Here is a 56,136-nt window from a genome sequence, read left to right as displayed (position 1 = left end):
TCAAGATCTTCAATAAATGTCAGAGAGTTTACAATGGTTCCGTCTCCACCAAAAGTGAAAAACAGATCCACTTCCTTATCCAGAAGATCCTGTTTGGAATTGAAAGTTTCGAATATTTTTGAAAACTGAAGTGCTTCAGCCATTTCATCATACAGAACAGATTTTACATCTCTTGCTTCAAGTTCAGAGATAAACTTACTTAAATATAGAAAAGTATCAAGATCCTTTTTCTGAGAATATATGGCTGCCTTCATGTTATATTTCTATGAATTTTTGTAAAAAACCATAACGGTCTTTAAACAGATCGGTTTTCTCATCAGAATAATATTTTTCAACGATTCTGTAGTCATACCGGTCAAAAGTAGCGTCTATCGAGGCCAGATTTTCATTGCTGATCTTTATGGTGACCTGAACTACCTCTTCAGACATAAAGCTTATAAACCCTCCGTAAAACTTCGAATTGTTGCTTTCCACAATGTTGGTAATTTCCGTCATAGAATATTTTCTGGCCGGAGTTTCTACGGTAAGAATAGCCCCTGTTTCTGAAAATAAAGGATAACGGGAAAGGTCCTGAAAAACATCTTCACAGGTAATATACCCAAGATATTTCTCATTTTTATTAATCACCGGAATCACATTGCTGCTGAAGGTATAAAACAGACGGATACTGTCCATAATATTATTGTCCTCCAGAATGGCAAAACGTTCAATCTGGTGTTCCAGATCCTTCAGTGTTCCACCATCTTCCTCATACAGGAAATCCATAGCAAGAGCTCCGTAGAAGTGATGGGATTTTTTGATGAAAACATGGGAATATCCAAAGTCTTCCAACATATTTCTGGCCGACTCTATAGAGTCAGAAAGGCTAAAACACGGAAAGTCTTTTGAGATATAGTCCTTGATAAACATTGTGCTAATTTATAAAAAATTAAATGAAACTTTTTCTGAAAACACGACTTTTTTTAAGATGAAACAAAAAAAGTGCCGTCAAAATTTGTTTGTAAAAAAAAATAAAGTACCTTTGTCGCCTTTCATTTTTACTTTTTATTAGATTTATTTCAAACTGCACTGTCTACTAAGGACATATGCAGTTTTTTTATTTTAATGCTTTTGCAAATTCCCACATCACAATTCCGGCGCACACACTTACATTAAGAGAATGCTTTGTTCCAAGCTGAGGAATTTCTAAAAATACATCAATATTCGGAAGTACTTCATCGCTGATTCCTTCCACTTCGTTTCCTAAGATCAAAGCATATTTTTTCGATCTGTCGATCGTGAAATCAGTAATAAGCCGGCTTCCTGTAGTCTGCTCAATCCCGATAATTTCGTATCCTTTGCTTTTCAGATCAGCAATCGCGTTATTGGTATCTGCGTCATGAGACCAGTCTACACTTTCCGTGGCTCCCAATGCCGCTTTATGAATCTCCCGATGGGGCGGCTGCGGTGTAATTCCGCAAAGGATTATTTTTTCAATTAAAAACGCATCTGCCGTTCTGAAAGCTGCACCTACGTTGTGCATACTTCTGATATTATCTAAAATGATGACCAACGGAATTTTTTCAACCTTCTTAAATGTTTCTACATCTATTCTGTTAAGTTCTTCCAGTTTTAGTTTCTGTACCAATTGTATTATTTTGTTGAGATTAATTTTCCGTCTTTATAGACCTCTGTTTTTTCTATGCTTCCGTCTTCACGGTAATGAACTCTGTTGCCGTTTCTTTTATCGTTGGCAAGTTCAGTTTCACGCTGTAATTTTCCAGATGGATAAAAAACTTTCCACTTTCCGGTAGCCAGCCCGTTGTCATAATGGCCAATATCTTTTATTGATTTTCCATCTTCATGAAAGGTCTTGCTTTCACCCTGTAATTTATTGAATTTATAATTGGAAATTTCAGTTATTTTACCTGCAGGAGAATAAAAAGTGGCGGTAAGACTGTTATCATAAATATTCTTCTCCCCATTTCTGAAAACTTCCTTGGAAGTAAGAACTCCATTTTTATCAAAATACGACCATTCTTTTACTTTGTATCCTTTTTTATATTCTCCTTTCGACTGCACTTTTCCGTTATCATAATAAAAAACAGCATCGCCATCCAGTTTCCCTTTTTTCCATTCCACAGTATTTTTTACCTGGCCATTGTCATAAAATTCTTTACAGGCTCCTTCCTGTAATCCGTCTTTATATCCACAAGGTTTCTGTGCCGTGATCAGGACAGAAGTGGAAAAAAACAATAGAAATAGGTGCTTCATAGCTATTTTTAATTCAAAAATAGTAAAATACTTATATTTGACTCAAAAATATACTATGAAAAAATTATTCACATTATTCATATTAATATGGGGATTTATTTACCTGAGTGCACAAAATACTTATTATCCTCAAGCTTTTTTTGATAAAAAGCTCGCAAGAGACATGCTTGGATTTGGAAACTCTACCATTGAAGGAGTGGCTTCTACCAAACAAAAAAACAACTGGGGAATCAAGCCATTACTTGGAGAAAAGCATTATGCTCCCAAAGGTACGGTTGTCATGCTTTTTCCTGTTACTCCTTATTTTGAGGAATTTTATAACATGAGAAAGAAATATGAAAATAAAAAAACCACCGTATATATGTCAGAAGAGGCTTTTAAATACAGAGTGGAAGCTTTAACCGATGACCATGGAAGATTTAAATTTGAAAAACTCAAACCCGGTAAATATTATCTTGAAACCATTGTCAACTTTACTGCAACGGCAAGTTATCAGCAGCAGACAGGAACCTCAGATGCTTATAACGGCTATGGAGCTTATCTGTATTCCACTCCTATATACAGCACCTTTTTCTACGGATATTCTGCTGCCAACAGGGAAAGCAAATTTGTAGAGATAAAACAGGATGGCGAACTTAAAGAAATCAAGCTTTAAAAGCTTGATTTTTTATTTTCTGATCATAATCTGCTGTACATTTTTCTCAATGTTCTGAGCTAAGGTTTCCATGGGAATATCATTTTCATCATTATTGAACGGGTCTTCAATTTCTTCTGCAATAAGCTCCAGGCTCATCAAAACATAATACACAAAAACAGTAAGCGGAATCATAAAAAGCCCTATTGTAATAACGTACGCAATAGGCAGCGCAAAAACATACAGAATAATAAATTTCTTGATGAAAGAAGAATAGGAGTAAGGAATCGGAGTATTTTTGATTCTTTCACAACCTCCACATACATCCAGAAATCCTGAAAGCTGGGTGTCTAAGTACAGCATTTCAACTTCAGAAACTTTTCCTTCTTTTTTTAATTGATTCAGTTTATGGCTTAATAGAATAACAATTTCACTTGGTCCATGGTTTTTCAACGAGCTTTCAATTTCAGAATAATCTTCATCCAAAGCCAGCCTTGTAGATTCCTTGGAAAGATGTTTGGCTAAAAAGTGAGGAAAGTATTTTAAATATCTGGCAATCTGCTCAGCATCCTGGCGGTTATCACCAAGAATCGTATTGATTTTTATCGCAAAGTTTCTCGTGTCATTCACCAGTTTTCCCCAAAGTTTTCGACCTTCCCACCATCTGTCATAGGCCGTATTCGTTCTGAAAACCAACAAAAGTGAAAGCACAAAACCCAGCAGAGAATGGATCATACCTACATTGCTCACTCCTGATTTTGTGGTAAGGTGCAGATATTCAACTTCCAGATACTGAATTCCCCATGAATAAAGCCCTACAAGAACCATACTCGGAAAAAGAATTTTTAAAGTATCACTTTTGTGTAAGCTGAAAAGGATTTTAATGAAATGTTTGGTATTGTAGACTCTCATAAATGCACTTATTACTACAAATATAAATTTTTCATCTGAGCTCTGCCAATAAAGTATGGAAGTGTGAAGCAGGAAGAGGGAAGTTATTGAAGCCGAAGAGAGGTCCATGTCATTTGATAAAATCTTTTTATGAAATGATGTATAGGCGTTTACAGACAAATATTAACTTCCAGCATCCATCCTCCAGCTTCCCTCGCTTTTAATCTAAATTTTCTCAGGTTTCAAAAAAACACTATTTTTATTTCGCATTAAATACAAAGTACATGATCCTCGAAAACGTAGATATTGTAGATGATATCAGTAAAGAAGATTTTCAGAAGAATTATTTTAAAAAGCAGAAACCTCTTTTAATTAAGAATTTTGCCAGCCGGTGGGAGGCTTTTGACAAATGGAATCTTGCCTATATCAAAGAAAAGGCAGGAGATCAGGAAGTTCCTTTATATGATAACAAACCGGCTGATGCCGCCAAAAGTTCTGATGCTCCGGTGACCCGGATGAAAATGAAGGACTATATTGATACCATCAAAAGCAAACCTTCAGATCTGCGAATTTTTTTCTATATCATCACAGACAGGCTTCCCGAGTTACTGAAAAATTTCACCTATCCTGATCTTGGAATAAAGTTCTTTAAAAGACTGCCGACTTTGTTTTTCGGTGGAAGTGAGGCTCATGTTTTAATGCATTACGATGTGGATTTAGGTGATTTTATGCATATCCATTTTGAAGGAAAGAAAAGGATTTTATTATTTGATCAGAAGCAGTCGCCCTTTTTATATAAAGTTCCTTTGTCTGTGCATACCATTTACGAGGTTGATTATGAAAATCCTGATTATGAGAAATTTCCGGCACTGAAATATGCCAAAGGATACGAAATCTTCATGGAGCATGGTGATGCCCTCTTTATTCCAGGAGCATTCTGGCATTTCAACAGATATCTTGAACCTGGGTTTTCCCTTTCTTTAAGAGCGCTTCCCAATAAGCCCAATGTCTTTGCCAGTATGCTGTACCATGTCTTCATTATGAGGTACACGGATAAACTGATGCGAAAACTTTTCAAAGCTAAATGGGTGAATTACAAGCAGAAATGGGCCTATAAGAAAAGTTCAGATGCTTTGGAAAAGCACCTTTCTTAATGATAAGAATTAGAGTTTAGATAATTTTTAACGCATTGAACGCTAGTTTAATGCTTATCTGTTTATAAAGGGTCGCAAAGGCGTTTCACTCAGCGAGGAAAGCACTTCAATTGCTAAATGAAATGCCTTTGCGAACGAAAATAAGAAGCATCAATATCAATTTTCTTTGCTTCTTAGCATTAAATTTAAAATCAATTTATTTATTAATAAGACCGAAGATCGTTGCATCTACAAATTTCCCTTTTTCAAAGAAATAATCTTTCAACGTTCCTTCTTTGCTGAAATTTAAAGAAGATAACAGCCTTTCAGAAGAAATATTGGAAGGATCTATGAAAGCATCTACACGGTGGAGCCTCATACTTTCAAATCCATAGGTCAGAATCGGAAGAATCGCTTCTTTCATATAGGATTGCTGCCAGAATTCGGGATTGAGTTCATAACCAATTTCAGCCCGGAAATGCTCTTTGTACCAGTTGTGATAGCCGCAGGTTCCAATAACTTTTCCATGGGATTTTAGTTCCAGAGCCCATCTGAAACCTTTTCCTTTTTCGAATTCACTGTTAAAATGCTGGATAATGCGCCGGGAATCATCTTCGGTTTTGAAGGTTTCCAGGTCATAATATTCCATAACTTCATCCAGAGAAAAGTATTCAAACAGGTCCTGGGTATCATTAAAAGTAAGCTGGCGCAAAATAAGCCTTTCAGTCTCTAAGACAGGAAATTCCATAAATAATGTGATTTGACAGGCGAAAAGTACGATTAATTACTGATAAAGAAAAGTCGGGAAGATTAACCCTTAAACAATTCTATTACCCTGAATTTATTTTTTTAAATTTGGGGCTCATTTTTTACTATGGCAAAAACGAAGAAGGAAACTCCATTAATGACTCAGTATAATACCATCAAGGGTAAATATCCGGATGCGCTTTTACTTTTCAGAGTGGGAGACTTTTATGAAACTTTTGGGCAGGATGCCGTGAAAACATCCCAGATTCTGGGTATTGTTCTTACCAAAAGAAACAATGGAGAAGGCAGTGTAGAGCTTGCAGGATTTCCGCATCACTCAATAGATTCTTATCTTCCCAAGCTGGTAAGAGCCGGGATGAGGGTTGCAATCTGTGATCAGCTGGAAGATCCTAAAATGGTGAAAGGAATTGTAAAACGTGGTGTTACTGAATTGGTTACACCGGGCGTTACTTTCAATGACCAGGTTTTGAATTCCAAAAAGAACAACTTCCTCCTTTCATTACATAAGGAAAAAGAGAAGTATGGAATTGCTTTAGTAGATATCTCCACAGGAGAGTTTCTGGTAAGTGAAGGAAACCTGGAAAAGCTTTTGCACATTGTCAATACTTTTGACCCGAGTGAAATTATTTTCCAGAGAAGCACACAGATTCCGGAGCAGATTAAAAATAAAAATGCTTTTAAGCTTGAAGACTGGGCTTTCCAATATAATTTTGCCTATGAAAAATTAACCAATCACTTTAAAACCAATTCATTAAAAGGGTTTGGAGTGGAAGGTCTTCCACTGGCGATTACAGCAGCAGGAGCTATTTTTGCATATCTCGTAGAAGATACCCATCATAATCTGCTGGCTCATATTACGAAACTGCAGATCATTCCTCAGGAAGATTATCTGATGATGGATAATTTTACCCTGAGAAACCTTGAAATTGTTTATCCAAGCAACCCACAGGGGAAATCTCTGCTGGATATCATTGATAAAACATCTACTCCGATGGGAGGAAGATTATTGAGAAGGAGAATTATCCTTCCTTTAAAATCTGTGGATGAGATTATGAGGAGACTTTCCCTGATTGATTTCTTGAACGAAAATGATCCTCTGAAATATGAAATCTGCCAGCTTCTGAAATCAATTTCAGATCTTGACAGGTTGATGGGAAAACTGGCCGCAGAGAAAATTTCACCTAAAGAACTTGGGTATTTACGCCAAAGTTTAATTAATATCCATAAAATCAAAGCGTTATTGCATCCTCATGCAGATGTGCTGGCGTGGTTAGAGCCTTTATTTGATCTGGAAGAATTGATTAAATTCCTGCAGAATCATCTTAACGAAGAACTTCCGGTAAGTATTGCCAAAGGAAATATCATTAAAGAAGGCGTTTCTGAAGAGCTGGACCGACTGAGAAATCTTCAGAGCAAAGGACGGGGTTTCTTAGATGAAATGTGCCAGAGAGAGATTGAAAGAACAGGAATTACCAGCCTTAAAATTGATTTTAATAATGTGTTCGGATACTATATTGAAGTTCGGAACACTCACAAAGATAAAGTTCCTGATGACTGGGTAAGAAAGCAGACTTTAGTAAATGCTGAAAGATATATTACCGAAGAATTAAAGGAATATGAAAATCAGATCCTTGGTGCGGAAGAAAAAATAGGTGTTCTGGAAACTTCACTCTACAGAAATGTATGTGGTGAAACAATGGTTTACATCGATCAGATCCAGGGGAATTCCAATATCATTGCCCAGCTTGATGTGGCTGCGGGATTGTCTGAACTTGCTGTATCTGAGAGTTATACAAAGCCCGTTTTGAATGACGGCTATGCGATCGATTTAAAAGAAGCAAGGCATCCGATTATTGAAAATGCACTTCCGTTAGGAGAAAAATATATCCCGAATGATATCTTCCTGGATAAGGATTCGCAGCAGATTATCATGGTGACAGGGCCCAACATGGCCGGTAAATCGGCAATTCTGCGTCAGACCGCTATTGTATGTCTTTTGGCACAGATCGGAAGTTTTGTCCCTGCAAAATATGCGGAAATCGGGATGCTGGATAAAATCTTTACAAGGGTAGGAGCTACCGATAATATTTCTGCCGGAGAATCTACTTTCATGGTAGAAATGAACGAGGCAGCCAATATTCTGAACAATATTTCAGAACGAAGCCTGATCTTATTAGATGAAATCGGCCGTGGAACTTCTACTTATGACGGAGTTTCTATTGCATGGGCGATTGCAGAATATCTTCATCAGCATCCAACGCAGGCAAAAACATTATTTGCTACGCACTATCACGAATTGAATGAGATGACCGTCAATTTCGAAAGGGTGAAAAATTTCCACGTTTCTATTCAGGAAAACAAAGGAAATATCATTTTCCTGAGAAAGCTTGTTCCGGGCGGAAGCGAACACAGTTTCGGTATCCACGTTGCAAAACTGGCCGGGATGCCTGCTAAAGTGGTAAACAGGGCCAATGAAATTCTTAAAACACTTGAAGCAAGCAGAACTCAGGGAAGTGGAAGTACTTCAGAAAGCATTAAAAGAGTGACAGAAGAAAATATGCAGCTTTCATTCTTCCAGCTCGATGATCCTGTTCTGGAGAATATTCGTGAAGAACTGACGAAAATAGATATCAATACGTTAACACCGATTGAAGCTTTAATGAAGCTGAATGCGATAAAAAAAATGATTGGAGGGTAATCCAATCATTTTTTTTAATGCTAAAAGTCTGATTAGCAGCAGTAACCGTCATTGCCCCTCGGGCCGATAATAAGGAAGTGGCTGACTCCTCTTAGTTTGCATAATCCTTCAGCGCAGGCAGCTGCCCCTCCGTTGATTTCCTTGAGCTCAGCTTTGTTGAGTTTCCTCGTTTTCAGGTTTGAATTTTTCATATTCCTTGTTTAAATAGTATAAACCTGGTTAACAACAAAATCCATCCTGCATGCCGGGAACTCCGTATCGCTCTTCTCCGGTATTCGGATCTGTGCAGCTTATCACTCTTGGGCAGATCGGTCTGTTGGCTCCCCCGCTGATCTCTTTCAGCTCATTTTTGCTAAGTTTTCTTTTCTGATTTTTTGAATTTTTCATAATAATTTTAATTTGGTAAAAGCTAATTTACAAGTTATTTTAATAGCTACAAAATATTGTGATTCAAATTGTTAACTTTTTGCAAAAGATTTCTCCTTCACAAAAAAAGATTGAGGCCGCACCTCAATCTTAGTATCTAACAAAGCTTTTGCTATTAACAGCAGTATCCGTTTCTTCCTACGGGCCCGATTACATATTCCCCGTCACCTCTGTCGCAAAGTCCTTCCGGGCATACAACAGGTCCATTACCTCCGTTAATTTCTTTCAGTTCGCTTTTTGTTAATTTTCTTTTCTGAGCGTTTGATTTTTTCATGATGATTTGATTAGGGTTATTGTTTTATTTAATTTGTATGCATTAACAGCATAAACCGTCTTTTCCTACAAGACCAGGTACCGGTTCAACAGAGTCAGGCAGCATGCAGAATCCACGCAGACACCTTGGAGAAAATGCTCCTCCGTTAATTTTTTTTAATTCACTTTTTGAAAGCTTTTTGGGCTGAATGTTTTGTTTTTTCATGGTAATTTAGTTTTTGATTCAACCCAAATATACAAAACCATTCATATAATTCTATCAATTGTGATAAAATTAACATATGTGTTAATGAAAACAAAAAGAGCGCCTTAAGCGCTCCATTGTATTATAAATGATTATATTCGTAAGTGTTCATTTCACTATTTGTTACCCCAGTTCCTGTCTTATTATAGTATGTTTTGACATTCTTTGTAGGATATCCGCTGCTATTATACTCATAAACGCATTTAAAGATTCCCCATTCCCCACTTCCTGCTCCGTTGTTATAATTAAGAACATGATTATAACTTAGTATATTGTGTACGGATCCGTTTTCATCTTCCGTATCAATAATTTTTAAAAACCCTGTTATATTTTTAAAAGGGACATTTTTGGTATCATACACAATAGGTTGTAAAGCACCTGTTGCACTGTGAAAACCGCCTGTATTACTGGGTACTGATGCCGTTTCTGTCCAGCTGCTAAGAGAACCGTCGGCATTTAATGTGGCCGTTTTGCTGCCTGTTCGTACGGCTGAAGATCCGGTAAAGCTTGCTGTATACGTGATTTTTACACTATTACCGGAAAGATAGTTATAATTGGTTTCTACCGTAGAAATAGTTCCGGACGTAAGGTAAGTCTCACTGTATGTTTTTTTGCTCAATCTGCTGCTTCCATCATAAACATAGGTTGTTTTATAGCTGGTGCTTGAACCCGTTGTTACCTGCTGGGTAATCAGATCTCCTGAATAACTGAAAGAGGTCACTTCACCATTGGTAATGTTTTTAATCTGGGAGATTTTTGAGCCATTGTAAGTATAAGTTGAGGTCTCTCCGTCAGCAACCATTTTTGTTACTAAAACCGGGCTGTTATCATTATTATTTTGATTGTTGTTGGATGAATCTGTATCATCATTGCTGCTTGAGCAGGATGCCAAAAAGAAAACTGGCAGCAGTAAATAAGCTTTTTTCATGGTTTTAATTTAAGCCGTAAAAATATCAAAAAAATGAATCAATGGACAAATAAATTATTCTTTTGTAAGAAATTGATCCAATAGGTGAATTTTATTTTTGTATATTGATGATTTGTAGTTGTTTGTATTTTAAAAATGAAAAATATAGTAAAAATATCAGCCCTGTTTGTGTGCTGCTCGGTTTTCAAAGCCCAGCAGACGGAAGTTTCTGTCGTAAAATATGAAGACCTGGAGAAGCGTATTCAGCAGGAACATGATAAATTGCTTGTTGTGAACTTCTGGTCTACAACCTGCGGTCCATGTGTAAAAGAGCTGCCTCATTTTATGGAAGTAAATACTAAATATGCAGGTAATCAGATGTATAAGATGATTCTGGTTTCATTGGACAGGTCAGCTGATAAAGAAAGAGTAATAAAATTCATTAAAAATAAAAGCCTTACTGCTGAAGTACTTCTGTTGGATGATATCAAAAGAATGAATACCTGGATTCCAAGGTTTGAAAAAGACTGGGACGGGAATATTCCGGTAACGCTGTTCTATAAAAACGGATCAAAAATCTATTTCAACGACGGTGAAATGAGCAAAGAAGATCTCGAAAAAACAATTAAAGAAAACCTGTAATAAATAATCGATTATGAAAAACCTGAAAATTGTAATGACCGCATTTGTCGTTGGGCTGGGATTACTGAACTTTACAACGAAAGATGATCATAAGACTACAGATAAGAGCGTGAATGTTTCATCTGTAAAAGGCTACGAAATAGGGGATGAAGCCACTGATTTTAAGCTTAAAAATATTGACGGGAAAATGGTTTCGTTAAGTGATTTCAAAAGCGCAAAGGGATTCATTGTAGTATTTACCTGCAATCATTGCCCGTACGCAAAGAAATATGAAGACAGGATTATTGAGCTGGACAAAAAGTATAAAGCTCAGGGATATCCGGTCATTGCCATCAATCCGAATGATCCCAACGTACAGCCGGAAGACGGTTATCAGCAGATGATTGAAAGAGCAAAGCAGAAAGGATTTACTTTTCCCTATCTTGTAGATGAAGGGCAGAAAATTTATCCACAGTACGGAGCAACAAAGACACCGCATGTTTTTGTACTGAAAAGAGAAAACGGAAAGAATATCGTAAAATACATTGGTGCTATCGATAATAATTATGATAACCCGAATGATGTATCAGAATATTATGCACAGGATGCAGTAAATGCTCTGATCAAGGGGGAAATGGTGAAAACATCTAAAACTGTAGCCATCGGATGTACAATTAAAGTGAAGAAATAATATATTTGTTCCTGTAAAAATAAATCGGTGTTCATTGAATACCGATTTTTTATGCCTAATCCCAATTTGAAATGAAATTCCGATTCAGCCTGAAATATCTCCTTCTTACAATTTTTATTTTTCTTGCAGAAGTACTGATTGCCACCAAACTTAATGATATTTTCTTTGTGAGAGCTTATCTTGGAGATGTTATTGTGGTCATGCTTCTTTACACGTTTGTAAAAAGTTTTGTAAAAGTAAATGATCAGAAGCTGATCCCGGGAATTCTTATTTTTTCCTTTGCGGTAGAATTTGCACAGTATTTCCATATTGCAGAAAAACTAGGCTTCCGTCCTGGAAGCCTGATGTATATTGTCATTGGAAACTCTTTTTCCTGGATTGACAACCTTTGCTATGCCATAGGCTGTCTGCTGCTCTATATTTTCGTAAAGATGACAAACAGTGATGGCTTAACCTCAACCCCTAATCCCTGATTCCCTACAACCTATTCTCTATCTGCCAAAACTATCATATTTATCCTCTGCATATTTGGTAAATCGGTTCAGTAAAGCCACATTTTCTTTTTCCAGAGGAGAAAGATCATTGTCCACATTATTAGAAACGGGGATATACCAATCTGTCTGCTCAAAGAAATTTCTGTAGGTTTCTTTTTTGAAAGAGTAACCATGTCTTGCAAATACAGAGTTTTTGATGATCTCGATATCCAGTTTTCTTAAATTTTTAAGGTCTTTTTCTGTGAGTTTCTGCTTGGATGCATTCAGCCTGAAAATGGCTTCAGAGGCTATACGGTTTTTAGAGGTTTTATAGCTTTCTGTTTTTCCTGTTTCCTCATCGGTGTATTTTTCGGTAAACTCTTTCGGGTTTGACCAGTCTACGAGGTCAGAATCCTTATCCAGCATGAAATTCGGATTGTAAACAAACTCTTTTTTAGTCAGTTTAAGCGTTTTTGAAGGTGCTTTAACACTTGTTTTATCAAAGGCATTCCACTTTCCGGTTAAGCTGTCACCTTTTAATTTTACCTCAAACCTTCCGTCTGTTTTGTCATTGCCGGGTTCATCCAGTACAAAAGATGCCGTGGATTCATTGAAAACACCTCTGAACGGGCGTTGGTTACCGTTAACGATACTTTGTCCATATACGCTGTCCTGGGTGATTCTGTTAATCTTTAAAGAAATTCTCTTGTAGTTGCTGACATCATATTCTGAGCCGTCTGTTGGGTCAACAACCTTTTCCATGCCGGCAAATTCACCGGTATAAATTCCGTAATATTCTTTGTGGACCTCGGGGATTATCACAGAGTCTTTCTTTGCAGTCAGAGAATCTTTTCCTGATTCAGTAGTCTTTCCCTCTTTTTTGCAGCTTAACAGAGAAACTGTAAGCAGGGAAATCAATGTGTAATTTAGAATTTTCATATAAGTTTTTTTGTGATTAAATATTCAATAATAAGGATGTTGGGAATCCAGCCCAGCCATGCAATGATCTGATAGACATCCATAGGATTGGGATGAAATAAATATACAATAATTACTTTCCACATTCTCAGGGTAATAGCAGATAAAGTAAAAGCAAAGCTCCGCCACATCCATTGTTTGTGTTCTTTGAACCTTTTCTGTCTCGCCAGCAGATACGCTTTCAACGTTGAAAACCACCATAAAAATCCTAAAATAACAAAAGAAATTTTTGACAGAAGGCCTCCGTTGGCAAAAACTCCCATATAAATTCCTGAAGGTGCTGCAAAAATCAGAATGAGAAAAATATATATTTTTCCCATATTCCTGTGGAAATTTTTTACACCAAAATTCTTTCTGAGGAGGGCAAGAAAGCCTGAAAGAAGTACAAAAATACTCGTATAAACATGAGTATAGAAAAACGAAAGATATTCCGGTCTTTCCAATACTTCTGTCTGTTTAATCATCAGAAAGCTGACTTCAGGATTATAAGGAATATATTCTAATGTAATCTCAAGCATCAGCCAAAAGAAATACCCGAACCCTAAAACTAAAAGGGTTTTAAAGAAAAAGGCAGTATTTCTTTTGGCAGAGAGCATCGGCTGTTAATCAAGTTTTATCGTAAGAGGAAAAGTATAATAGCTACGGGCAATACGACCCTTGGATTCTGCTGGTTTCCATTTAGCTTTCAGAGATTTTATAGCTCTTTCTATTTCTTTATTGAAATCGGCATTATCACCAGTTACTGTGATATCTTCTATTTTACCTTTGATATTAACTATAAACTTTGCCCTCGCTGTGATTGTTCCTTCTATTCCTCCCACATTTATTTTTTTCGTCCTTATTCTGTCAGCAATATCTTTTCGAAGTGCCATCCATCCTCCGGGATATTCTGCAGACTTTGAGTCTTTCGACAAAACATGCTCTTCAGACTGATCTTTAGCCGGTAGAATTTCAGTTTCCTTTACCTGAGAAAATGCGAACCCAAATCCAAGACATAAAATGAATGTTATTATTTTTTTCATGATTTGGTTTTTAGTTATTTATTTTCAAAGAAATCAAGCACTAATTCATTGAATAATTCCGGTTTTTCTTCAGGAACATAATGATTGGCATTGGGGATAATAGCTAATTGTCCTTTTGGGATGGATTCTGCGATTTTTACCGTATGTTCTGTTTTTATAAGATCATTATCACCAGCAATGATTAATGATGGGCACTGAATTTTATTCAGGTCTTGATACTTCCATTGAGGATACTTCAAATCCAGATTCAGAAGATCAATAAAGATGTCATTTTTATGGTCTTTGTTCTCTTTAGTAAGGCTTACAAGCATTTCTTTCATGGATTTTAAATCATGATCTTTCACTCCTTCCGGAAAAATATTGGCTCCTGAACAGGCAATTTTGTCTACCATTTCGGGGTATTTCATGGCCATAGACAGTGCGAGAATTCCTCCGTCACTCCAGCCCAGAATTTTTGCTTTTTTGATGTTGAGCTTCTCTAAAAACTGCTTAAGATCCTCTGTCTGAATATCAAAAGTAAGTTCTTTTGTTTTGTCATAAGTAGACCTTCCTCTTTCGCGGCAATCGACAATAATCACTTTATATTTTTTAGCAAAGGTGTCCTTCTGGTTCATAAAGGCACTGATGGATTGGCCATTGCCATGAAGCATAAGAACCGGCTCACCTTCTCCATAGACTTCATAATATAATTTGATACCATTAACATCCATAAATTTTCCTTCCGGCATTGTTCCGATAATACCACGACCTTTGATCAACAAAGATTTGTTGCCACTGAATGGATGATAATCCGAAGTTTCAATGGTAAAATGTTTTACGTGCTTTATGTTCTGAGAATGGATTCCTTCAAACCAGCCACCGGATGTGATATCTTTCTCAAAACCTGAGTTTTCCAAAGGGATTTCAATCCACTTTTTTGACTTTCCATCATTAACTTCCAGCTTAAAATCGTCAAAATAAAAATCGCCGTTGTTTTGTGCAAAAGCTCCGATAGTCATGGTCTTCGCAGATGGATTGATGGTTCCCTTTATTTCGTAGGTTTTCCATTCATGGGTTACCTGGATTCCATAATATTGATTTTCAAAGAAACTTGTAGAGTCATCTTTATTATTTATTCTGCTCCATAATCCACAATTGGAGCCATTATCCTCATTGTCTTTTCTGATTTTTGCCGTTATACGGAAGTTCCAATTCTGTTTATGCTCTATATTGACAGCTTGTGTGAATGATGTCCAGTCAGAGATGATTGTTTTTTCCTGGCTGTATCCTAAAAAGAACCAGAGTAAAAGAAAGAAACCGAAATTTTTTTTCATGTATTTAGTTTTTATTAAAAGTAATCATTTTTTACAAGCTGTTAAGATCCTGTGCAATCAGCCATCCCTCACTCCAGCATGCCTGGAAATTGAATCCTCCGGTCACGGCGTCAATATTCAGAACTTCTCCGGCAATATAGAAATTGGGAAGTAATTTGGAAGACATGTTTTTGAAGTTAATTTCCTTTAAATCAATACCTCCGGCCGTTACGAACTCGTCTTTAAATGTCGATTTTCCGGTTACTTGAAACTTCTTTTTGCAAAGATTTTCCAGAACTTTCTGCATTTCTTTTCCGGAAATATTAGCCACCTGTTTGTTGAGATCAACCTTTGAGATCTCTAAAATTTTCTGCCAGAACCGGTTGGTAATATCAAAGATCTTAGATTGTCCGATGGTTTTTTTAGGATTGCTTTGCTTGAAATTCTGGAACATTTCTTCCGCTTCATCTATTTCAACAGAAACGAAATTCACTTCAATTTCAAAGTTATATTTCAACTTTGCCAGGCTTATCGCTTCCCATGCAGAAATTTTCAGAACAGCAGGCCCGGAAAGCCCCCAATGCGTAATAAGCAAAGGTCCGCTTTCTTCAGTTTTCAGCTTAGGAATAGAAATTCCTGCATTTTCAAAGCTTGTTCCCGGAAGATCTTTCAGCAATTCATCTTTAATATTGAATGTGAAAAGCGAAGGGACAAGGTCAACAATCTTATGACCAAGATTTTCGACAATTTTCAACGATTTTGGCGAACTTCCGGTCGTATAAACGATATAATCTGCTTCAAAATCTCCGGAATTGGTCTTTACAATATATTTTTCGTCCTGCTTTTCAATCTCTTTTACCGTACATTTTGTTTTTATGGAAATATTTTTCTTTTGCGTTTCATTCAGAAAAGTATTGATGATGGTCTGGGAAGAGTTGCTTTCCGGGAAAGTTCTGTTATCATTTTCAATTTTCAAGGGAACATTTCGTTGATCGAACCATTCCATGGTATCACCAGGCTGAAATTTAGTAAAAACACTTAGCAATTCTTTATTTCCACGGGGATAAAACTGAACAAGTTCTCTTGGATCAAAGCATGCGTGCGTCACATTGCAGCGTCCGCCTCCGGAAATTTTAACTTTCTGAAGGACATCTGAGTTCTGTTCTAAAATCGTAATTGTATATTTCTTTTCGTCAAGATTAGATGCGCAGAAAAAGCCTGCAGCACCGCCTCCGATAATAATGATCTGTTTCATGTATGGGTAATCCTATGCGGAAGATTATTTTTTCAAAAGTACAATTTTTATAAACCATCTTATTTGAGTATTTTTGAAGATTATAATTTTAATTATATCAAAAACGATTTTCATATGATTTTCTACCATAAATTTGAAGTAAGATGGAGCGATCTTGATGCCAACAAGCACCTTGCCAATTCATCATATGTACAATATTGTGCACAGGCCAGAATGGCTTTTATGACTAAAGAGAAAATGGGGGTTACCCAGCTGAGCAGATGGGGAATCGGCCCGGTGATCCTGCATGAAAGATATTCTTTCTTCAAAGAGATCTATGCTGATCAGACGGTAATCGTAAGTGTGGAAATAGACGGATGTGCAGAGGATTCTTCCATCTACCGTTTCGTACACAAATTCTATACACCTGACGGAATGCACTGTGCCACGGCAGAAGCTACAGGCGTATGGATTGATATGATGCTTAGAAAAATGACCACTCCGCCGGATGATGTAGTGGAAGCAATGAATAAATATAAAACCCCGGACACTGTTGTACTATCAAAGGAAGACTTCAAGAAGTTTCCTTTCCACCCGCACAATATTGACCCGGCAGAACTTACTCGATAATTCAAAGTTTAAAATTCAAGGTTTGATGTTTAAAGTTTGAGAAGCAATTTTTTACATCATTCATACTTTTTACATTAAGCATTAATACAAAAAATCATGTTTGAAGATAAATCACAGGAGCTGACGCCCATTTCAAAATTAGGAGAATTTGGTCTTATTAAACATTTGACAGAGTATTTTCCGTTATCCAATGAATCTTCAGAACTTGGAGTAGGAGATGATGCGGCGGTCATTAATCCAGGTAGCAAAAAAGTAGTTCTTACAACAGATGTATTGGCGGAAGGAGTCCATTTTAACCTGGGCTATGTTCCTTTAAAGCATTTAGGATATAAAGCGGTGGTCGTAAACCTAAGTGATATTGCTGCGATGAATGCGACGCCTACACAGATACTGGTTTCCCTTGCGGTATCCAACCGTTTTCCTGTGGAAGCTTTAGAAGAAATCTATTCCGGAATTCAGGCTGCTTGCGGAAGGTACAAAGTTGACCTGGTTGGAGGTGATACAACAAGCTCCAACTCAGGGCTTGTGATGAGCATTACGGCTGTAGGAATTGAAAATGAAGAAAACATCGTAAAAAGAAGCGGAGCAAAACCAAATGATCTTCTTGTTGTAACAGGAGATTTAGGTGGAGCCTATATGGGGTTACAGATTCTGGAAAGAGAACATGCCGTTTACCTTGCCGATCCGAATATGCAGCCTGAAATGGAAGGCTATGATTATATCCTGGAAAGACAACTGAAGCCTGAAGCAAGAACAGACGTTAAAACAATCCTGGAAGAACTGGATATTAAACCAACTTCTATGATTGATATTTCAGACGGTCTGGCTTCCGAAATCCTTCACCTTTCAGACCAATCCAATGTTGGATTCAGATTGTATGAGGAAAAAATTCCGTTGGACAATCTTACCATTTCTACAGCAGATGAAATGAACTTAAACCCGGTAATGACTGCTTTAAGCGGTGGTGAAGATTATGAACTTCTGTTCACGATTTCACCAAATGATTTTGATAAAATTAAAAACCATCCTGATTTTACCATTATAGGACATGCCGTAGAAAAAGAAGATGGAAACTTTATGGTGGCAAGAGGATCCAACCAGCTGGTAGCCCTTACTGCTCAGGGATGGGATGCTTTTTTAAACCAATAAAATGTATACTTTTACAGTACTACCATGTTTAGTAATTATAACGTTTGTAATAGTTACTTTATATAAACATTACATAAAAAAACGAAATCAGAACTTGAAAGAGTCTTTCGTTTTTGTCTTATTTTTTGTGAGCATCTGGAGCTTAATTTATTATTTTGTTTTCAGCTGAACGAAAGGTAGGCTGGAAAAGCATATCAATAAAATTGAAAAATTATATTTAATTTTAAATATTGTAAGAAAACCGCAGCACTTTTTTTGCTGTGGTTTTTGTTTCCAGTTAATTATTTTACACCATAATAATGATTACGCCTGAAAAAGAAATTCCCGTTCACCATCTGACCTCTGAAGAGTTTCAGATGAGTACACTGAGCGCAGCGGGCCCGGAGAATTTTCATGATGTTCACCGGCATAATTTTTTTGAAATCATCTGGTTCAGGGAAGTGTATGAAAACAGCCGCTTGGAACTGGATTTTGAAAGCTATAAACTGGAAAATAATCAAATCTGTATCATTGCACCAGGCCAAGCTTTTAATATGAAGCTGGAAGGAGAGGAAGGGTATGCAATGGCAATAAGCAGGGAAATTTTCACCGAAGTATGTGATATAGAATCAGTACTTAACGGAGGTGAGCTTCCCTTTTTTTTACATCCAAAGAATGAAAAAACCTGCAGTACAATCATATCTCTGATGGAGCAGGAGTATACAACAAAATCAAGAACAGCACTTTTAAAGGCTTATCTGCAAGCATTTTGTATCATCATCGGGGAGCAGATTATCCCTCAGGAGCCTTTATTGAATGACCGTCAACGTATTCAGGAGCTGGTGGGACTTATTGACAAACATTATATCGTGCATAAAGAGACTGGTTTTTATGCCGGTCAGTTAAAGATAAGTACCCATCATCTTAATGATATTGTGCGCCATCTGAGAGGAACGACTGTAAAAAAGATGATTTCTCAGCGTCTTGTCCTCGAGGCGAAAAGAGAGCTTAGCTTCGGAGCACTCACGGTGAAGGAAATTGCTTTTAAGCTAGGATTTAACGATGCTTCATATTTTTCAAGGTTTTTTAAGAAACATACGGGGCAAAATCCCGACAATTTTAAGAATATTGAAAAAAGATAATCCTCAATATTTACCACAATAATAGAGTGAAACTAATATTTTTCATTTGTTGTTCTATTTAAATCTTCAGTTTGTCCTATACTTTCTTCAGTTCTTTTATTGAAAAACGATGCTTTTTACAGCAATTTTGCAGCTGAAAAAATCGCCTGCGAAGGCTTATTGTTATTTATGAAGAAGAATTTAAGTATTGTAGTGTTTATTCTTGCACTGCTCAACACACTGGAGTCGTTAAGTATAGATCTTTATCTTCCCGCTTTCCCAAGTATGGCCGAAATCTTTAAAACGGATATCGGGCATATTCAGATCTCTATTTCGGTATTCTTTGCCGGATTTGCATTCGGACAGCTTTTGTGGGGGCCTTTATCTGATAAAAAAGGTCGTAAACCAATGCTGTATTGCGGACTTTTACTTTTTATTATAGGAGCAACCGCCATCTATTTTACCTCAGATATTTATGTTTTGTGGGCCATGCGTTTTCTGCAGGCATTTGGTGGAAGTGCCGGGATTGTGATCGGAAGGGCTATTATTATTGATCTCTATGATAAGCATAAAGCAGTCACCATCTTTTCGCAGCAGTCGCAGATCAGTGGAATAGCACCCATTGTGGCCCCTCTGTTGGGAAGTGTATTCCTTAAATTCTGGGGCTGGAACAGTTCTTTTGCTTTTTTATGTATCATGGGACTGATCACATTTTTCATGGTCTATAAGTATGTACCGGAAACCAATACCAGAATCAAGCTTTCCGATGATGAAATACCGGATGAAAAAGGATTAAAGGATCAGTTGAAAATGATTATCTCCAACAGGGATTTTATCAACAGTACCATCGTGGGAAGTATCGCGTTTGCCTCTTTGATTATTTACATCTCCAATGCCCCGTTTTTATTTATGGAGATTCATGGATTTTCGAGCAGTACATTCAGCTTTATTTTTGCTTTTAATTCTTTAGCATTGATAACGGCAGCTTATATTACACCCAAACTGATCAAAAGAATAAGCAATTCCACTCTTTTATTTGCTGCTACAATTGTGTTGTTCTTGGTATGTACACTTCATATTCTGGTTGCGGCTGAAAACCTTTCTGTAGCATTGGAAATTGCAATGTTGTACCTGTCATTGCTGGCTATTGGTATATTATTTCCCATCACATCAGCTCATGCCTTATCGCCATTCAAAGAGGGAAGAGGAACAGCTGCTGCATTACTTGGTTTTATGCAGCTGATGGTTACATTTTTAATGTCAGCATTGCTGGGCTTTTTAGAAGCAGATTCCATCATTCCAATGGTGGTAACGCGTTCTGCCATGGCGTTGATTGCCGTATGGTTCGGTTATCGCATTTTTAAGACTCAAAAAGTGACTGCAGCATTGGTTGCCCAACCTGGAAATTAATCCTCGTATTTGATCCTGTTGTCATACAATCCGGGCACTTAATCAAGTAATTTTTGTAAAAAATGGTCAAAGGGTTCTCTTTGCATAAAATTTAAAATATGAAAAGAACCCTTTTGACAGCTTTATGCTGTATATTACCATTAGGATACTGGATAAATGCACAGTCCGGGCTCTCTGCAGAGCTTAAAACAGAATACATTCCTGCATCCAATTACATCCGTCCGGAAGACAGTACAAAGACCAATTCCAAAAGCGATTTTAAAAGAGTAGATCTGAATCTAAGCATTCCTTTATCTGTAAAAAAAGATACTGATGGAAAAGTAAGGGCATGGTCTATGCTGCTGAGCGGATCATACGCAAAGATGACTCACAAAAATTACGAAACAGCATTATTTCCGGATCAGATGCTGAACGCACAGGTCGGAATACAGCATATGAGACCTTTAGGTAAAAAGTGGAGTATGATGATGACGGCATCCGTAGGAGTGTATACAGACCTTGAGAAAATAGATTTCGATGATTTACTGGGGCAGGGCGGAATTTTGTTTATCAGGCATTTTAATCCAAACCTTTCGTTAGGAGCCGGGCCGGTGCTAACTACTGCTTTTGGGGTCCCTATGATTTTACCATGGATTTATTTCGACTGGAAGACCAACGGAAAGATTAAATTCAAGATCAACTTCCCGGAAGGAATGGAAGCCGGATATCTTTTCTCGGATAAATTTGCTTTAAAAACCGTTGTAGAACTGAACGGAATGACGGCAGAGAGAAGTATAAACGGAAAATCGATGTTGTTAGGGTATCAGCAGATCACCGCAGGGCTCAGGCCGGAATTAAAAATCAATGACAGGCTCACCGTACGTCTCACGGGAGGAACAGCGATATTGAGAAGCTTTAGTGAAAATGACCGGAAAATCAGCAGCATTTTCAGAGACAAAAAAATAGCTGATCCAAGATTTTCAAGTACATTTTACGCTGCAGTATCATTACGCTGGAATCTGCCTTAAAAAAAGCCGGAAACCGGAATTATTACATTCCCCGTTTCCGGCTTCTTTCAGTTACTTGCTGATTAATTTCTTGTAAACCACTTGGTTAAGCAATTCTTCTTTGCGGGTCCGGGAGATGGGAAGCTCAATTTTATTAATAAAAAGACGTCCTCCGGAAATCATATCAATATGGGTAATATTGATGAGGTATGATTTATGAATCCTGAAAAAATGATCCGAAGGAAGTGATTCTTCAATCGCTTTCATCGTCTGATGGATAATCAACGATTTATCTTTAAAATGAAGCCTGGTATAATTCTGCATACTCTCAATGTACAGAATATCAACCCAGGAAACTTTAATGAAAGTATCAGACTGTCTCACATACAGGAAAGGATCATCCAATGAAGTGTTTTTTTTCAGCTTTTCACTGATAATAAATTGCTGCTGAGCCTTATTTACCGCCTGGTAAAACCGGTTGAAGGCAATGGGTTTTAACAGATAATCAACCACCTGCAGCCGAAATCCTTCCAGCGCATATTCGGAATAAGCGGTAGTGAGAATACATAAAGGAGGATTTTCAAGCTGTTCCAGAAATTCAAGGCCCGTAAGATAAGGCATATTGATATCAAGGAAAAGAAGGTCTATTTCACTCTCCTTTACCTTTGCGTCGGCTTCCAATGCTGTTGCGCATGTTCCTTCAACCGATAAAAAATCAATCTGACCGGCAAGTTCTTTAAGATGGAATCTCGCCAGAGGCTCATCATCAATAATAAGACATTTCATTTTAGGAATATTAGAGCTCATAACTGTCAGATAATGTTAGTATTAATGTTATTCTAAAGATGTGATTATCGGATTCGATTTTCAGATCATAAGAGTCCGGATATTGTAATTTTAAACGTTTTTTTACATTTTGAAGACCGATTCCGCCCGTTCCGTCCTTCTTTTTATAGGTTGCTATATCCGAATAGGAGTTTTCGACATAAAAATACAGACTGTTATTCTTTTCTTTACAGGAGATTTTCACATAACCTTTATGTCCCGGAAGCCTGCAAACGTATTTAAATGCATTTTCTATGAAAGGTACCAAAAGTAGTGGAGCAATAGAAGCTTTTCTGTTATTGATCTGCCATTGGGCTTTTACGTCCAGCTCGTTTCCCCACCTCAGTTTTTCTACCTCAACAAGGTTTTGGAGATACTCAATCTCTTTATCCAAAGGAACCAGTGGCTGGTTGCAATGATACAGCTGGTACCGTAGAATATCCGAAAATTTCATCAGTAAAAAATCGGCAAGCTGGGTATCTGTTTTCATCAGGATATGAATATGATTCAGGATATTAAATACTACATGCGGGTTGATCTGATCCTGCAGAAGCTTGAGCTGGTTTTCCAGATGAGCCTGCTGAAGGAGAATATGATCACGCTCTATTCTTCCATGTTCATTATAAAATTTTACACCACACGCTGCTCCGTTGATCAGAAATGAGGCAGGCAGGGACATATAAAAGCCCTTCCACAAAAAAGGTAAATGATCTCTGAAGTTGTCCGGAAGCTCATCTTTGGGTTCCACTTCAAGATAGGTGAATATAACGGAGAAAACCAGACTAAGCATGAAAATCACCATGACCAGCTGTATCAGGAACAGTTTCATTTTCTTTTCCCGAAGTGCTTTCGGAAGAAGCTTATTGGTTAAAAAGTGAGTAAATGTAAACGAAAATGCCGCAATGATCGCAGCCTGGGTCATCGCAAGATAACTTTCTGTTGTACTCTGGAAATTAAACCACAATACAATCGCTAATACAAGCCAGAAAATAAAAGTAAATATGTATTCTTTTGCAACAAAAGATTTTGTCATGGAATTGGAAATAGGTTGATAAAAAAATTAGAAACTGCAGGGAAAACAGTTTCTAATGGTAAAGATAATTTAAGTTTTTTAGAACAGGAAATAACCTATCCCAAGGGAGAAACTGTGGGGTTTGGACTTAAATTCTTTACTGATGCTTGTAAGGCCGGTTTCATATCTCAAATCTACCGTGAAGTTCTTATAATCTAATCCTACACCTCCCGTAATGCCAATATTGGATTTGTCAAACTTTTTAAATCCTTCATGAAGGGCCTGAGACGCAGACACTTTATTGTTGAAAGCATAGCTGTAAACGCCTCCGGCAAATACTCTCACATTAAAGTCATCTGCTTTAATCAGTTTATATCCTACTACCACTGGAATATCAATAGCGTTCCATGAAAGTTTTGAAGAGCTTCCGTCTTGGGACTGGTATGATGTTTTTCTTTTGTTGAACAGAGCTTCTCCCTGCACATACAGTTTTCCGATATCCACTCTTGTCATTACACCTGCCTGATAACCGAATCCGTATTTCCCTTCTAAAGAAGATTCCGTGGAGGTTTTTGTAAAGTTTGCCCCTCCCTTTACCCCAATGTGAAAAGCCGGAGTCTGCTGTGCTTTAGTTTCCATACTGCAAAAAATACATAATAGCAATGCACTTAAAGCGAAAAATTGCTGCTTCATAATTTTATTATTGTTAAAAATCTGATGCAAAACAACAACTATGAAGGATGGAATTAAATTTTATTTGATGAATGGCAGAGATGCTTTGACAAAGATCTGTTTTTAGGTGAAAAATAAAACCGGAAGTTGTCATACTCCCGGTTTTTATTATTTAATAACGCAGCCTTTCTTACAAGGTGTTTACGTGGTTAAATACGTGATATCTGTGTTTGTTTCTGATTGGAAAGACTAAGCCCGCTTTCCATTTAATTTTTAATAAACTTTAAACTTTTTCTGATGGTAGCACCATCATATATATTGAGCATATAGATACCATCCAGCAATGTTGAGATTGATATTTCCTCTCCGTTTGTATGTCCGGTATTAATTATTTTACCCTGCACATTCATGATGCTGTACGAAGCCTGCTTACCTTCCAGTCCGTTTACCTGAATGAAGCTATGAGCAGGATTCGGGAACAATCTGATAGGATCTGTGTTTTCAGGAGCCGCTGCAGAACGCTGTTGTATGGTGCCGGTATTATTGCAGTACGGCAAAGATGATAGATTAATATTTGGAGCCTGAGCAGGTGCAGTAACGCTCAGCAACGTATTTACCGGAGTATATTCATTGGTAAATCCTCCGTTTCTTAAGAAAAATTTATTATTCACAGTTCCTCCGGAAGCATCCACTCTCTGATTGGCGGAGTAAGTAGCATCCACAGTAAAATTCGCTTTTGAAACCGGCATCCATTGTCCCTGTGCGGTTCTTATCCACTGGTTTCCGAATTCAGCCCTTCTGCCCAGATAACCATTTTCAGGCTCAAAATTTTCTACAAAACTGTAAAATCCTTTTAAGTAAGTATTGGTATAAGGTCTTTTCCAGCTTGCAATCAGTTTCCAGTTTCCGGCTGTCGGTTCAAAAAACCAGGCTGTGTAATCTGTACTGCCTGCTCCATCCGGATTTGCCTTCAGCAGAAATTTATAGGTAAGGCCTGCTTTCCATGGAAATTTCAGGTAGCTTTGCCCTCCTGAACCTTCATTACCGAATTCTCCAATGGTAACATTATCCCCTTTACAGTTTAATTTTATCTTTTTATCATCAGGAATTGAATCAGGGTTGTCTGTTTCGAATGGACTCCATACTGAAAATAAGATACGTCTTTCCTTTGCACTATTTACCTGCATTCCAAAATATCCTTCTCCAAAACCGTTTACCATAAAATAAGATCCCACCTTATCCTGGCCAACAGGCACCGTTACTTCATTGTAGTAGTAAGAAACGTTCTCAGAAGTAGGAATAACATAGCCCAAGTGGCATGAAGGGCCTCTTCTTGCCCAATAATAGTAATCCGGATTGTTAGAGAAAACAGTATTTCCTGATGCTGCAGGTCCGTCAATCAGCAGATCAGATATGCGCCCGAAATAGAGTCCGTTTTTGCTGACACCCTGCAGATCTACTTTTACATATCCTGCGGGTACATAAAAGCTTCCTGCAGAATAAGTATTAAAAGAGGTTCCCTTCATAAAGATTTTGTGTGAAACTCCATTGACAGTAACCTTAATTGTGCTGCTTTTATCAAAAAATACTTTTGCGATTACTTTAATGTTTAACGTTCCGCTGCTGCTTACTTTAAAATAGGTGCTTACTACAGCTTGAGAACTTGTCCAGTTTGTCAGTCCATAATCGGTAATCTTCTCCGTCCCATTACTTACCGGGCGGGTTATAAAGGCATTTCCTGCAAGAGGAATTTTGTAAGTTTCTCCGTTACAGGTAATGCTTGATCCTGAAGCCGATACAAGATTGGCCGCGAAAAAGAATGTAATTAATGAGAAAATAGATTTTAATACTTTCATTTGTGTGATTTTTTAATAAAAATAATAATGTAAAAGATTATAATCGAAAGAAAATTGAAGTAATTTCAAATTTGATATAAATTCACTTATACAGGATTTTTTTTGTTAAAAATATTTTGATTTTAATACTGTTAGATTTAAAAATAAAAGAAGTACTAGCGCATTTTTTTGACTATAAAGAGTGTTTTTTGAGATTTTTGCATAGATAAATGACAAAATTCCACAGAAGAGGTATCATTTTGAATATAAATGATAATAATATAAAACCGGAAGTAATACTACTTCCGGTTTTTTTATTTAATAAGGCTGTTCTTCACAAATAGAAGGAGGAATGCATCCGCCAGTGCCTCCACCACCAGGATTTCCACCACCGCCAACAGCGATGCATTGCCCCGGTGTTCCGTCTTCATACATTTCACAGGCTTTTCCCCATGCACACTCACAGTCACTCTGACAGTTATAGGAATCTCCGCCCATATGGCACTCATTTCCTCCGCTGCCCAGAATGGCAGATAAATCTTTTCTCAAAAGTTTTTTCATTGTTTTCATGATAATTGGTTTTAATGTTATTGTTTACAATTGTAGTTGATTGTAAATATAATAAAATTGACTTAATGTGTTGTAAATGAATTTCATGTGGAACATTAATAAAGAAAAGCCACTGTAAAAGTGGCTTTCTTATGTTGATTAGTAAAGATATCTTAAAAACTGAACTCCTTCTGATACAGCATACGTTCTTTTTTGAAAAGAGGAATAGTTCCTTCATATCGTAAAGGAGCAATTCCAAAACCATAGAACATATCAGCCTGAATTTTACCTTTCACAGAAATCACACCTTTTCTTTGAGGAACAAGTGTTAATCCCAAAGATGAAAGGGCAGAAGCTCTTCCTTTTACACCTGAATTAGCAATAGGAATGGTAAGGAACATTAGTCCTACAGCTCCTTTTGCTTCTAAACCTCCTTCGGCAGATAAATTCCCCTCTGCAACAGTGATGGCTGGTTCTGATTTCTTTTGGAGATTAATGTTAATCTCTGGATTTTTGCTTACTAAAAAGTTAGCATTCCCTTCAAGATCCAAAAGCTGTGCCTGGATTTTTCCTGTAGCCTGTACTCCCAGGAAAGGACCTGCAGAAAGAGTAGGGCTTAAGATCAATCCTGTAGGTCCTAAAACGATAGGAACAATAGGAATATTCAGGTAGTCTGTTGTACTTGCTGTGTAGCCCAGACTTCCTGTGATACTGACAGAGCTTTTAAGTTTAATATCATCCATGATGAGGTTAACATAGAAGTTGGATAAATGTCCCCATGAGAAGGTGATATTATAATCAATTTTTGGGGTAAAACCTCCTTGTACGTTAACACTGGATGTTCCTGCTGAAGTCAAAGGAAACGAAAAGGTTTTATTAAAATTATAACGGTTGAATGTAATTAATTTCTGATTTTGAAGGTTTTTAGCTTCAATAGAAAGTATTCTCTGATTGATTTGTTCTGAAACCATTCCTTCTACTGGAACGTAATTAACCATTTTTCCATCAATATTGACAGGAGCTTTGCCAGATGGATCAAATACGCCACTCAAGGTTCCGCTGTAGATAAATTCTTCAAGCTTTGCACTGGAAGTCTGTACTGTGAATTGGTTATTCAGTTTTGAAACAGAATTTACTTTTGAAAGAATGGTATTCACCTGATCACCTTCTATCTTAGTCCCGACAATAACAGTTCCTACGGAAATGCTATCTGTTTGTGGAGTTGTACGGCTAAATGTAATTTCTCCGTTATTATGAGCAGAAATTGCATTCACTGATTCATCATTCAGAATAATAACATTCTTCTGTAAAGTCAGATTTCCCAACGTTTTCATTTGGGCAGACTCTGCAGGTTTTTCAGCAGGCAGATCGGCAGGATCATCCTGAGAACAAGACGTTAAAATAAACAAACAGAAAATAGATACAAGGAAAGAAAAACAAAAATTTCTGTTGATTTTGAAAGGGTTGGATTTCATTTTCATATAAAGTGATTTTAAGTTTTAATCAAAATTAGGTGAATTATTTAAAACTTACAAAAGAATTGTGTTAAATTAATATCAACAACATAATGATCTTTAATTATGTTTTTATTATATGAAAAATAAAAACCCGCTATCATCATAGCGGGTTCTGTATATTATTTTTTAAAGGACATTGTTAAGGGAACAGAAACATTTGAAGAGACGGGTTTCCCTTTGTCTTCTGCCGGTTTCCACTTGCCTTTATCTTTAATCCGGTAAAAAGCGGCTTCGATGAATGCGTTTACATCTTCATTATTTCCTTTTACATTGGGATTGAGGGCGTTCCCTTTGGAATCTACAACAAAACTTATTGTTGCTTTGTAGGTTTCCGAAGAAAAGTTCAAAAAGTCAAGATCTACAGCTTCATATAAAAGCTTTTGAAAAGCGGCCTTACCTTTATCATATTCTGCGTCCTTACTTACTTTTGTTTTTACAGGAGGGTCTGCCGAGATCATTTTCTGATCCTCAAGAGAAGCTTTATCCAAAGCAGTCTTGTAGGCTGTTATTTTATCCTCTGTCAAAAGCCATTCTTTCTTGGTTCTTAAATCATTAGGCTTAGGATATTTATTATACAGAGCCGTTTTCTTTCTTTCATAGCGTGAGTCTGCCCTCTGAAATTCAGAAATCTGGGCACTGCTGAAAATAAAAGTGAAAATGAATGCTGATGCTAAGACCTTTTTCATGATTTGTTATGCTTTTACAATGTTAATAATGACTTCAGTTGCTTTTTCCATGCTTTCCAAAGCTACATACTCATATGGTCCGTGGAAGTTGATTCCTCCCGCGAAGATATTCGGGCAGGGAAGTCCCATATAGGAAAGCTGTGCGCCGTCTGTACCTCCTCTGATTGCCTTGATTTTAGGCTCAATACCTGCTTCAGTCATTGCTTTTGCAGCAAGGTCTACAATATGCATTTTACCTTCAAACTGCTGCTTCATGTTTCTGTACTGCTCTTTAATCTCTACTTCTGCAGTTCCTTCCCCATGTTTTTGGTTGAACTCAGCTACTTTTTCTTCCATGAATTTCTTTCTGGCTTCAAATTTATCTGCATCATGATCACGGATGATATATTGAAGTTTAGCTTCAGAAATATCAGCTGTAATATCCATCAAATGGTAGAATCCGTCAAAACCTTTTGTCGTTGCAGGTGTTTCGTTCGCAGGAAGCATTTGAGCAAATTCAGCAGCTAAAAGAGCTGCATTGATCATTTTTCCGTAAGCATAACCTGGGTGAACACTTAATCCGTGGATTTTCACCACAGCTCCGGCAGCGTTAAAGTTCTCATATTCAAGTTCTCCAACTTCTCCGCCATCCATTGTATAAGCCCATTCTGCACCAAATTTAGCGACATCAAATTTATGCGCTCCTCTTCCAATCTCTTCATCCGGAGTAAATCCTATAGCAATTCTTCCATGTTTGATTTCCGGATGCGCGATAAGATATTCAGCTGCTGTTACAATCTCTGCACAGCCGGCTTTATCATCAGCACCAAGAAGCGTATTTCCGTCAGTAGTAATTAATGTCTGACCAACATATTTTTTCAAGCTTTCAAATCTTGATGGAGACAATGTGAATCCTGTTGTCTGGTTCAAAAGAAGATCATTTCCATCATAGTTTTCCCATACCTGGGGCCTTACATTTTCTCCGCTGAAGTCCGGTGAAGTATCATAATGGGAAATAAACCCTATGGTAGGTCTGTCATCATTTTCCAGATTAGAAGGAACATATCCCATGATATAGCCGTTGCTGTCTATAGAAACATCTTCCAGGCCGATGGTCTTAAGTTCTTCTGTAATATAGTTGGCAATATCCCACTGACGTTCAGTAGAAGGTGTTGTTTCACTTTCTGCATCACTGGTAGAATATATTTTTACATAGTTAAGAAAACGGTTCAGTAATTTTTCTTTCCACAAAGGGTTGAATTCTATTGTACTCATCAGATATCATAAATTTTAACAAAGTTAGCAAATTTGGTGCTGAGAATACATTATTTGCGATTTAATATCAGTTATTGAAATTATGAATCAGATATAAATCTTTGAAAATCAAAATAGTGTTAGCTTTGTATGTACAGTATACCAAGTAGTTTAGTTTTATTATATTTGAGAAAATCAAAAAGTAAAAATGTTTCTTACCGAATGTCCTAGAGATGCTATGCAGGGATGGGGAGAATTTATCCCTACCGATAAAAAAATAGATTATATCAACTCCTTGATGGATGTTGGTTTTGATGTATTGGATTGTCTGAGTTTTGTTTCTCCTAAAGCGATTCCGCAGATGGCTGACTCTGATGAGGTGGCAAAAAATATTGACAAATCACGCTCAAAGACTAAAGTTTCTGCCATTATAGGTAATTACAGAGGTGCCGAAAAAGCATTGAAACATGAGTCTGTAGATATTCTGGGCTTTCCGTTCTCTATTTCTGAAACGTTCCAGCACAGAAATACCAATAAAAGCCAGGAGGAAGCTTTTAATGAAATCATTAAAATGCTTGAACTGGTAAAAAGTGAAGGGAAACAGCTTAATATCTATTTCTCTATGGCTTTTGGAAATCCGTACGGTGAAATGTGGAAATGGGAAGATGTTGACCAGTGGGCACAAAAATTCTCAGATATCGGAGTAAAAGATATCTTATTATCAGATACTACCGGAGTGGCTACTCCTGAAACCATTGCCCTTTTGTTTGAAAAAATACCTTCAAAATATCCGGATATCAACTTCGGAGGTCATTTTCATAACCGCTATGAAGATTCCTATTCGAAATTAAAAGCGGCTTACGATCAAGGCTGCCGAAGATTTGACAGTGCGATCAAAGGAATCGGAGGATGTCCTATGGCTAAGGATGATCTTGTAGGAAATATGCCTACAGAACAGGTGATCAATTTTATGAGTGTGGAAAAAGCTGAACATAAGCTGAACCTTCTGAACTTTGAGAGCTCTTACAACAAGGCGAAGGATATTTTTCATTTTTAAGAAGAATGAATTTCTCGCAAATTCTGCAGATCCCACAGATAGAAAAGTAGATCTGCTTAATCAGCAGAATCTGCGAGAAAACTATCAATAGGAGCGGGCTTTAGCCCGCTTTACTATATTGAAATATACATGGCTTTAACCAAAACGTAATTAAATTAACTCAAAATCAACAAACATGTCTCCAATCATCTCATCATTCGAACTCAAAAATATCCCTGGTGAAAATCTTATTATTCTTGATGCAAGAACCGGAAAAGAGGTAAAACAAAACTACCTTGACAAGCACATTAAAGGAGCAAGGTTTATTGATCTGGATAAAGATCTGGCTGAAATAGGAGAGAATGCAGCTTTTGGTGGAAGACATCCGCTTCCTTCGGTAGACAAGTTTGCTGAAACCCTTTCAAACCTTGGAATTGCTTCAAATTCTCATCTTGTTGTCTATGATGACAAAAATGCTTCCAATGCAGCAGCACGTGCCTGGTGGATGCTGAGATCTTTTGGCTTTAAAAATGTTCAGGTCCTTGATGGCGGAATGCAGGCAGCGGAAAAAGCAGGTTTGGAATTTGCTTCAGGAGAAGAGATCTTTGAGAAAGCTTCTTTAATTAAAAAAGATCATTGGAGTTTTCCGGTTTCAAGTCTGGAAGTAGTTGAAAATGAATTGGAAAACGATTCTTCTACAGTTATTGATGTAAGAGATGCCTACCGGTATAAAGGAGAATCTGAGCCGATTGATCTGGTCGCGGGGCATATTCCGGGGGCGATCAATATTCCTTTTTCTGAAAACCTTGATGAAAGCGGAAATTTTCTGAGCCCGGAAATCTTAAAAGAAAAATACAGCCAATTCTTAAAAGATAAACCTAAACACCTTATTATTCATTGTGGATCAGGTGTTACAGCCTGTCATACAATTTTAGCCCTGGATTATGCAGGATTTCCGGTTCCGGATCTGTATGTAGGTTCATGGAGTGAATGGAGCAGGAGAGAAGGAATGGAAATAGCAAAAGATATTTAAAAATAAAAACCCCGAAAATACTTCTTCGGGGTTTTATATTGTTAAAGGTAATTTCTAAAGCATTCCCAGCTCAAACTTCGCTTCTTCGCTCATCATATCCTTATTCCAGCTCGGTTCGAAAGTAAGCTCTAAATCTACACTTTTTACATGCTCTACTTCAGCTACTTTATCTTTTACTTCCTGAGGAAGTGTTTCTGCTACAGGACAGTTGGGAGTAGTAAGTGTCATTATAATTTTTACGTCAGCATCATCGGAGATCTGGACATCGTAAATCAGCCCTAATTCGTAGATATCTACCGGAATTTCAGGGTCATATACGGTTTTTAATACACCAATGATTTCCTCACCAATGTCAGCAATTTGATCGTCTGTAAATTTCATTTTTTAATCTAGATTGATATTCCTTTTCAACAAATCTTCCTGACGCATGCGCCGGAAAATATTTGCCAAAGTTAAGACATCTTTTTCACAATAGTCAACAATTCTCTGCAAGTCTTTTTCTATGTAGTAAATTGATGAAACCATTGAGCCGTCAATATCATCTTTTGGAGTAGGAATACCAAAAACATGCGCCAGTAATTCCAGGGAGACAAAACTTTTATAATCCCCGAACTTCCAGAGTTCCATAGTATCTATATGCGGAATTTCCCAGGGCTTTTTCCCAAACATCTGAAACGGTGCCGGTGGCTGCATCCCATTGATGAGATAGCGTCTGGCAATCCAGGGAAAATCAAATTCTTTTCCGTTGTGGGCACAGAGAATCACATTATAAAGCCGTGGGCTGTTGAAGATTTCTCCAAATTCCTGAAGCATTTTCTTTTCATCATGCCCGGAAAAACTCTTTATTTTTAATGTTTCATTCTTTTCAACCATTCCAATGGTAATACAGATGATTTTTCCAAACTCGGCCATAATACCGGCTCTGTCATAAAATTGTTCAGCCGTAACATCTTCTTTTCTCTGAAATTTTGTTTTTTTATCCCACAGATATTGCTCTGTTTCTGATAACTCGTTCCAGGAGGCGGATTGTGGAACCGTTTCAATATCAAGAAATAAAATTCTTTCTAAAGGAATATTTTGGATCATTTTTTGTTTTTTATAACCGAAATATATGACATAATAAATCAATTATCCAAAACGTTTTTTATTATACATAAATTTTAAGCTTATGAAGAATTTATTCATTATAGGAAGCAGTATCTGCTTATTATCCTTGGCATCATGTAATGATTCCGATGAAAAAGGTTCTGCTACAGTGAATGTAAGGCTTACAGACGGCCCTGCTGCATATAATGCCGTTAATATTGATATTCAAAAAATTGAAATTAACAGCAATGGAGAATGGACAGCATTAAACTTTCCAAATCCGGGAGTTTATAATCTTCTTAATTTTAAAAATGGAACTGATGTAGTTTTAGGACAGGCTACGCTCCCTGAGGGAAATGTTTCGCAGATGAGAATGGTACTGGGTCCTAATAATAGTGTGGTTGTAAACGGAGTAACTTATCCGCTGCAAACCCCATCGGCTCAACAGAGCGGACTGAAATTCAACTGGAATCAGACATTATCAGCAAACGGAGCATATACCGTGTGGATTGATTTTGATGCCGGAAGATCTATTGTAACGACAGGGAATGGATCATATATTTTAAAACCGGTGATACGGGCGTTCTCTGAACTTACCAACGGGCAGATTAAAGGATATGTGCAGCCTCAGGCGGCGCAGGCAGTTGTTCACGCCATTATGGCTTCAGATACGATTTCTACGGCAATCCCTAACCCTGACGGATTTTTCATGTTTTCAGGGCTTCCGCAAGGAAGTTATACCGTTTCTTACGATGCCGGAAACAGCACTGGATATATGGATGAAAATACACCCAATGTATCAGTAAGCTTTGGTCAGGTTACCAATCTTGGGGTAAAAACCCTCCATCAATAAATAATAGTATCAAATAAAAAAACCTTAGTGAAAGACTTCCTAAGGTTTTTTTATGTTTTATTGGCGGGTTATCCTACCTGCATTCCGTTTTTTGTGGGTAATGATGGCGTTAAAAGAGTGACATCTTTTTTGTCTTCACCATAAAGCCCTAACACCAGACATTCACTGAAGAAATTAGCAATCTGCTTTTTAGGAAAATTTACTACGGCTAAAATCTGTTTTCCAATAAGCTCTTCTTTTTCGTAGAGAGAAGTAATTTGTGCAGATGATTTTCTGATTCCTAAGTCTCCAAAATCTATTTCGAGCTGGTACGATGGATTTCTTGCTTTTTCAAAATCATTCACTGAGATTATAGTTCCGCATCTGATGTCTATTTTTTCAAAATCTGTCCAGGTGATGTCTGGTTTTACTGTCATGGTAATTCGTTAATTAGATGTTCTACTTCTGTTTTCTGTTCTGCATACTTTTGCTGCAATACTGAGCCTTCACCCATTCTTTTGTAGTATTCCAATGCTTTTCCTCCAAAGAATTTTTTATGAAAATCCGAAACTTCCGGTATTTGAGGAAATACTTTGTGAAAAAGCATTTCATAATAGGCCTGGAATTCTCTTTCATTTTTGTCTTCAATAACCTGCCCGGGCGCTTTCTGTCTTACATGAAGCATTTCGTGGGCAACCATATTCAGAACAAGGTTCAGGTCAAAGTCAAACAAATTTCGTGGGATCATTACGGTTTGAGGTCCTCCCAGATCTCCTTCTGCTGTAAGAAGCATCGAAGTAGGAGATAGCTCTTCCCTGAAACCAAATCCCGCAAAGTTCTCATGTTCCAGCTCAAAAGAATGGATCAGATACTTGGCAGCATCCAGAATCTGGTTGTGTTCTTTGTAAGCCTCAAGGTGTAAGTTGATCTGCTCGAAATTCATCTGAAGTATGTTTTAAACAAATGTATTAAAATATTGAGAATACCAATAGTTTTTGTTCCAAAGGTTTAGAGTAGAAAAATAATTTTTTTTTTATACGACGAGTTCTGTCGCTTCTGGGGGTGATCTTTGCTTCAAGAAAAAAACACAATATGAAACTTGACTTAAAAATTCCAGGTGGACATCTTTTGCCGGAAACCACCTAAAAAAATAAGGCTAAAACCTGAAGACATTCTACTAAAAAGGATCTTCAAAATCTTAACCTATTTTAACCTACACAAAATTACACAAAATGAACGATATGGAAAATAATACTACAGGCGCACCTGTAGAAAATACACCATCACAAACACTTTTCAGATTTGTAAGTCTCAGAAGCCCGGAACTTTCCGATGATACCAAGCAAGATAAGAGATTCATTGTTATTCCTCAGGATCTTAAAAATAATAATGCTTTTTATGTTCCGGTTGTTAATGGAACCGAAGCTAAGCAAAAGCTGCTGCAGACCTGTGCAGCCAATTATGTAAATAATCCAGAACGTATTTCAATAGAATCAAGCAGCCAGAATAGTTTAGAAGGTTTTAAAAGGACTTATAAGGCTTATTATACATTCGGAACCTGGTTGGCTAAAAATAAAAATACATGTACCTATGAGGAGGTTATTGCTAAAAGAGCAGTATTAACAGATCCACAGGCAGCTTCAATAGCACCGCCATTAATTGGTTTATGGAATAATTTAATTTATCAGGTAGTAACTCAGAAAGATTTTTATGTTAAGGAAGTTGTTATGCAGCAGCTATTGGCTCATCATATTCTTTCTGTATCCAATGAAGAAGAAATGAAAGCAGCACTTGCTGCAAGAGTTATTTTGCCCAAAGAACTGATGATGGAAGACGAGAGTATTTCTACATTACAAACTGTTTCAAGAATGGCTTCTGAAGGACCTAAAGAGACTTCTCCAACAGAAGAAATGAAAAGTCAGCAACTTATTTCTGCTGCAAAGATTAAACTTGAAAGATATGAAGCTTTAAAGAAAAACCTTTCTACGATTGAAAGATTATATAAAGCAGAGTATCAAAAAGATTATGCAGCAAAAGAAGAAATTCATCAAAGCGAAATTACTTCAATTCTTGAAGGATATAAAAGAGAACTGGCTGCCCATAAACAAAACTATTGTCAGGTAAGAAATCCTGAGGTAAAATATGATCCTTTAGATCCCTGCCAACAAATTCCGGGTATTCCTGAACCTGTATTACCAAAGTTCAATTTTCAGTTCAGAGCCGAAATAGAACCGGATTCTTTATTAAGAGCATTAAAACCTGAAAACTTAGATGCGTTGCTTGATATCTTAGGACATAATTTTCAGTCTGAACCAAATCAAGAGAAGTCTGCAGCACTTAGTTCCTCGGATCTTGCAATACTTTTGGAAGGAAGAAGTACTTTTTTGGAGATTGATTCTCTATTAAAACAAGCCGTTGAAAAAGCCGCCAGTACCATTGTTGAAAATACCAATGTAGATAATGAAGCATATACCAGTATAGGAGGTGTTTTGATTCCAGTTGCAAGAACCATTGCTGTTCCTTTCAGTTATCAGATCTGTCCGAAGTATGTTTATACAGGATTTACATTTGATGCGGCACTTACAGTTCCGGATTCATCATGGGAGGTAAATGCACTCTCTTATACTTTAGCCCCTAATAATGGCTCTGCGGCTTTCAACAGTAATTATTTTGTGAAATCAAGATCAGGAAACATCATTTTTCTAAATGATCTTTGTATGCCGGGATTAGATTTTAATACCATACAGGATGCCTCTTTAAGTGTAAAAATCATGTTTACTAATGGAAAAACAGCTAATATTTATGTCAGTAAACTACAGGCAAGAACTTGTTTATCAGATCGTTTTTTACTTGAAGTTGATGAAGAAGAACCTGTAGATACTGAAGATGAAAATAATTTTATTCCATCAGGATTCGGATTCAAACAAATCGGTATTGCAGATTATTTGAAAGTGGAGCAGACAACTCATGCCTATGTTGAAGGAGAAGTTGCCCATATTGAGAATATTATGGCTAGAGAATATCGTGAGAAATCTACCAGAAGGTTAAGAAGAAGTGAAAATACTACGACAACATCTTCCGATACTGAAAGAGAGCAGCTTACTGATACTACTACAGCTACCCGTTTTGAAATGCAGAATGAAATTGCAAAAATGATGCAGGAAGCATCAGACAGCAATACTCAGTTTGGGGTAAATGCGAGCTACAAAACAGGAAATGCAAATATCAATACGAGTTTAGGATTGGGAAACGCCAGCCACAGTTCGAGAGATGAAAGTACCAGACAAGCAGTTACCCAGGCTCAGGATATTACATCAAGAGCTATGGACAGAATTGTTTCAAAAGTTCACGAAGAAAGAATTGAGAAAATTATTGAAGAGTTTGAAGAAAACAATTCTCATGGCTTTGATAACAAGAAAGGAGATAAACATGTCGTAGGTGTTTACAGATGGGTGGATAAGCTGATGAAAAACCAGATCTATGATTATGGGAAACGTATGATGTTCGAATTTATGATACCCGAACCCGCAAAGCTCCATTTGTTAGGAATATCTTCCAATAAAAACACCCAATCATTGGTGAAGCCAGAAGATCCTAGAACGTCACAAACTATGACAATGAAAGACCCTGGGGCATTGGATGATGATACCATCTTTAAATATTGGGTAGGAAAATATAATATTACTGCAGATAAAAGATTAGATCCTGTTATTTATATTTCAAATGCATTTTCTGATAAAAATATTGGAGTTGATAATGAATATGGAGTAGGAAGATGGACCGGTGTGTACCATAATAATGACTTTAAAATTCCCGAAAATTATGAAGCTATTTATATAAAAGGCTCTTTAAGAGCAGGTGCAGGAGCGATGAATGATGGACAGGGAATGAATCCTAAACATACAGTATATGTTTGTGGTAAGGAATCCGGAACTGCAGTAGATATGGCTTTAAATTCTATAAAAGATAAAATTACTGTTTCTTTTATTTCTTGGGATATGAAAGGGATTTCAGGTTCATTGATTGCAACATGTCAGCTAACGCAGGAAGCAAAAAGAGAATGGCAACAGGAAGCTTTTAATGCGATCATCAATGGATATGAAGTGGCTTTGGCAGAATATAATAATGCTATATCTGAAGAGAATAATAAAGCTTCTGCAATTAAGGCTTCAAATCCGAATTTTTACAGACAGATTGAAAATACTGTTCTCAGAAAAAACTGTATTTCCTATATGGCAGACAGAGCTTCAAACTCAATTCATGGCTATGGCTTATCAGGTTTAACACAAGGAAGTTCATTTACAGATTATGAAACGAAACTTTCTAAGAATCTAGACAAATACTCTGCTTTTGTAAAATTTATGGAACAGGCATTTGAATGGGAAAATTTATCCTACCACTTGTATCCTTACTATTGGGGTAATAAAGAGAACTGGGTAGAAATGTATAAAGCAGAGAATACTGATCCTGTTTTCAAAGCATTTTTACAAAGTGGTATGGCCAGAGTGGTAGTGACGGTGCGTCCGGGCTTTGAAGGTGCTGTACAATTTTATCTGGCAACAGGAAAAATCTGGAATGGAGGTGAAGTTCCTGTCATCGGTGATGATCTTTATCTATCAATTGTAGATGAATTGAAGCAGCCAAAAGGCAAAAAACATGGAAAAGCATGGATTACCAGACTTCCTACTACCTTAAATATTCTTCAGGCAGAAAGTATCGGACTGAAAGTCGCTCATGCATTACCATTTACTACCGAGAATCCAGATGATTTTGAAGTGCCTTCCGAAGTAATTACTGAGGATAGATTCAATTTCGCCCCTAACAATAACCTTCTTGGAGTAGAATCGCTGGAAGGACAGAAAGTGATTTTGGGAGACTGGAAATAACATAATTATTAACCTTAAAAATTAAAAAAAATGCCAATTATAGGAAAAATTATACGTGTCAATGAATTGCCTCCCATTGGAGAAAGAGAAGCGAATGCGATCTATCAGGTAGCTGCATTAGGTTCTCCCACTTACACAGATTATGCTGTTGATGAAAACGGAGATTTAAAAACGCATGCCGTTGTTGATGGAACCATTCCCCTGGAATTAGCTGATAGTCATGTCAGTATTTCAAATGCGGATCTTGTAGCAGAAGGAATGGCAAGTCAGGCTCAATATAATATCAAGACACAAGAGAAATTAGCTAAAAAATTAGAAATTCCTCTGACAGATGGAAATGCGCAGGATTATCCTAAAATCATAGGAATGAATGATAACGGAAGTGTTGCCAAACTTCCCGCCGGTGATCTGGGAAAAAATATAGCCAATTCATCACTTACATCTGTTGTGGGAGCAGGACTGAAATTAGGAGCCAACTGGACATTAGATACTTCAGGACTTTATTATTCGATCACAGGATTGAATGATGTTTCCAATGATGCTACCTTTAGTACTTTCTTATCTCAGAACTCTTCAGGACGTGTAGGTAAAACAAATGGAAAGCAGCCGTTCTTAAGCTTGCCTGCTACTCTTTCCGAAGCAGAAAAAACAGCATGGAAAACAGCAATGAACGGAGGATGGACTACTAATACTATGAGTGTTGCTGTTATTACTCCTCCTGTTGTGGATAAGCAGAATAAAAACTACTGGATCAGCTTAAGAGGAGCCAACCTTAACCTCCCTCCTACATTTTTCTCCATAGATATCATGGATGAAAGCGGCTCTACGAAATTAGCCACTGTTCCTAATTCACAGGTACAATTATATACCAATGGATTAGACCTGACATTCTATTACAACTTTAAGGATTTACCCATAGGACAGTATAAGATAAGACTATGGAATGGAGTCGCTTATTATGTGACACCCCTTACAGTTTCAGTAGTGCAGAATCTACAGATTGCAGATGTATCAGCATTGACATGGACCAAAAAGATTTATAATGATGCATCTAATCCCGACACATTTGGTAGCGGAGGATCAGCTATTTATCAAAGTAACTCTGCTGTAAAAGCTTACAGTACGGATGATCCTACTATCGTAGCCGCACTTAAATCTTCAAAGCTTAATAATGCCGGAGAAAATTTTTATCTGGAATTTTCTGTCAATTATCAGCATGCAGCTAATATGACCTCAAAAACACAATATGTAGGACTGATGAATAATGCATCGAATGTAGAATTATTGGATCAGACAATTACCCGTTTGAAAACAGTAGGAACACTGGGAAACAGTTTAGGATACAGAGTTCATTATCTTAATAATACAGTAGTGGGAGCCGTTAGTGCAGGGACTACCGGAACCAACGAGACCATCAATGTTATTATTGTTAAAAACGGAACCTCAATGACTGTTTCTATGACAGCAAGGGGAGTTACATCACTGGCCATTATTTCTGTTCCTGACGTTGAATACAGCCTGAATATGGCCGTCAACAATATGGGAGGAAATGCAACAACATCGTTAAATATTATCAATTTATACAAATTTTAAAAACAAAAATTATGAACGAACATTTAATTATACCGGAAAACATTAAAGAAATCCTTAATAATGTAGAGAATATTTCATTAAGCCTTGCAGAACTTCCACTTCAGGAACATCCGAAGCTTCCACAATTTCAAAGAAGTATTCGTGTATTGGATATTGATGCTAAATCTGAACAACAGTTCATCAGTTTCAGATATAAGCAGATACTGAAAGACAAGGAAACAGGAGCAGATATTAATATTTCACTTCCTTCTCCGGAATGGGTAATCTATAAAGATACGTGGAGCTACCTTCGTGACGGAGACAATCATCTTATAGAGCTTGCTGTTGCAGAACCCGAAGGTAATATGAATACCGATCTGGTAAAAGTACCAAGCTATCAGTATATGCTTTGGCTGTTGAAAAACAATAAAGCTGGTTTTACAGAACTTCTGGCTTCCTATCTGGATGAATTTGTGGAAAAACACAAAGAGAACCTAGATGCACTTTCTTAAGAATTATTAATTACTGGCAGGGCCTTAAAGCTCTGCCTTTTTCAAAAAAGAAAAATTATGGAAACACTTGAGCTTAGAGAAATTATCAGTAAAGAATGGCGTACTGATGATTATATAAGAAAACAGCTGTTATGTAATAAATTAAAATACAGTAATCAGTTTAATTAGCGGTTTATGCTGAATTATAACATCAATGATTATGATGGAACTGCCGAAGAAAAATACATTAAGGATTATAAAGAGAACATTATATACTTAAAAACATATCTCAATAAGAATGCTGAGATTGTTGATCTGGCACAACCAGAGTGTGAAATCAAATTTGTTATTAATGCTGCACAAGAGAAGATCTCCTGCCAGCTTATTTATTTTTATCACAGAGATGCTGATCGGGAAGAGCTTAGGAGAAAAAAAGCAATTGTACTGGAAACCTTTTCTTATGAGGAATTCAGGAGATTGGTCATGCATGTAGGATTTGATGATTTTGAAAATTATTCCGAGTACAAAAACTACTTCACAGAAATCTTTAAATCAAGTTTTCTTAAAGCAAAGAGTGCAGAGGAGCTTAAATTCCTTTATACCAATACTCCTGAGTTTGTTCTTCGGGGAATGGCTCTTGAAAATGAAACGTTATTTGGGCATCTTCTTGCCTTGACAAAACTAGATGATACTGGGATTTTCAGCGGATGGAAGGATGGAAGTTCTGCTTTAGTCAATGTCTTAAAAGCATTTTCCGATCGTTTTTTTTTAGTGGACAAGTTCAAAAAAAGTCCTGAACTCTGCAACAGGATTTATTTCAACCTGGATGGGGTAAGTGAGTTTAATGGAGAAATGAAATCCAACCGTATCATTTTTGCTACCATTCTGATGGAGTATTGCCTGTTTTCTTACAGTCGTCCGAAGGCAGGAGCCCCTACTTTCAAAATAGGAAATGAGTATAAAGTCAATACAGAAGTCTTTGGGCTGGCAGGAGATATATTGGGTTTTGGAAAATCAGATGAAAAAACTTTTTTTCTTCAGCAGCAGAAAGAAGTAACAAAGAGAGTTTTCATTGTACCCAAAGAAGGGGATCCTAATGCAACAGAACAGGTAACAGAAGATCTGGATGAAGGAGCAGAGTTTTATCCTCTCGATATGGTTTATTTCATTGAGCAGCATACATCAGAAACCAATGAAGAAGGGGAACAGCAGGGTACTGTCATGATGGTTCCGGCTATTTATGTAAAAGCGCTGGCTGATGCAGAAAAGTGGGAAGATATTAATGAAACGATCCGGATTGTGGCCGATATGGTAGGAGTCGTTTTTGGAATCGGAACATTAGCATTATCTGGAAACCCATATCTGCTATTGGCTGCGGCGGCAGATCTTAGTTTAGCCTTACCGGATCTTACCATACAGGCATTCCGGGCGGAAATTGCTAAACTTCCCGGAGGAGATGAGTTTCTGCGGCAATGGGATCTTATTTATAATGTATTGGGTTCTGCTGTAGCAGTACCGCAGCTTGCTGTTGGTTTAGCGCAGCTTACTGTCGCTTTTTACAGAAGTTGCTTAAGCTTATTGAAAGCATCTGTGAATGTGGCAGAAAATGTGAGACAGGGGTTGCGTGCAAGTGCAATTTCCGTATTTTTGGATTTGAACAGCGGAGTTTATCAAAGGAAAGATCTCCGTATGTTTACTCCAACAGAATGGGTAATCCCAAGCGCAGGGTTCATTTCAAAAACATCGGAATGTGATGCTTTGATACAAAACGGAGCATTCTTTATGGAGCTCGATGCAGCTGCTATTATGGAGAGTATTGCAAAAAAAGGAGGTGTTAATCCTGATGCCATCGGCTCAATAAGCAGCAACAGAAGATTTGCTTTAGTTTATAAAGGTGAGATTATTGCCCAAGGAAGTCGGTATGATAGAGCTTACCAGAAAGTTTTGCAAGATATAAGAAAAGTAAGCTATAGCTCAGAGAAAGTTGGGGAATATTTAGAAACCATTGTCAACCGAAGAAGAATTGTATCTGTAGAAGATGCTTCACTTTTAGGAAAAGCACCAGAAAAAGGAGTTAAAATGTTGTTTAACTTGTTTGATGAATTCGGTAATAATATTGGGCAGCTTACAAGATCACCGAATAGAAATGAGCTTTTTTATAAATTAATATACAGAGGTAAAGAAATTGATATTAAAAGTACCATTAAACTTTTGGATGATAAATATAGATTAAGAGGTTTACCAATAGAAGAAGGAGAACATTTGTTATATGGTGATCTGAATATTCCAAAAGAAGTTACAGATAAATATGCTGCATTAGGGCAGATTGTCTATGAGGACGGTTTAAAGTATTTTTTAAATGCAAAAAAGTATGGGAAAGTAGATGGAACTGTAAGCGTTTGGATCAAGGCGGATATTTATACTGATTATGGTGGACAATCCATCAATTTGGATCAGTTTTGGAAAGCAAGAGATGCTGGTATGAGTATAGAACAGGCTGCTTTTTCAACATTTGCGGGAAAACAAGCCAAGAAATTTGGATTTACTAGAATAAGGATTTTGGACGATGAGAAAATAACTAGAAATTATGTGGAACTTAACTTTTTAAAATAATTATTTATGCGAATTAATATACATAACACTATCAAAAGTGATAAAACAATAGATGAATGGACAAGAAATGATGAATATAAAGGCGCATCATGGCGTAATTTCGCTTTTGCGGAAGGCTTGGCTTTAGATTTGTTTAAAGAAAAATTATCAAAAATTCCTTTTAAAGATGAACCTTTAAACAAGGAAGAAACAGAAAAATTAAAAATAATTCTTGAGGATAAAATCAAAGAATTGTTATCAACAAGAATTCCTGAACCGGATGTAAGAACAAAAATCGAATTTTCGGGTAAAATTATAGGTATAAATTTTACTCCTTTGGGTAAAAACCCTCAGGATAATTGGATAAATATTTTTTTTAGAGCATACAAAATATGTGAAGAATGTTTGGAAGAAAATAAACCTATTTATTTAAGTATTACAAGTGAAGACTAGGAATAATCCGCTCAATCAATTGAGCGGATTATTCATTTTTATACTGTTTACTATTTTGGATTTGAACTGCGGCGTTTTTCAAAGGAAAGATCTTCGTATGTTTACTCCAACAGAATGGGTAATCCCAAGCGCAGGTTTCATTTCAAAAACATCGGAATGTGATGCATTGATACAAAACGGGGCATTCTTTATTGAGCTTGATGCCGCTGCTATTATGGAGAGTATTGGGAAAAAAGGAGGTATTAATCCTGATGTGATAGGTGCGATCAGTAGTAACAGAAAGTTTGCTTTAGTTTATAAAGGAGAGATTATTGCTCAGGGAAGCCGTTACGATAAAGCGTATCAGAAAGTTTTGCAAGAAGTAAGAAAGGTAAGTACTAGTTCTGAAAAAGTGGAGGAAATTCTAAATACTCTTTGGAAGCGTATTCCAAGATTGACTGAAAATAAATTTTATTGGACATGTATCAACGAAGCAGGAACGGAATTGAGATGGGCAAATGTAACTGAAAAAGATATTCAGAAATCTCTAAGTTCTGCACTTAGAAGTACTAATGGAGGAAAATTATGGGAAGGAGAAGTCGCAAAAGAACTGAGTATTTATGATAATTTATTAGATTTAGGAAATGAATTTGAAATTATTAAAAACGGTAAACGATTTAATTTTGCTGGAGATATAGATGTTGGAAGTTCTAAATATATTATTGAGTGCAAAGAAAGTGTTTCTAAAAACATTAAACTATCTGACTTTATAAAGCAATTTGACAAATATTTAAATCCTAGTAATGAGAAATATATAAATATTAAAGGTAGAAAAGTTGTCTTGGCAATTAAGAAGTTTGGAGATGGAATTAATATTTCTCATCCTGTTTTTAGAGAATTAAAAAAAAGGGGGGGGATTATAATAACTGATGTAAGACAAATAAAAACCTTAAAATAATGGCAAATACAGTTCATTTAATTAGTAAAGGATACTTAAATCCAAATAAGATAGCGGACATAATAGAAAATGTCGCTGAAAAATTAAATTTTAATTTTTTTAAAACATATAATTCTAAGTTTGATATTATTGATATAAATCTTATTGAAAAAAACGGATCTGAGGGATTTTTAGAAACTTCTATAAGTTGTTATTCTGATTACAATAATACATTTAATCAATTATATAATATTAGCAATTATGGGTTAATGGTAAGCATTAATTATAGCTATAATAATACTCTATTAATTCCTTTTTTAATTGAGATGTTAGAGGAATTGCCTGAGCTATTGGTTTATAATGAAGAGGTTCCGGATGGGATAGGAAGTTACATTTTTAATAAAGATCATTTGAAAAACTTTTCAGGAACGGATAGTTATACTTTTTTAAATAAAGTTCCGAAAAACTAATGTAAAACCTTTTATACTCATAGTTAAACCAAAAAAATAACAACATGGATCATATAGAAATAAAGATGTCATCTACAGGAGAAGGAATGAAATGGATTAAGTTAAAAAAATGGTTTTTTAACGATAATGAAATGATCAATAAAGGAGATATTATAGCTGAAGTAGAAACAGATTTAGCTATTTTAGAGATTGATGAAGCATTTGCGAATGGAAAATTAGAAATAAAAAAACAAGAAGAAGAGGCTATTGATGTTGGGGATTTAATTTGTAATATAAAATTTTGAAATAATAGTATATAGGATGTAAGGCCAAAGTATTAAATCTATTTCAGGATTTTAAATTTATAATGATGGATAAAATATTATTAGGGGATGTTCTGCATAGTGTTCTATGCTTCCAAAAGATAAAACAGATTTACACCCATAAGGATATGTATAGATTTACAACAGCGGATATAGATTTATCAACTTTAAAAGTTGATATTGTTCTAAGAAATAAAGAAATTCTTGAATGGGTGATACAACATCCTGAATATGATTATAAAAAACTTTTAGAATCACTATATAGTAATGATGAACTCTTCAGGTTTTTTAAAATTTATTATGAAGATATTATTTTTAAATTAAACAAATATTTTACGGAAGATTATTTTATCAGATTATCTGAAATAGAAAATATGTAAATAAATGGTCGTCTCACAACTCGTGTAGACGACCATCTTTTATTATTCTCTACCTATTTGCCTAAGAATAAATTCTTTTATTTTTGGATTTGAACAGCGGAGTTTATCAAAGGAAAGATCTCCGTATGTTTAATCCAACAGAATGGGTAATCCCAAGCGCAGGGTTTATTTCAAAAACATCGGAATGTGATGCATTGATACAGAATGGAGCATTCTTTATGGAGCTTGATGCTGCTGCCATTATGGAGAGTATTGGAAGAAAGGGAGGTGTTAATCCTGATGCCATAGGCTCAATAAAGAGTAACAGGAGGTTCGCTTTGGTGTATAAAGGTGAGATTATTGCTCAGGGAAGCCGTTATGATAAAGCGTATCAGAAAGTTTTGCAGGATATAAGAAAAGTAAGCTATAGCTCAGAAAAAGTTGGGGAGTATTTAGAAACCATTGTCAACCGAAGAAGAATTGTTTCGGTTGAAGATGTCTCACTTTTAGGGAAAGCCCCAGAGAAAGGAGTAAAAATGTTGTTTAATTTGTTTGATGAACTTGGTAACAATATAGGACAACTTATCAGATCACCTAATAAAAACGACCTTTATTATAGGTTAATATTTAGAGGTAAAGAAATTGATATTAAAAGTACGATTAAGCTTTTGGATGATAAGTATAGATTAAGAGGTTTACCGATAAAAGAAGGCGAACATTTATTATACGGAGATCTTAATATCCCAAAAGAAGTCACGGATAAATATTCTGGTTTGGGACAAATTATTTATGAAGACGGGCTAAAATATTTCTTAAATGCTAAAAAATATGGTAAAGTAGACGGAACAGTGAGCATATGGATAAAGGCAGATATTTATACAGATTATGGTGGCCAATCCATCAATTTGGATCAATTTTGGAAAGCTTTTGATAATGGAATGTCATATGAAGAAGCAGCTTTTTCAACGTTTGCAGGTAAACAAGCTAAGAAGTTTGGATTTACAAAAGTAAGAATCTTAGATTCCAAAAAAATTACAAGAGACGGAGTACAATTAAATTTTTTAAAATAGTTATTATGGAAATAGATATTACATTATCTAATGTTACTTTATCGGATAAATCTGAAAGAGAATGGGGGCAAAACCTTGATAAGGGTAAGTTTTATAAGGCAGCGGGTTGGAGTAACTTTGCATTTGCAGAAGGACTAGCTTTAGACTTATTTGAAAGAAAGTTATCAAAAATACCTTTTAATGATGATGCTTTGGATAGAGAAGAAACAGAAAAATTAAAGGTAATTTTAGAAAATAAAATTAAACAATTATTGTCTACAAGAGTTTCGGAACCTGATCAAAGGACTAAAATAGAGTTTCTAGGTCAAACTATTGGATTAAATGGCACACCATTAGGTAAGAATGATCAAGATAACTGGATTGATAAATTTTATAGAGTTTACAAAATTTGTGAAGAGTGTTTGAAAGAGAATAAACCTGTGTATTTAAGAATTACTAAAGAAGAATAGTATCTAAACTACCCAAAAGGGTAGTTTTTATTTTCAAATAGTGTTTTAAAGCACAGAAATTAAATTGTTTTACCCGGTTAGTAGATGAGAAAAGTGCTCAAGCAACTCGTTTACTTGTTTATGGTAATGAAAGGATGCTTATTGTCCGAAAGCAATTACTGATAAGTATTCAGGATTAGGAGATTTGGTTCTTTCTGATGCAATGGCTTTTTATCAGACGAATAAAAAATTTGGTCAACTGGATGGAGTTATAGGATGGTGGAAAAAAGCAACAATGTATGAAGATTATGGAGGCCAATCTATTAACCTAACTAAATTCTGGGAAGCAAGAGCTGCTGGAAAAAGTATCGAAGAAGCCGCATTATCAACTTTTACAGGTTCTAAAATGAAAGCAAAAGGATTCGGTAAAGTAAGATATGGACTTCAATACATCACAGAAAATGAGGTAATAATTAATTTTTTAAAGAAATAATATGGAAATAACTTTTAGTAATACAGCAAAACATAATCAAGATCATTTTGATTTTATTGCCAATAGAGCGAATAGATATGTACATGGTTCAAAATATATGTATTCTGATGAGGATTATTTGCAAATAATTCGTAAATCTATTCCTAATAGATTGGAATCTTCAGATTATAAAGATTCACCTCTTACGAAAGAAGAAACAATGGCTTTTAATGAGGCTTTGGAAAGACAAATCGAATACTGGTTATCATTAAGAGTGCATATTCCTATAAAAGAAGGAACAGATACTGTAACTTATAAAGGAGAAACTATAGAACTTGATATCCGGCCTATTGATATCAATGACAATGATAAGGCTTTACGAGATTTATTACGTCTTCACGATATTATAAGAGAGTGTCTGGAAGAAGATAAGCCTCTATATTTAAGTATATATGAGGAAGAATAAGTAATTTTTAAACCGCTCAGTTTTGAGTGGTTTAATTTGTTAATAAAATTATAATTCTTTTACTTGAATTTGAATAACGAGCTTCCTAGTTTGTCTAATATATAATGGTAATTATTATTAACTACTTTTATAAAAGAATTGTTTTAAGAATTTTCTTTTTATAATCAAAAATAAATTTTAATCTATAGAAACGTTTTGATGTTACCTTATCGTTAATAAAAGTTGCAGGAAGTTTAGCTGAAAAAATAAGGTGTTTTAACTCATTTTGTATTTTTTCGTTTTTCCCCTTTTCAATTTTTATATTAGATATAGTTCTATTTTCTTCTACAATAAAAGAAAAAATAAAAGTATTTTCAACGGGCAAAATATCATTATCAAAAATCGCAAAATTAAAGGATTTAGATAGTTTTTCAATTTTAAAATATACTAAATTATCATCTATATTGTAATTTTCTGGTATTTCTTTGTAATTTTTTGGAGGGGGAGGATTCATAACCTTTTCTTCCTGTCCGGACAATGACAAAAAAGTAAAAATAGAACAAAGTATAAATAAATTTTTCATATAATAAATTTGTGTTAATTCAAAAGTAATAATTTTTATTCAGAAAAACTTTTCATTTTAGATTTTTAAAATATGCTCAATAGGTTAAAATTAATAAGTCAGGTAGCAAAGCCAAGTCCAAAGCCAAATTTATAATGACTTGGAATAGTTTTAGAAACATTTTAAACCGAAATAAACCCCGGCCGCCTTCAAAGGCGGCCGGGGTTATTAAACTAAAAAAATAAATTAAGGATGTTCATTTCTCGCTCTGATGACCAGATTCACTAAATCCGAGCCGCCACTTGCAAAATTATCGCTTGGATTATGCGCGCTTTGAGTTGCTACAGCATACGGAGAGCCATCCCAATATCCCCAGAAAGGGCCTCCGCTTTGTCCAGGCCATATATCTGCTTTATGACTCATGCTTTCGTTGTCATCAGCACTCCAGAAATCTCCATCCAGTGCGATACCTGTTTGGTAGGTAGGTCTTTGCGTTCCGGTAAGGTCTCCCGGATATCCTGCGTGAGTCCAGTAAGCTCCTCCATCCCATGAATCGGAATAGGATTTTGAGCCTAACCAGCCTGTGCTGTTTCCGATAGGTCTGTCCAATACAATTACCACATAATCATATTGTATCTCTGTAGAATCAATAGAAGGTCCTGCAACTTTATACTTGTAATACGTTAAAGTACCCCAGGCAGTTCCGTAAGGAGCGCTTCCGTTGTAATACATCGGGGTGAATTTCAGCCATCCTGTTGTATTATTAGGCTGCCAGTCAACGATATGAGAGCAGGTAAGAAGGTGTCTTGGTCCGATCATTACACCGCTTCCTGAACCCAGAGAACTTTCTACTCTGCCGACACATCTCCACGGATAGGCTGTAGAATTGTATACTTTTCTCTGATCGACTCCAAAAATGGTTCTTGCATTTTCAGGAGTCAGGAAAGAATCCCTGTCGATAAATTTAGGTTTACGGTCTCTTTTCGGTTCAAGCTTTGGATTGTACTCAAAATCAGCATGAGTAGGGTAGAAATGATCAGTTTCCAGTGCCCGGTTTTCTGCTGTTTTTTCATCCATAGCCATTCCTATTGTTTTCATCCCTTTAGGAAAAGTTCTTCCGTTAATGGTTTCCATAGCCGGAGCCAGCTTAAATAATTTTTCAATTACTTCTGGTTTTTCAGTTGATTTTGCTTTGACAGCTCTAAGTCTTGACACTTCTTCAGCGGTCATTGGATTGTTGTTTTCGGTTTTAGACATGATTATTATTTTTAATCTGGTATATTCCTACTCTTTTGATGGCTTTTCGGATTCCGCCGGTAATGGTTATTAGTTAAGTGAATATTTTTTGTGAAAATTCTGCAGTGATGCTTTCTGTCTGGTTGATCTGGGCAGCTCCCATAGCCGCTAAGGCAATGGCAACCTGTTTATCAAGAGTTTTTCTTACAATATTACCGTTGGTAGCACGTAATATTTTACAGAAATGATACGTAAAATAGCCTCGTATCTGTCCGCTGATATTTCCTTCCATGGATACCTGATTGTCTTTTGCTGCAGCCCATAACGTATGATTCATTCCGGTAACAGGCACAAGCGCTTTAGTGAGAACGGTTGATTTTTTTGAACTTTTAGAAGTCTCCATTTCACTGGCGTAAGTGAGATAAAATTCATCCTCAAGCATTGGAGGGATATAGCGGGCTGTTTCGTTGAGAAGATCAGCTTCCAGTCCCAGATCCATTTTTCTGGTTCCTGTTCCCGAATAACAGCAGTCGAAGATAACTTCCATATTTACTCCGGCTTTTAGCTTGCTGAGAACAGTTTTAAAATCATCATCCCGAATGACACCGTTATTGGCGTAATCATGCGGACAAATAGCTTCGTCCAAACCATCCAGTTCAAGATCCGATCCGATATTGGCCACTCTGGTTCCGTGTCCTGAATAATAAAAAACAAGAGAATCTCCTTTTACACTCGTGCTGATCATGGATTTCAGATAGTTCAATATATTCGCTCTTGTAGCATTCTGATTGGTCAGGATTTTAATCTTTGCTGGACTAAAACCACAGATCACCAATGTGTTTGCCATATCTCTCGCATCGTTTACACAGCCGTTAAGATCCGGACCTCCGTATCCGATGGGTGCATAATCATTAATTCCTACGATAAGTGCTTTTTTCATTGTATTAGTTTTAAAAATATTCCCTACTCTGTTCCGGCTTTTCGGGGGCTGCCTTTTTGTGCTTTTTTCTATGACAAAATTCCATCTTTCAGAAGAGCAAAAACAGAGGAGAAAACCGTATTTTGAAAAAGGAAAAACACCTTTTCGTTTGCAAATGAATGAGTTGTGAAATAAAAATCCGGCAGGTTGAAAAGCTGCCGGATTCGTCAATAGAATGTAAAAATGTTTATTTTTTCAGGGAATAAATAGGATTAAAAATTAAGTCAGCACAAATCATGCTTCAAAGCAAAAAGTACCAGACCCGCTCTGTTTTTTATATCCAGTTTCACAAAAACCGAATCTCTGTAGCCATCAATGGTTTTAGGACTGAGGCACATTTTGTCAGCAATCTCCTTATAAGTAAGTTCGCTGCAGGCCCATTTGATAAATTCTTTCTCCCGGTCTCTCAGCTCAGAAAGCAGGGAGGCATTTTTCGCTTCCTCTGTTTTTACTTTCAATAACTTTTGGGCTACAAAATCAGTATAAAAGCTGCCTTTCTCAAATACCGTTTCAATAGCCTGGAAAAGGATAGAAGGCTGCATGTCTTTCAGCAGATAGCCTTTAGCGCCGGCCTTTAACATTTTAATTAATATTCTTTCATCATCATCCATGGTAAGGGCAATGACTTTAATATCGGGATAATGCTCTGTAAGCCATTCTGTAGTTTCTATACCATTTTTATAAGGCATATTAACATCCATCAGGACTACGGCAGGTAATTCAGAAGCTTTTTCCACGCCCGCAATAAATTCTTCTCCGTTGGGATGATTCATAATGACCCGATATTGAGTGTTTTCTGTGATCATATTCTCCAGTGCTTTGGAGATTAAGGTATGATCATCAACGATCGCTATGGGAATTGTTTTCATAATAAATTTTTATGATAGGTTATCAAAGTTTGTGTTCCTTTATTCAGTTCTGAATGTATAGACAGTTCAGCGTGAATCAGTTTGGCTCTCAGTTCCATGTTTTTTAATCCTGAGCCGTCCTGATTACTATCGATATCAAAGCCTCTTCCGTTGTCCGAGATACTGATATGTAGTTTTTCACAGTCATCCTCCATGTGTATGGAAACATTTTTGGCTTTGGAATGTTTCAAAATATTATTGATACTTTCCTGGATAATTCTGAAAAGGATCAGTCCGTGTTTAGGCGAAATATCAATATCCTGCTTTTGTGTGATGAATTCTATTTTTAATAATTTCAGTTTTTTAATCCTCTTAACTTCTCTTTCAATGGATTCTGCCAGTCCGAAATGAATGATCTGTTCAGTGATTAATGTCTTAGAAAGATTTCTTATATCCTGTATACATTCTCCCAATAATTCATTGAGCTCGATGAGGTCTTCTTTTTCTGAATTCCGGAGTTTGGTAATCAGCTGGTTTTGGCGTAAGCGGACCACAGATAATTTCTGTCCCACATCATCATGCAGTTCCTGCCCTATATAATTGAGCGTTTGTTCTTTCATTTCTACCTGTGAAGTTGCCAGTTCCTTTTCAAACCGAAGATCTTTTTCCTTCTGCTCAATCAGCAGGGTTGTTTTTTTCCGGATAAAAACCGCATAAATGAAGACCATTGTCAAAACAACGATGAATAAAGTAATCGTAAAGATGATAACCAGATTATTCTCTTCCATATCTGCAAAGCATTTATCTTGTTCTTTCCTGTTTGTTCCAGATTAAACCCAATATGAGTATGCCATTACTGATCAGATTCAGCATAAATAAAATAAAAAAATAAATAGTCTCTGATACAGTAGTTCTAAAAAAGAATATCGGGATGCTTCCAATAAAGAATATTAGCAAAGCAACTGATATCCAGAATGGTAAATAATTTTTGATTTCCAATACTTTATCAGAATTAAAGGTTTGGTACAGGAACAAAATGATTGAAAACAGCAACAGGAGGATATCTGCATAGAGCATATTAAAAGAAAAATGATGAAGCAGATCATCTTCTGTATAAAACATCACAACAATATTGAGGACAAAAAGAACCAGGATGATGGTCTGTATCTTTTTGAGCAGCGGAACATATAATAATTGGTAATAATACAGTAAGTACAGAAAAAATACAATCATTAAAAAACCAATTACATAGAAGATGTCCGTAGGCAGATTGGTCAGCTTGAAATAGAAATAACAGGAAATATCAATCACGGAAAACAACAGATATCCTATGATAAAAAATAAATTCTCCTTTCCGGTTTTTCTGTATTTTATGACCATTAGAATCATCACTACAATGGATATGGCCATCGATATCTGTTTCCCTGTTTCAATATTCCAGTTCATAATGCTGTGTTTTTTAAGGCATTGTTTCCGATAACGTTTTTGGTGGCGGGGCCAGATTGGTCATGTTCATAGATTCTATAGAAGTAACGTCTGTGTTTTCTTCGGTGGTGGCTGATCTGGCCATGGCCTTCTCTCTTTCTCTTTTTTGGGCAGTAGGCACTAAAAATATAGTTTGATAGCCTGCATATTCCGGTTTTGCCATTCTGTTTTTAGGATGATTCATCGGGTATTTTCCCATGTAGATCCTGATTCCTGGATTTTTTAATTTTTGTTTTCTGGCATTTTCTTTTACATATTTAATATAGCCTTCCATATCTTCAAGCGAAAACCAGTACCATCTCGAATCGGGTTCACCGTTTCTGTACTTCATGAGAATTTCATGATTGGTTCTGGTGTATTCATCAAAAAGAACTCGCCCTTCACGGTAGCTGATCAGTTTCTTTTTATAACTGTTGCTTACAGGTTCTTTAGGAGGTTCGGTGCAGCTAAGCAGACAAAATGCCAGAATAAGAGCTGCACATAAGGGACTTAAAATCTTAGTAAAAAAGGAAGTTTTCATTTTTATGGTTTTAATTTTATGGAACAAAATTAGCGAACGGCACAACTATAAAAAAGGGTGAAAACACTGTTTTTATCCTTTACTAAATTTACGACTTTTTGATATTCAGTTGAATAGGAATTACGAGGTTTGTTTTTTTAAGTAAAAATATCCAATGGTACTCCTTCAATAATAAAATTAAAACCATGATAAACATTCATGGTTTGGAAGGAAACTATTTACCTTTTTATTCTCTCTTTTTCAATCTGCTTTTCACCCCAAAGCCGCAGATAATCAATAAAAGGAATGAGCTCGGCGCCGTTTTCCGTTAAAGAATATTCTACCTTAGGAGGAACTTCGTGATACACTTCTCTATGGATAAGCCCGTCATCTTCCAGCTCCCGGACAGTCTGAGTAAGCATTTTAGGGGTAATATCAGAAAGGGATTTACGAAGTTCGCCATACCGCATAACTGTCTTCAGATGGAGATACCATAAAATACGGCCTTTGTACTTTCCCCCAATCCGTTTAAAGGCATAGTCAACAGGACAGGATGGCTCATTGGTAACTTTTTTTATTTTTAACATTTTTTCAATGGTTTGATAATCAGTATTAGTATATTTTTAGTATGTAGATTACAAAAAAGTACATACTTGCTGCAAAGATATGATGAGACTACATTTGCCCGATAATTAAAATCAAAAAAAATGAAAGCTGTTATTGTAAACGAAGCAGGAGGCGTTGAAAATCTTCAATTTGCGGAAATAGATAAGCCTGTCATAGGAAATGATGAAGTATTGGTAAAAGTAGTATCGGTAAGCATTAATCCTGTAGATGTAAAGTCCAGAGCATATGAAGGAGTTCTGAACTGGATTTTTGAAGAAAAAGGACCCGTTATTTTAGGATGGGATATCTCGGGAGAAGTAGTGGAAACCGGGAGAAATGTAACTGATTTTAAACCGGGAGATGAAGTCTTCGGAATGGTCAATTTTTTTGGAAAAGGAAATGCCTATGCAGAATATGTGGCTGCTCCGGCTGCTCATCTGGCATTAAAGCCTCAAAATATTACCCATCAGCAGGCTGCTGCGGCCTCAATGGCTGCTTCAACGGCATATCAGGCCTTAGTGGATGTTGCCGGAATTAAAAAAGGAAGCAAGGTTCTGGTCCATGCCGCTTCAGGTGGTGTTGGCCATTTTGCTGTTCAGGTTGCGAAGTATTTTGGGGCGTATGTTATCGGCGTTTCATCCGGTAAAAATAAAGAATTTGTTTTGTCGCTGGGGGCGGATGAACATATTGATTATACAACGGAAAACTTTCATGAAAAAGTGCAGGATGTAGATATCGTCATTGATACCCTTCAGGGAAAAACGCTGTCGGATTCGGTAGATGTTGTGAAAGAGAATGGCATTATCATAACACTTCCGACACCTGAGATTCCTGAGGATATTGCATTGAGAGCCAGGCAGAAAAAGGTGAATATTGAGTTTATGATGGTACAGTCTAAAAAAGAAACTGCAGAAGCAATTGCGGGCTTATTGAAGCAGGAAGCATTGAAACCATTTGTTTATAAAACTTTCCCGTTTGAAGACATAGCACTGGCACACCTGGAGGTAGAGACCAGCCGCGTTGCAGGAAAAGTAATAGTAAATCTGTAAAAATAAAAACAGGACCGGAAATCTATTCCCGGTCCTGTTAAACAAGATTAAGTGTAAAATTTAGCCTTTAAAGGCAAAAAGGATAATTCAAATGTGAACAGATTTTTATTGATTCTTAATCTATGTTTAAGGGAATTGATAGTAATGGTAATTTATTCTTGTAGGCCATTATGGCTGTTTTGCTTCGATGGAAAAGAGATTCTACAAGATTATATTTATAAGGAATCATGGTTAAAAGATCCGGACTGGTCAGTTTTATTTCCTCCTCAATCGCCTTGATGACTTCA

64 protein-coding genes (2 of these 64 only partly in view) are annotated in these 56,136 nt (G+C 36.4%); 28 read left to right on the top strand and 36 right to left on the bottom strand.

Annotated elements, in window-relative coordinates:
• From AC59HC_RS01035 to AC59HC_RS01020, 4 genes are all read right to left on the bottom strand, one after another.
• On the bottom strand, positions 1–254 hold the start of the coding sequence (locus tag AC59HC_RS01035; protein ID WP_110009016.1) for an NAD kinase. The gene continues 613 nt to the left of window position 1, outside the view; 254 of the gene's 867 nt are visible here — the first part of the coding sequence; its start codon is at positions 252–254; its stop codon lies beyond the left edge, outside the window.
• A 1-nt stretch (position 255) separates the two neighbouring features.
• Positions 256–909, bottom strand: a complete 654-nt coding sequence (locus tag AC59HC_RS01030; protein ID WP_110009017.1) for a CBS domain-containing protein — start codon at positions 907–909, stop codon at positions 256–258.
• A 187-nt stretch (positions 910–1,096) separates the two neighbouring features.
• Positions 1,097–1,627 carry an RNA methyltransferase gene (locus tag AC59HC_RS01025; protein WP_110009018.1) on the bottom strand — a complete coding sequence of 177 codons (531 nt, stop codon included), beginning with the start codon at positions 1,625–1,627 and terminating at the stop codon, positions 1,097–1,099.
• 5 nt (positions 1,628–1,632) lie between these two features.
• Entirely contained in the window at positions 1,633–2,253 is a 621-nt protein-coding gene (locus tag AC59HC_RS01020) for a toxin-antitoxin system YwqK family antitoxin (RefSeq protein WP_227941282.1), read from the bottom strand.
• Between the two features lie 55 nt (positions 2,254–2,308).
• Between AC59HC_RS01020 and AC59HC_RS01015 the strand changes: the two genes are divergently transcribed.
• Complete coding sequence (locus AC59HC_RS01015; RefSeq protein ID WP_227941281.1) at positions 2,309–2,908, top strand: hypothetical protein; 600 nt, start codon at positions 2,309–2,311, stop codon at positions 2,906–2,908.
• Between the two features lie 12 nt (positions 2,909–2,920).
• Here AC59HC_RS01015 and AC59HC_RS01010 read toward each other — a convergent pair whose 3' ends face one another.
• Positions 2,921–3,907, bottom strand: a complete 987-nt coding sequence (locus AC59HC_RS01010) for a bestrophin family protein (RefSeq protein ID WP_496557840.1) — start codon at positions 3,905–3,907, stop codon at positions 2,921–2,923.
• Between the two features lie 155 nt (positions 3,908–4,062).
• On the opposite strand from AC59HC_RS01010, the gene AC59HC_RS01005 reads away from it, so the two are divergent.
• A complete protein-coding gene (locus AC59HC_RS01005) occupies positions 4,063–4,932 on the top strand; it encodes a cupin-like domain-containing protein (RefSeq protein ID WP_202842068.1) in 870 nt (289 codons plus the stop codon).
• 196 nt (positions 4,933–5,128) lie between these two features.
• Here AC59HC_RS01005 and AC59HC_RS01000 read toward each other — a convergent pair whose 3' ends face one another.
• Positions 5,129–5,659 carry a GNAT family N-acetyltransferase gene (locus tag AC59HC_RS01000; RefSeq protein ID WP_202842066.1) on the bottom strand — a complete coding sequence of 177 codons (531 nt, stop codon included), beginning with the start codon at positions 5,657–5,659 and terminating at the stop codon, positions 5,129–5,131.
• 126 nt (positions 5,660–5,785) lie between these two features.
• Here AC59HC_RS01000 and mutS point away from each other — a divergent pair, with 126 nt between their 5' ends.
• On the top strand, positions 5,786–8,377 hold the full coding sequence (gene mutS, locus AC59HC_RS00995) for a DNA mismatch repair protein MutS (protein WP_496557839.1): 2,592 nt from the start codon (positions 5,786–5,788) through the stop codon (positions 8,375–8,377).
• Positions 8,378–8,596: 219 nt separating this feature from the next.
• On the opposite strand, the gene AC59HC_RS00990 is transcribed toward mutS, so the two are convergent.
• The 4 genes from AC59HC_RS00990 to AC59HC_RS00975 form a co-directional block, all read right to left on the bottom strand.
• Positions 8,597–8,764 carry a bacteriocin gene (locus tag AC59HC_RS00990; protein WP_202842062.1) on the bottom strand — a complete coding sequence of 56 codons (168 nt, stop codon included), beginning with the start codon at positions 8,762–8,764 and terminating at the stop codon, positions 8,597–8,599.
• Positions 8,765–8,918: 154 nt separating this feature from the next.
• The gene (locus tag AC59HC_RS00985) at positions 8,919–9,077 is read right to left on the bottom strand and encodes a hypothetical protein (protein WP_162800871.1); all 159 of its coding nucleotides are present in this window, start codon (positions 9,075–9,077) and stop codon (positions 8,919–8,921) included.
• 42 nt (positions 9,078–9,119) lie between these two features.
• Positions 9,120–9,281 carry a hypothetical protein gene (locus tag AC59HC_RS00980; protein ID WP_202842061.1) on the bottom strand — a complete coding sequence of 54 codons (162 nt, stop codon included), beginning with the start codon at positions 9,279–9,281 and terminating at the stop codon, positions 9,120–9,122.
• Between the two features lie 121 nt (positions 9,282–9,402).
• A complete protein-coding gene (locus AC59HC_RS00975; protein WP_343640962.1) occupies positions 9,403–10,248 on the bottom strand; it encodes a hypothetical protein in 846 nt (281 codons plus the stop codon).
• Positions 10,249–10,383: 135 nt separating this feature from the next.
• Between AC59HC_RS00975 and AC59HC_RS00970 the strand changes: the two genes are divergently transcribed.
• The 3 genes from AC59HC_RS00970 to AC59HC_RS00960 all read left to right on the top strand — a co-directional run bounded on the left by AC59HC_RS00970 (position 10,384) and on the right by AC59HC_RS00960 (position 12,012).
• Positions 10,384–10,869 (top strand): TlpA family protein disulfide reductase, encoded by a 486-nt coding sequence (locus AC59HC_RS00970; protein ID WP_496557838.1) that lies wholly within the window; start codon positions 10,384–10,386, stop codon positions 10,867–10,869.
• Between the two features lie 13 nt (positions 10,870–10,882).
• Positions 10,883–11,539 carry a thioredoxin family protein gene (locus AC59HC_RS00965; RefSeq protein WP_202842055.1) on the top strand — a complete coding sequence of 219 codons (657 nt, stop codon included), beginning with the start codon at positions 10,883–10,885 and terminating at the stop codon, positions 11,537–11,539.
• A 71-nt stretch (positions 11,540–11,610) separates the two neighbouring features.
• The gene (locus AC59HC_RS00960) at positions 11,611–12,012 is read left to right on the top strand and encodes a ribosomal maturation YjgA family protein (RefSeq protein ID WP_202842053.1); all 402 of its coding nucleotides are present in this window, start codon (positions 11,611–11,613) and stop codon (positions 12,010–12,012) included.
• Positions 12,013–12,030: 18 nt separating this feature from the next.
• Here AC59HC_RS00960 and AC59HC_RS00955 read toward each other — a convergent pair whose 3' ends face one another.
• From AC59HC_RS00955 to AC59HC_RS00935, 5 genes are read right to left on the bottom strand one after another with little or no spacing between them, the layout of a single operon-like run.
• Positions 12,031–12,951: a YARHG domain-containing protein gene (locus AC59HC_RS00955; protein ID WP_343640957.1), complete on the bottom strand. Its 921-nt coding sequence runs from the start codon at positions 12,949–12,951 to the stop codon at positions 12,031–12,033.
• Positions 12,948–13,586, bottom strand: a complete 639-nt coding sequence (locus tag AC59HC_RS00950) for a DUF2306 domain-containing protein (RefSeq protein WP_343640955.1) — start codon at positions 13,584–13,586, stop codon at positions 12,948–12,950. Before AC59HC_RS00950 ends, AC59HC_RS00955 begins: the two co-directional genes overlap by 4 nt.
• Positions 13,587–13,592: 6 nt before the next feature.
• Positions 13,593–14,012, bottom strand: a complete 420-nt coding sequence (locus AC59HC_RS00945; protein WP_202842047.1) for an energy transducer TonB — start codon at positions 14,010–14,012, stop codon at positions 13,593–13,595.
• 14 nt (positions 14,013–14,026) lie between these two features.
• The gene (locus AC59HC_RS00940) at positions 14,027–15,325 is read right to left on the bottom strand and encodes an alpha/beta fold hydrolase (protein WP_496557837.1); all 1,299 of its coding nucleotides are present in this window, start codon (positions 15,323–15,325) and stop codon (positions 14,027–14,029) included.
• Between the two features lie 31 nt (positions 15,326–15,356).
• Positions 15,357–16,559, bottom strand: coding sequence for a BaiN/RdsA family NAD(P)/FAD-dependent oxidoreductase (locus tag AC59HC_RS00935; protein ID WP_496557836.1), 1,203 nt, complete (start codon positions 16,557–16,559; stop codon positions 15,357–15,359).
• 114 nt (positions 16,560–16,673) lie between these two features.
• Between AC59HC_RS00935 and AC59HC_RS00930 the strand changes: the two genes are divergently transcribed.
• The 5 genes from AC59HC_RS00930 (at position 16,674) to AC59HC_RS00910 (ending at position 21,834) form a co-directional block, all read left to right on the top strand.
• A complete protein-coding gene (locus tag AC59HC_RS00930; RefSeq protein ID WP_227941268.1) occupies positions 16,674–17,168 on the top strand; it encodes an acyl-CoA thioesterase in 495 nt (164 codons plus the stop codon).
• A 96-nt stretch (positions 17,169–17,264) separates the two neighbouring features.
• The gene (thiL, locus tag AC59HC_RS00925) at positions 17,265–18,317 is read left to right on the top strand and encodes a thiamine-phosphate kinase (protein ID WP_496557835.1); all 1,053 of its coding nucleotides are present in this window, start codon (positions 17,265–17,267) and stop codon (positions 18,315–18,317) included.
• Positions 18,318–18,616: 299 nt separating this feature from the next.
• Positions 18,617–19,438 (top strand): helix-turn-helix domain-containing protein, encoded by an 822-nt coding sequence (locus AC59HC_RS00920; protein WP_496557834.1) that lies wholly within the window; start codon positions 18,617–18,619, stop codon positions 19,436–19,438.
• A 168-nt stretch (positions 19,439–19,606) separates the two neighbouring features.
• Positions 19,607–20,827 (top strand): multidrug effflux MFS transporter, encoded by a 1,221-nt coding sequence (locus tag AC59HC_RS00915; protein ID WP_496557833.1) that lies wholly within the window; start codon positions 19,607–19,609, stop codon positions 20,825–20,827.
• Between the two features lie 98 nt (positions 20,828–20,925).
• Positions 20,926–21,834 (top strand): DUF6268 family outer membrane beta-barrel protein, encoded by a 909-nt coding sequence (locus AC59HC_RS00910; RefSeq protein WP_202842034.1) that lies wholly within the window; start codon positions 20,926–20,928, stop codon positions 21,832–21,834.
• Positions 21,835–21,885: 51 nt separating this feature from the next.
• Here AC59HC_RS00910 and AC59HC_RS00905 read toward each other — a convergent pair whose 3' ends face one another.
• The 8 genes from AC59HC_RS00905 to pepT all read right to left on the bottom strand — a co-directional run bounded on the left by AC59HC_RS00905 (position 21,886) and on the right by pepT (position 30,163).
• Positions 21,886–22,620 carry a LytR/AlgR family response regulator transcription factor gene (locus AC59HC_RS00905; RefSeq protein ID WP_110009038.1) on the bottom strand — a complete coding sequence of 245 codons (735 nt, stop codon included), beginning with the start codon at positions 22,618–22,620 and terminating at the stop codon, positions 21,886–21,888.
• Complete coding sequence (locus AC59HC_RS00900) at positions 22,610–23,671, bottom strand: sensor histidine kinase (RefSeq protein ID WP_395972131.1); 1,062 nt, start codon at positions 23,669–23,671, stop codon at positions 22,610–22,612. The genes AC59HC_RS00905 and AC59HC_RS00900 overlap by 11 nt, the downstream gene beginning before the upstream one ends.
• 78 nt (positions 23,672–23,749) lie before the next feature.
• Positions 23,750–24,343, bottom strand: coding sequence for a porin family protein (locus AC59HC_RS00895; RefSeq protein ID WP_110009040.1), 594 nt, complete (start codon positions 24,341–24,343; stop codon positions 23,750–23,752).
• Between the two features lie 245 nt (positions 24,344–24,588).
• A complete protein-coding gene (locus AC59HC_RS00890; protein ID WP_395972133.1) occupies positions 24,589–26,178 on the bottom strand; it encodes a DUF3472 domain-containing protein in 1,590 nt (529 codons plus the stop codon).
• Between the two features lie 297 nt (positions 26,179–26,475).
• Positions 26,476–26,727: a hypothetical protein gene (locus AC59HC_RS00885; protein WP_041461961.1), complete on the bottom strand. Its 252-nt coding sequence runs from the start codon at positions 26,725–26,727 to the stop codon at positions 26,476–26,478.
• 152 nt (positions 26,728–26,879) lie between these two features.
• Positions 26,880–28,187 carry a hypothetical protein gene (locus AC59HC_RS00880; protein ID WP_496557832.1) on the bottom strand — a complete coding sequence of 436 codons (1,308 nt, stop codon included), beginning with the start codon at positions 28,185–28,187 and terminating at the stop codon, positions 26,880–26,882.
• Between the two features lie 155 nt (positions 28,188–28,342).
• Complete coding sequence (locus AC59HC_RS00875; RefSeq protein WP_202842026.1) at positions 28,343–28,909, bottom strand: energy transducer TonB; 567 nt, start codon at positions 28,907–28,909, stop codon at positions 28,343–28,345.
• A 6-nt stretch (positions 28,910–28,915) separates the two neighbouring features.
• Positions 28,916–30,163: a peptidase T gene (gene pepT / locus AC59HC_RS00870; protein ID WP_496557831.1), complete on the bottom strand. Its 1,248-nt coding sequence runs from the start codon at positions 30,161–30,163 to the stop codon at positions 28,916–28,918.
• Between the two features lie 187 nt (positions 30,164–30,350).
• Between pepT and AC59HC_RS00865 the strand changes: the two genes are divergently transcribed.
• Both AC59HC_RS00865 and AC59HC_RS00860 read left to right on the top strand, forming a co-directional pair.
• Positions 30,351–31,199, top strand: coding sequence for a hydroxymethylglutaryl-CoA lyase (locus AC59HC_RS00865; protein WP_227941256.1), 849 nt, complete (start codon positions 30,351–30,353; stop codon positions 31,197–31,199).
• Between the two features lie 175 nt (positions 31,200–31,374).
• On the top strand, positions 31,375–32,211 hold the full coding sequence (locus AC59HC_RS00860; protein ID WP_496557830.1) for a sulfurtransferase: 837 nt from the start codon (positions 31,375–31,377) through the stop codon (positions 32,209–32,211).
• Positions 32,212–32,265: 54 nt separating this feature from the next.
• Here the strand turns inward: AC59HC_RS00860 and AC59HC_RS00855 are convergent, their stop codons facing one another.
• Together AC59HC_RS00855 and AC59HC_RS00850 are read right to left on the bottom strand one after the other, a co-directional pair.
• Positions 32,266–32,592 carry an SUF system Fe-S cluster assembly protein gene (locus tag AC59HC_RS00855; protein ID WP_047376050.1) on the bottom strand — a complete coding sequence of 109 codons (327 nt, stop codon included), beginning with the start codon at positions 32,590–32,592 and terminating at the stop codon, positions 32,266–32,268.
• 3 nt (positions 32,593–32,595) lie between these two features.
• The gene (locus AC59HC_RS00850) at positions 32,596–33,297 is read right to left on the bottom strand and encodes a 3'-5' exonuclease (protein ID WP_110009046.1); all 702 of its coding nucleotides are present in this window, start codon (positions 33,295–33,297) and stop codon (positions 32,596–32,598) included.
• An 82-nt stretch (positions 33,298–33,379) separates the two neighbouring features.
• Here AC59HC_RS00850 and AC59HC_RS00845 point away from each other — a divergent pair, with 82 nt between their 5' ends.
• Positions 33,380–34,150 carry a DUF4382 domain-containing protein gene (locus AC59HC_RS00845; protein WP_202842018.1) on the top strand — a complete coding sequence of 257 codons (771 nt, stop codon included), beginning with the start codon at positions 33,380–33,382 and terminating at the stop codon, positions 34,148–34,150.
• Between the two features lie 68 nt (positions 34,151–34,218).
• Here AC59HC_RS00845 and AC59HC_RS00840 read toward each other — a convergent pair whose 3' ends face one another.
• Both AC59HC_RS00840 and AC59HC_RS00835 read right to left on the bottom strand, forming a co-directional pair.
• Entirely contained in the window at positions 34,219–34,566 is a 348-nt protein-coding gene (locus AC59HC_RS00840) for a tRNA-binding protein (protein WP_137904507.1), read from the bottom strand.
• Positions 34,563–35,072 (bottom strand): hypothetical protein, encoded by a 510-nt coding sequence (locus tag AC59HC_RS00835; RefSeq protein WP_277693701.1) that lies wholly within the window; start codon positions 35,070–35,072, stop codon positions 34,563–34,565. Before AC59HC_RS00835 ends, AC59HC_RS00840 begins: the two co-directional genes overlap by 4 nt.
• Before the next feature lie 289 nt (positions 35,073–35,361).
• Here AC59HC_RS00835 and AC59HC_RS00830 point away from each other — a divergent pair, with 289 nt between their 5' ends.
• The 13 genes from AC59HC_RS00830 to AC59HC_RS00770 all read left to right on the top strand — a co-directional run bounded on the left by AC59HC_RS00830 (position 35,362) and on the right by AC59HC_RS00770 (position 48,606).
• On the top strand, positions 35,362–39,015 hold the full coding sequence (locus tag AC59HC_RS00830) for a hypothetical protein (RefSeq protein ID WP_238349671.1): 3,654 nt from the start codon (positions 35,362–35,364) through the stop codon (positions 39,013–39,015).
• A gap of 30 nt (positions 39,016–39,045) precedes the next feature.
• Positions 39,046–40,608, top strand: coding sequence for a hypothetical protein (locus AC59HC_RS00825; RefSeq protein WP_343640920.1), 1,563 nt, complete (start codon positions 39,046–39,048; stop codon positions 40,606–40,608).
• 11 nt (positions 40,609–40,619) lie between these two features.
• Positions 40,620–41,099, top strand: coding sequence for a hypothetical protein (locus AC59HC_RS00820; RefSeq protein ID WP_496557829.1), 480 nt, complete (start codon positions 40,620–40,622; stop codon positions 41,097–41,099).
• A gap of 174 nt (positions 41,100–41,273) precedes the next feature.
• The gene (locus AC59HC_RS00815) at positions 41,274–43,691 is read left to right on the top strand and encodes a hypothetical protein (protein ID WP_496557828.1); all 2,418 of its coding nucleotides are present in this window, start codon (positions 41,274–41,276) and stop codon (positions 43,689–43,691) included.
• A 6-nt stretch (positions 43,692–43,697) separates the two neighbouring features.
• A complete protein-coding gene (locus AC59HC_RS00810; RefSeq protein ID WP_110009053.1) occupies positions 43,698–44,123 on the top strand; it encodes a hypothetical protein in 426 nt (141 codons plus the stop codon).
• Between the two features lie 97 nt (positions 44,124–44,220).
• Positions 44,221–45,060 carry a hypothetical protein gene (locus tag AC59HC_RS00805; protein ID WP_496557827.1) on the top strand — a complete coding sequence of 280 codons (840 nt, stop codon included), beginning with the start codon at positions 44,221–44,223 and terminating at the stop codon, positions 45,058–45,060.
• On the top strand, positions 45,060–45,509 hold the full coding sequence (locus tag AC59HC_RS00800; RefSeq protein ID WP_433626539.1) for a hypothetical protein: 450 nt from the start codon (positions 45,060–45,062) through the stop codon (positions 45,507–45,509). Before AC59HC_RS00805 ends, AC59HC_RS00800 begins: the two co-directional genes overlap by 1 nt.
• Before the next feature lie 44 nt (positions 45,510–45,553).
• Positions 45,554–45,793 (top strand): lipoyl domain-containing protein, encoded by a 240-nt coding sequence (locus AC59HC_RS00795; protein ID WP_496557826.1) that lies wholly within the window; start codon positions 45,554–45,556, stop codon positions 45,791–45,793.
• A 62-nt stretch (positions 45,794–45,855) separates the two neighbouring features.
• Entirely contained in the window at positions 45,856–46,191 is a 336-nt protein-coding gene (locus tag AC59HC_RS00790; protein ID WP_496557825.1) for a hypothetical protein, read from the top strand.
• Positions 46,192–46,316: 125 nt separating this feature from the next.
• Positions 46,317–47,240, top strand: coding sequence for a hypothetical protein (locus tag AC59HC_RS00785; RefSeq protein WP_496557824.1), 924 nt, complete (start codon positions 46,317–46,319; stop codon positions 47,238–47,240).
• 5 nt (positions 47,241–47,245) lie between these two features.
• Positions 47,246–47,689, top strand: coding sequence for a hypothetical protein (locus tag AC59HC_RS00780; protein ID WP_496557823.1), 444 nt, complete (start codon positions 47,246–47,248; stop codon positions 47,687–47,689).
• Positions 47,690–47,891: 202 nt separating this feature from the next.
• On the top strand, positions 47,892–48,161 hold the full coding sequence (locus tag AC59HC_RS00775; protein WP_496557822.1) for a hypothetical protein: 270 nt from the start codon (positions 47,892–47,894) through the stop codon (positions 48,159–48,161).
• 1 nt (position 48,162) lies between these two features.
• Positions 48,163–48,606, top strand: a complete 444-nt coding sequence (locus AC59HC_RS00770; RefSeq protein WP_110009054.1) for a hypothetical protein — start codon at positions 48,163–48,165, stop codon at positions 48,604–48,606.
• Between the two features lie 127 nt (positions 48,607–48,733).
• Here AC59HC_RS00770 and AC59HC_RS00765 read toward each other — a convergent pair whose 3' ends face one another.
• From AC59HC_RS00765 to AC59HC_RS00730, 8 genes are all read right to left on the bottom strand, one after another.
• Entirely contained in the window at positions 48,734–49,168 is a 435-nt protein-coding gene (locus tag AC59HC_RS00765; protein WP_110009055.1) for a hypothetical protein, read from the bottom strand.
• Between the two features lie 225 nt (positions 49,169–49,393).
• Positions 49,394–50,404, bottom strand: a complete 1,011-nt coding sequence (locus tag AC59HC_RS00760) for a trypsin-like serine peptidase (protein ID WP_496557821.1) — start codon at positions 50,402–50,404, stop codon at positions 49,394–49,396.
• A gap of 73 nt (positions 50,405–50,477) precedes the next feature.
• Entirely contained in the window at positions 50,478–51,323 is an 846-nt protein-coding gene (locus AC59HC_RS00755; RefSeq protein ID WP_496557820.1) for a caspase family protein, read from the bottom strand.
• Positions 51,324–51,586: 263 nt separating this feature from the next.
• Positions 51,587–52,231, bottom strand: a complete 645-nt coding sequence (locus tag AC59HC_RS00750) for a response regulator transcription factor (protein WP_062672986.1) — start codon at positions 52,229–52,231, stop codon at positions 51,587–51,589.
• Entirely contained in the window at positions 52,228–52,998 is a 771-nt protein-coding gene (locus AC59HC_RS00745; RefSeq protein WP_411414128.1) for a sensor histidine kinase, read from the bottom strand. Before AC59HC_RS00745 ends, AC59HC_RS00750 begins: the two co-directional genes overlap by 4 nt.
• Before the next feature lie 13 nt (positions 52,999–53,011).
• Positions 53,012–53,656 carry a hypothetical protein gene (locus tag AC59HC_RS00740; protein WP_496557819.1) on the bottom strand — a complete coding sequence of 215 codons (645 nt, stop codon included), beginning with the start codon at positions 53,654–53,656 and terminating at the stop codon, positions 53,012–53,014.
• Between the two features lie 13 nt (positions 53,657–53,669).
• Entirely contained in the window at positions 53,670–54,215 is a 546-nt protein-coding gene (locus tag AC59HC_RS00735) for a hypothetical protein (RefSeq protein ID WP_137904498.1), read from the bottom strand.
• A 218-nt stretch (positions 54,216–54,433) separates the two neighbouring features.
• The gene (locus AC59HC_RS00730) at positions 54,434–54,781 is read right to left on the bottom strand and encodes a winged helix-turn-helix transcriptional regulator (RefSeq protein ID WP_496557818.1); all 348 of its coding nucleotides are present in this window, start codon (positions 54,779–54,781) and stop codon (positions 54,434–54,436) included.
• Between the two features lie 120 nt (positions 54,782–54,901).
• Between AC59HC_RS00730 and AC59HC_RS00725 the strand changes: the two genes are divergently transcribed.
• On the top strand, positions 54,902–55,849 hold the full coding sequence (locus AC59HC_RS00725; RefSeq protein WP_496557817.1) for an NADP-dependent oxidoreductase: 948 nt from the start codon (positions 54,902–54,904) through the stop codon (positions 55,847–55,849).
• A gap of 115 nt (positions 55,850–55,964) precedes the next feature.
• Here AC59HC_RS00725 and AC59HC_RS00720 read toward each other — a convergent pair whose 3' ends face one another.
• Positions 55,965–56,136 carry the final stretch of a universal stress protein gene (locus AC59HC_RS00720; protein WP_496557816.1) on the bottom strand. It continues 653 nt past the right edge of the window, so only the last 172 of its 825 coding nucleotides appear in the window; its start codon lies beyond the right edge, outside the window; the stop codon is at positions 55,965–55,967.

The organism is Chryseobacterium sp. DZ-32, from assembly GCF_059587025.1.
This window is presented reverse-complemented; position numbering and strand designations above follow the sequence as displayed.

Bases quoted from the DNA above. Each gene is read 5' to 3' on its own strand.
- AC59HC_RS00750 (WP_062672986.1), bottom strand. From the start codon at position 52,231: ATGAAAACAATTCCCATAGCGATCGTTGATGATCATACCTTAATCTCC.
- AC59HC_RS01020 (WP_227941282.1), bottom strand. From the start codon at position 2,253: ATGAAGCACCTATTTCTATTGTTTTTTTCCACTTCTGTCCTGATCACG.
- AC59HC_RS00965 (WP_202842055.1), top strand. From the start codon at position 10,883: ATGAAAAACCTGAAAATTGTAATGACCGCATTTGTCGTTGGGCTGGGA.
- AC59HC_RS00960 (WP_202842053.1), top strand. From the start codon at position 11,611: ATGAAATTCCGATTCAGCCTGAAATATCTCCTTCTTACAATTTTTATT.
- AC59HC_RS00935 (WP_496557836.1), bottom strand. From the start codon at position 16,559: ATGAAACAGATCATTATTATCGGAGGCGGTGCTGCAGGCTTTTTCTGC.
- AC59HC_RS00920 (WP_496557834.1), top strand. From the start codon at position 18,617: ATGATTACGCCTGAAAAAGAAATTCCCGTTCACCATCTGACCTCTGAA.
- AC59HC_RS00740 (WP_496557819.1), bottom strand. From the start codon at position 53,656: ATGAACTGGAATATTGAAACAGGGAAACAGATATCGATGGCCATATCC.
- AC59HC_RS00910 (WP_202842034.1), top strand. From the start codon at position 20,926: ATGAAAAGAACCCTTTTGACAGCTTTATGCTGTATATTACCATTAGGA.
- AC59HC_RS00785 (WP_496557824.1), top strand. From the start codon at position 46,317: ATGTTTAATCCAACAGAATGGGTAATCCCAAGCGCAGGGTTTATTTCA.
- AC59HC_RS00745 (WP_411414128.1), bottom strand. From the start codon at position 52,998: ATGGAAGAGAATAATCTGGTTATCATCTTTACGATTACTTTATTCATC.
- AC59HC_RS00980 (WP_202842061.1), bottom strand. From the start codon at position 9,281: ATGAAAAAACAAAACATTCAGCCCAAAAAGCTTTCAAAAAGTGAATTA.
- AC59HC_RS00820 (WP_496557829.1), top strand. From the start codon at position 40,620: ATGAACGAACATTTAATTATACCGGAAAACATTAAAGAAATCCTTAAT.
- AC59HC_RS00755 (WP_496557820.1), bottom strand. From the start codon at position 51,323: ATGAAAAAAGCACTTATCGTAGGAATTAATGATTATGCACCCATCGGA.
- AC59HC_RS00940 (WP_496557837.1), bottom strand. From the start codon at position 15,325: ATGAAAAAAAATTTCGGTTTCTTTCTTTTACTCTGGTTCTTTTTAGGA.
- AC59HC_RS00970 (WP_496557838.1), top strand. From the start codon at position 10,384: ATGAAAAATATAGTAAAAATATCAGCCCTGTTTGTGTGCTGCTCGGTT.
- AC59HC_RS00825 (WP_343640920.1), top strand. From the start codon at position 39,046: ATGCCAATTATAGGAAAAATTATACGTGTCAATGAATTGCCTCCCATT.
- AC59HC_RS01010 (WP_496557840.1), bottom strand. From the start codon at position 3,907: ATGGACCTCTCTTCGGCTTCAATAACTTCCCTCTTCCTGCTTCACACT.
- AC59HC_RS00900 (WP_395972131.1), bottom strand. From the start codon at position 23,671: ATGACAAAATCTTTTGTTGCAAAAGAATACATATTTACTTTTATTTTC.
- AC59HC_RS00830 (WP_238349671.1), top strand. From the start codon at position 35,362: ATGAACGATATGGAAAATAATACTACAGGCGCACCTGTAGAAAATACA.
- AC59HC_RS00880 (WP_496557832.1), bottom strand. From the start codon at position 28,187: ATGAAAATGAAATCCAACCCTTTCAAAATCAACAGAAATTTTTGTTTT.
- AC59HC_RS00760 (WP_496557821.1), bottom strand. From the start codon at position 50,404: ATGTCTAAAACCGAAAACAACAATCCAATGACCGCTGAAGAAGTGTCA.
- AC59HC_RS00945 (WP_202842047.1), bottom strand. From the start codon at position 14,012: ATGAAAAAAATAATAACATTCATTTTATGTCTTGGATTTGGGTTCGCA.
- AC59HC_RS00990 (WP_202842062.1), bottom strand. From the start codon at position 8,764: ATGAAAAATTCAAAAAATCAGAAAAGAAAACTTAGCAAAAATGAGCTG.
- AC59HC_RS00835 (WP_277693701.1), bottom strand. From the start codon at position 35,072: ATGAATTTCGAGCAGATCAACTTACACCTTGAGGCTTACAAAGAACAC.
- AC59HC_RS00890 (WP_395972133.1), bottom strand. From the start codon at position 26,178: ATGAAAGTATTAAAATCTATTTTCTCATTAATTACATTCTTTTTCGCG.
- AC59HC_RS00875 (WP_202842026.1), bottom strand. From the start codon at position 28,909: ATGAAAAAGGTCTTAGCATCAGCATTCATTTTCACTTTTATTTTCAGC.
- AC59HC_RS00800 (WP_433626539.1), top strand. From the start codon at position 45,060: ATGGCAAATACAGTTCATTTAATTAGTAAAGGATACTTAAATCCAAAT.
- AC59HC_RS00840 (WP_137904507.1), bottom strand. From the start codon at position 34,566: ATGACAGTAAAACCAGACATCACCTGGACAGATTTTGAAAAAATAGAC.
- AC59HC_RS00850 (WP_110009046.1), bottom strand. From the start codon at position 33,297: ATGATCCAAAATATTCCTTTAGAAAGAATTTTATTTCTTGATATTGAA.
- AC59HC_RS00810 (WP_110009053.1), top strand. From the start codon at position 43,698: ATGCGAATTAATATACATAACACTATCAAAAGTGATAAAACAATAGAT.
- pepT (WP_496557831.1), bottom strand. From the start codon at position 30,163: ATGAGTACAATAGAATTCAACCCTTTGTGGAAAGAAAAATTACTGAAC.
- AC59HC_RS00815 (WP_496557828.1), top strand. From the start codon at position 41,274: ATGCTGAATTATAACATCAATGATTATGATGGAACTGCCGAAGAAAAA.
- AC59HC_RS00725 (WP_496557817.1), top strand. From the start codon at position 54,902: ATGAAAGCTGTTATTGTAAACGAAGCAGGAGGCGTTGAAAATCTTCAA.
- AC59HC_RS00930 (WP_227941268.1), top strand. From the start codon at position 16,674: ATGATTTTCTACCATAAATTTGAAGTAAGATGGAGCGATCTTGATGCC.
- AC59HC_RS00775 (WP_496557822.1), top strand. From the start codon at position 47,892: ATGGCTTTTTATCAGACGAATAAAAAATTTGGTCAACTGGATGGAGTT.
- thiL (WP_496557835.1), top strand. From the start codon at position 17,265: ATGTTTGAAGATAAATCACAGGAGCTGACGCCCATTTCAAAATTAGGA.
- AC59HC_RS00865 (WP_227941256.1), top strand. From the start codon at position 30,351: ATGTTTCTTACCGAATGTCCTAGAGATGCTATGCAGGGATGGGGAGAA.
- AC59HC_RS00770 (WP_110009054.1), top strand. From the start codon at position 48,163: ATGGAAATAACTTTTAGTAATACAGCAAAACATAATCAAGATCATTTT.
- AC59HC_RS00780 (WP_496557823.1), top strand. From the start codon at position 47,246: ATGGAAATAGATATTACATTATCTAATGTTACTTTATCGGATAAATCT.
- AC59HC_RS00955 (WP_343640957.1), bottom strand. From the start codon at position 12,951: ATGAAAATTCTAAATTACACATTGATTTCCCTGCTTACAGTTTCTCTG.
- AC59HC_RS00845 (WP_202842018.1), top strand. From the start codon at position 33,380: ATGAAGAATTTATTCATTATAGGAAGCAGTATCTGCTTATTATCCTTG.
- AC59HC_RS00905 (WP_110009038.1), bottom strand. From the start codon at position 22,620: ATGAGCTCTAATATTCCTAAAATGAAATGTCTTATTATTGATGATGAG.
- AC59HC_RS00950 (WP_343640955.1), bottom strand. From the start codon at position 13,586: ATGCTCTCTGCCAAAAGAAATACTGCCTTTTTCTTTAAAACCCTTTTA.
- AC59HC_RS00765 (WP_110009055.1), bottom strand. From the start codon at position 49,168: ATGAAAAATTTATTTATACTTTGTTCTATTTTTACTTTTTTGTCATTG.
- AC59HC_RS00985 (WP_162800871.1), bottom strand. From the start codon at position 9,077: ATGAAAAAATCAAACGCTCAGAAAAGAAAATTAACAAAAAGCGAACTG.
- AC59HC_RS00855 (WP_047376050.1), bottom strand. From the start codon at position 32,592: ATGAAATTTACAGACGATCAAATTGCTGACATTGGTGAGGAAATCATT.
- AC59HC_RS01005 (WP_202842068.1), top strand. From the start codon at position 4,063: ATGATCCTCGAAAACGTAGATATTGTAGATGATATCAGTAAAGAAGAT.
- AC59HC_RS00735 (WP_137904498.1), bottom strand. From the start codon at position 54,215: ATGAAAACTTCCTTTTTTACTAAGATTTTAAGTCCCTTATGTGCAGCT.
- AC59HC_RS00730 (WP_496557818.1), bottom strand. From the start codon at position 54,781: ATGTTAAAAATAAAAAAAGTTACCAATGAGCCATCCTGTCCTGTTGAC.
- AC59HC_RS01030 (WP_110009017.1), bottom strand. From the start codon at position 909: ATGTTTATCAAGGACTATATCTCAAAAGACTTTCCGTGTTTTAGCCTT.
- AC59HC_RS00805 (WP_496557827.1), top strand. From the start codon at position 44,221: ATGTTTACTCCAACAGAATGGGTAATCCCAAGCGCAGGTTTCATTTCA.
- AC59HC_RS01015 (WP_227941281.1), top strand. From the start codon at position 2,309: ATGAAAAAATTATTCACATTATTCATATTAATATGGGGATTTATTTAC.
- AC59HC_RS00975 (WP_343640962.1), bottom strand. From the start codon at position 10,248: ATGAAAAAAGCTTATTTACTGCTGCCAGTTTTCTTTTTGGCATCCTGC.
- AC59HC_RS01000 (WP_202842066.1), bottom strand. From the start codon at position 5,659: ATGGAATTTCCTGTCTTAGAGACTGAAAGGCTTATTTTGCGCCAGCTT.
- mutS (WP_496557839.1), top strand. From the start codon at position 5,786: ATGGCAAAAACGAAGAAGGAAACTCCATTAATGACTCAGTATAATACC.
- AC59HC_RS00790 (WP_496557825.1), top strand. From the start codon at position 45,856: ATGATGGATAAAATATTATTAGGGGATGTTCTGCATAGTGTTCTATGC.
- AC59HC_RS00860 (WP_496557830.1), top strand. From the start codon at position 31,375: ATGTCTCCAATCATCTCATCATTCGAACTCAAAAATATCCCTGGTGAA.
- AC59HC_RS00915 (WP_496557833.1), top strand. From the start codon at position 19,607: ATGAAGAAGAATTTAAGTATTGTAGTGTTTATTCTTGCACTGCTCAAC.
- AC59HC_RS00895 (WP_110009040.1), bottom strand. From the start codon at position 24,343: ATGAAGCAGCAATTTTTCGCTTTAAGTGCATTGCTATTATGTATTTTT.
- AC59HC_RS00885 (WP_041461961.1), bottom strand. From the start codon at position 26,727: ATGAAAACAATGAAAAAACTTTTGAGAAAAGATTTATCTGCCATTCTG.
- AC59HC_RS00795 (WP_496557826.1), top strand. From the start codon at position 45,554: ATGGATCATATAGAAATAAAGATGTCATCTACAGGAGAAGGAATGAAA.